Here is a 55,312-nt window from a genome sequence, read left to right on the forward strand (position 1 = left end):
GCCGTGCTCGATGCCGAGCGAGATGATCCCGAGGATCGACGCGGCGTTGACCGGGGTCGCGTCGCCCTTGGCGACGAGGACCTTCTGACCCGACTTCGCCGCGGCCTGGCTGAAGAGCGAGGCGGGGCGGGCGTGGAGGCCCTTCGACGATGCAACCTGCACGGTGCGCTCGACCATGAACGTTTCTCCTTGATCCTGCAGTCGCGACTGCATCAGTGGTGCCCGGAGTCGGGCTCGCCCGGACGGACCGGGCGGGTGGAGGAGTCCCCGTCCGCGCCTGCGACGACCGCGCGAGCGGCGAAGAGGACGGGCAGGGTCTCGAGCACGGCATCGGCACCGTGCGCTCCGAAGACATCGGGCGGGAGGAGGGCGGCCGCGGCTCCCACGAGCTCCGCACGGTGGCGGAGTCCGTCGAACTGCGACTCGAGGTGCGGCCCCACGAGGAGGACGTCGGCCTCGGGGAGGGAGTGGTCGAGACCGGTGAGGGTCTCGGAGTGGAACACGGCATCCATGCCGCGCTCCTTCGCGCCCGCTCGCAGCCGGTGGGCCAGGAACGTGCTCGACGCGCCTGCACCGCAGACGATCAGGATCTTCCGCACCTCGTTCGCCTCCTCGCGTCCGGGTCGTGATTCATCCAAGCATCCCCTCGGAGGGGCGGCACCCTCCAGCAGACAATCTTCCGCGGGGGCGGAAGACGGCCCCTTCCACCCGCGGCGCGGGGGCTCCCGGGCGCGTCGCCGGGGTGATTGACTGACGGGACGTACGACTCGCCGCCCGCGTCCTGCGGGCCCGCGGCAGGGTCGTGGCGCTCCCGGCGCCCGCCCCGACCGCACGCCTGGAGCCTGATGCCTGACAACCGCGAACGACTGCTGGAGTACCTCTCCCGCGCCGACGGCTGGGTGACGGCGCACGAGCTCGCCGACAGGCTCGGAGTCACCACCCGCAGCGTCCGGAGCTACGTCACCGCGGTGAAGGCGCAGGCCGCCCCGCTGGAGCCGGTCGAGTCCTCCGCGAACGGCTACCGGCTCGCGCGCGAGGCGTACGCGGCCTACCTGGAGGCGCAGCGCAGCCGCGACGTCGAGCCCGACACACCGCGTGACCGGCTGTACAGCATCGTCCGCCGCCTGGTCGACTCCGACGAGGGCCTGGACGTCTTCGCCCTCGCCGACGCGCTGTCGGTGAGCGAGTCGACCGTCGACGCCGATCTGCGCCGGGTGAAGGCCCTCGCCGACGAGGCCGGCCTCGGGCTGGTCCGGCGCGGCCCGTCGGTGCGCCTCGAGGGCAGCGAGGAGGCCCGCCGCCGCCTGATCTCGCGGATGTTCCGCGACGAGAGCGCGCAGGGCGTCTTCACGCTCGACGACGTCCAGCGCGAGTTCGCCTCCCCCGGCCTCGGCGCCTTCAAGACCGAGCTGCTGGCCGAGCTCGACACCCGCGGCTACTACATCAACGACTACGGCGTGAACAGCGTCCTCCTCCACATCGCGATCGCCGTCGACCGCGTCGCCCGGGGCATCGGGGACCCCTCCGGCTCCCGCCCCTCCCCCGCGATCCACGGCGAGCTCGCGGCCCTGCTGGCGGAGCTGGTGGAACGGCACTTCGCGACGCGCCTGACCGACGCCGAGCTCGCCCAGCTCGCGATCCTGATGACGACGCGGGTGGCGACGCCCGGGCAGAACGAGCCGGTCGCCGCCGTGGTCGAGAACTACCTCGACCCGGAGGACCTCGCCGTCGTCCGCGAGCTCGTCGCCGACGTCAACCGCGAGTACCTGGTCGACCTCGACGACGAGGGCTTCATCGTCCGCCTCGCCCTGCACGTGCGCAACCTGATCGCCCGGGCCGCCGAGGGCGGCTACTCCCGCAACCCGCTCACCCGCTCGATCAAGACCAGCTACCCGATGACCTACGAGATCGCGGTGTTCCTGGCGAGCGGGCTGCAGCGCCGGCGGGGCGTCGTGGTCAACGAGGACGAGATCGCCTACATCGCCCTCCACGTCGGCTCCTTCCTCGAGCGGGTGTCCCGGCGGGAGGAGCGTCTGTCCTGCGTGATCGTCTGCCCCAACTACTACGACCTCGCTCACATGCTCCGCCTGCGCGTCGAGCGCGCCCTCGGCACCGAGGTGGAGGTGCGCTCGCTGATCACGCGGAGCGACGTCGACTGGGACCGGCTCACCGCCGACCTCGTGATCACCACGATCGACGAGCGCCCCGCGTCCGACGACGTCGTGGTGGTGCAGCCGTTCCTCACCGACCACGACGTCGAGACGGTGCGCCGGGCCATCGCCCGCGTCCGCCGGCACCGCCGCCGCGCGCAGATCAAGGACGAGCTGCTGCAGTTCTTCGACGAGGAGCTGTTCTTCCGCAACGTGCACGCGCGCGACGAGGCGGCGATGATCCGGATGCTGGGCGAGCGGATGATCGCCGGCGGCATCATCGACGAGGACTACGTCGACGGCGCCATCGAGCGCGAGCGGATGAGCTCCACGGCGTTCACCGACAACCTCGCGGTCCCGCACGCGATGGCGATGAGCGCCCGCCGCACCTCCATCGCGATCGTCGTGAACGACACGGCGATGGAGTGGGGCGAGCAGCGGGTGAACGTGATCGCTATGATCGCGTTCGCCTCGGCCGGCCGCAGCACCTTCCAGTCGGTGTTCGACCAGTTCGTCGAGGTGTTCGCCGACCGGGCGGAGGTGCAGCGACTCATCCGGCGCTCCACGGACTTCGGCGGCTTCATCGAGGAGCTGGTGCGGGTGATCGACAGCTGACTGTCCGCTCAGACAGGGATCGAGAGGGTGCTGTCGTCCTCTCGCGCCATCCCGCGCCCTGCGGGCGCCCGCCAGACCCGAGCCAGTCGCGAGAGGACGACAGCACCCTCCCTCCGCATCGGATCGGAGGAGCTCTGAGCTGGGGGCCTTTACGCGAAGGGCGTCGGCACGATCCCGTAGGGGGCGAGGCCGGCCGCGCCGCCGTCGGCGAGCGTGGTGACCCAGATGCCGTCGTGGTGCACGGCGACGGAGTGCTCCCAGTGGGCGGCCATGCTGCTGTCCTCGGTCGCGACCGTCCACTCGTCCTCGCGGACGAAGGTCTCGGCGCTGCCCGCGGTGACCATCGGCTCGATCGCGACGACGAGTCCCGGCTTCACCTCGGGGCCGCGCTGGCGCACCCGGTAGTTGAAGACCGGCGGAGCCTCGTGCATGGTGCGCCCGATGCCGTGGCCGATGTAGTCGGTGAGGATGCCGTAGACGCGGCCCGAGCGCTCGGCCTCGTCCTCGATGTACTCCTCGATCGCCGCGCCGACCTCGTTGAGGTGTCGGGCGGAGGCGAGGGCGGCGATCCCCCGCCACAGGGATCCCTCGGTCACCCGCGAGAGCTCGGCGCGTGCCGCGACCTCCTCCGGGCGGGAGGGATCGGGCAGGACCACCGTCATCGCGGAGTCGCCGTTCCAGCCGTCGATCTCGGCGCCGCTGTCGATGGAGACCAGGTCGCCCGGCTCGAGCACGCGCCCGCCGGGGATGCCGTGGACCACCTCGTCGTTGACCGAGGCGCAGATCGTGTGCCGGTAGCCCGGGACGAGCTGGAAGTTCGAGTGGCCGCCGAGCGCGACGATCGCCGCCTCGGCGATCGAGTCGAGCTCGAGCGTGGTGACGCCCGGGCGGACCGCCGCGCGGACCGCGTCGAGCGAGGCGGCCGTGGCGAGGCCCGGAGCGAGCATCGACCGCAGCTGCGCGGGCGTCTTGTAGAGCGAGGAGCGGAACGCCACGGCTCAGGCGGCCGGGGTGTCGAGGCGGCCCACGCGGTGGCCCTCGAGGGCGACGACGATCCGCTCGGTCACCTCGTCGACCGGCCCGAGGCCGTCGACCACGACCACGAGCCCGCGGGCCGCGTAGACGTCGATGAGCGGAGCGGTCTGCTCCTCGTAGAGCGCGAGTCGGCGCCGGATGACGTCCTCGGTGTCGTCGCTGCGCCCCTGCTCGAGCGAGCGCTTGAGCAGGCGGCCGACGACCTCGTCGGGATCGGCCGTCAGCTGGACGACCGCGTCGAGCCGGTTGTCGTCCGCGGCGAGGATGCGGTCGAGCTCGTCGACCTGCTCCGTGGTGCGCGGGTAGCCGTCGAGCAGGAACCCGGTCGACGCGTCCGCCTCCTGGAGGCGGTCGTGCACGATCGCGTTGGTCAGCTCGTCCGGCACGTAGCGCCCGTTGTCGAGGTAGGCCTTCGCCTGGAGACCGAGCTCGGTCTCGTTGGCGACGTTCGCGCGGAAGATGTCCCCGGTCGAGATGGCGGGCACCCGGAGGATGTCGCTCAGCCGAGCGGCCTGGGTCCCCTTGCCTGCGCCGGGAGGGCCGATCAGCAGGAGACGGAAGCCGATCGGATGCGACGTCATCGGAGGAGTCCTTCGTAGTGGCGCTGCTGCAGCTGGGAGTCGATCTGCTTCACCGTCTCCAGGCCGACTCCGACGATGATCAGGATGGACGTGCCGCCGAAGGGGAAGTTCTGGTTCGCACCGACCAGCGCGAGGGCCACGAGGGGCACGAGCGCGATGAGGCCGAGGTAGACCGATCCGGGCAGCGTCACCCGGGTGAGCACGTAGTTGAGGTACTCGGCGGTCGGGCGGCCGGCGCGGATGCCGGGGATGAAGCCGCCGTAGCGCTTCATGTTGTCGGCGACCTCGTCCGGGTTGAAGGTGATCGCGACGTAGAAGTAGGTGAAGCCCACGATCAGGAGGAAGTACAGCGCCATGTAGAGCGGGTGATCGCCCTTGGTGAGGTAGTTCGTGATCCAGGTGACCCAGACCGGGGCCTCCTGGCCAGCGGCGGGCTGGTTGAACTGCGCGATGAGCGCGGGCAGGTAAAGCAGCGACGAGGCGAAGATGACGGGCACGACGCCGGCCATGTTGACCTTGATCGGGATGTAGGTGTTGTTGCCGCCGTAGGTGCGGCGGCCGACCATCCGCTTGGCGTACTGCACGGGGATCCGCCGCTGCGACTGCTCCACGAAGACCACGGCGACCACGAGCACGAGGCCCACGCCGAGGACGAGGAGGAAGGTCTCGAAGCCGCGCGACTGCGCGATCGACCACAGGGAGGTGGGGAACTGGGCGGCGATCGAGGTGAAGATCAGCAGCGACATGCCGTTGCCGATGCCGCGCTCGGTGATGAGCTCGCCCATCCACATGATGATCCCGGTGCCCGCGGTCATGGTGATGACCATGAGGAGGATGGAGTACCACTCGTCGGTGATGATGAGCGCCGAGCACTCCGGGACGCCGGAGTTGCCGAAGAGGGCGCCCGAGCGGGCGACGGTGATCAGCGTCGTCGACTGGAGGACGCCGAGCGCGATGGTGAGGTACCGCGTGTACTGGGTGAGCTTGCCCTGACCGGACTGCCCCTCCTTGTACAGGGTCTCGAAGTGAGGGATGACCACGCGCAGCAGCTGCACGATGATCGACGCCGTGATGTACGGCATGATCCCGAGCGCGAAGATCGACAGCTGGAGCAGTGCTCCACCGCTGAAGAGGTTCACGAGCTCGTAGAGACCCGAGGTGCCCTGGTTGCCGGCGAGACAGGCCTGCACGGCGCTGAAGTCGACGAACGGAGCAGGGATGAAGGATCCCAGCCGGAAGATCGCCACGATCGCGAGGGTGAAGCCGATCTTGCGGCGGAGGTCGGGGGTGCGGAAGATCCGCGCAACGGCGCCAAACACTACCTAAGGTCTCCTGCTCAATTCTGTGGTGCGGGATACAGGTCGAGCTTGCCACGCGCTCCCGGAGGGAGTCGGCGTGACAAGCTCGACCGACAAGCTGCTGGTGCTACTTGATGGATCCGCCCGCAGCGACGATCTTCTGCTCGGCAGAGCTGGAGACCTTGTCGACCGCGACGTTCAGCTTAACCGCAATGTCGCCGTCCCCGAGGACTTTGACCTTCTCGTTCTTGCGGACAGCACCCTTGGCGACCAGGTCGCCGATGGTGACGTCGCCGCCCTGGGGGTAGAGCTCCGCGAGAGCGGACAGGTTCACGACCTGGTACTCGACCCGGAACGGGTTCTTGAAGCCGCGGAGCTTCGGGGTGCGCATGTGCAGCGGCATCTGCCCACCCTCGAAGCCGACTCGCACCTGGTAGCGGGCCTTGGTGCCCTTGGTGCCGCGACCGGCGGTCTTTCCCTTGGAGCCCTCACCGCGACCCACGCGGGTCTTGGCCTTCTTGGCTCCGGCAGCGGGGCGGAGGTGGTGGACCTTGAGCACGTGCTCCTTGGTCGCCGGCGCCGCCGCGCCCTTCGTGGTGGTCGCCTGCGCGGGAGTCGTGGACTCCGCGGCGGCGGCCTTCTTCGTCTCAGCCATTAGTCAATCTCCTCGACCTTCACCAGGTGGGCGACGGTCTTCACGTATCCGCGGTTCTGGGCGTTGTCCTCGCGGACGACGCTCTGACCGATCTTCCTGAGGCCGAGCGAGCGCAGCGTGTCGCGCTGGTACTGCTTCTCGCTGACCTTCGACTTGATCTGGGTCACCTTGAGCTGGGCCATCAGGCACCTGCCTTCGCGTTGGACGCGGCGGCGAGGGCGTCGGCCTCGGCACGGACGAGACGTGCCGGCGCGACCTGGTCGAAGTCGAGACCACGACGAGCGGCGACGGCGCGCGGCTCCTCGAGCTGCTTCAGAGCCTCGACGGTCGCGTGGACGATGTTGATGGTGTTCGACGAGCCGAGCGACTTGCTCAGGACGTCGTGGATGCCGGCGCACTCGAGGACGGCGCGGACGGGACCGCCGGCGATGACACCGGTACCCGCGGCGGCGGGGCGCAGGAGCACCACACCGGCGGCGGCCTCACCCTGGACGGGGTGCGGGATGGTCGAGGCGACGCGGGGGACGCGGAAGAAGTTCTTCTTCGCCTCCTCGACGCCCTTGGAGATGGCGGTCGGGACCTCGCGGGCCTTGCCGTAGCCGACGCCCACCAGTCCGTTGCCGTCTCCGACGACCACGAGCGCGGTGAAGCTGAAGCGACGGCCGCCCTTGACGACCTTCGACACGCGGTTGATGGTCACGACGCGCTCGAGGAACTGGCTCTTCTCGGCGTCACGGCCACCGCGGTCGCGGCCACCCTGGTTGCGGTCGCGGCCGCCGCGGCGGGGCTCACGAGCCTCCTGCTGCGGCTGCGTGGACGCAGCGGTCTCGACGGGGGCCTCCGACACAGCGGCGACCTCGGGTTCCTTGTTCTCTGCGGCGCTCACAGGTTGAGCCCTGCCTCTCGTGCTCCATCGGCGATCGCGGCGACGCGACCGGCGTACTTGTTGCCTCCGCGGTCGAAGACGACCGCCTCGACACCGGCGTTCTTGGCGCGCTCGGCGACGAGCTCGCCGACCTTGCGGGCCTTGGCGGTCTTGTCGCCGTCGAACACGCGCAGGTCGGCCTCGAGGGTCGACGCCGACGCGAGGGTGCGGCCCTGAGCGTCGTCGACGACCTGCACGAAGACGTGGCGGGCCGAGCGGTTGACGACGAGGCGGGGGCGCTCGGCGGATCCGACGACCTTCTTGCGCAGACGGTCGTGACGACGACCGCGCGCAGCGGACTTGCTCTTTCCTCTGGTTCCGAGTCCCATGATCACTTACCGCTCTTTCCGGCCTTGCGGCGAACGACCTCGCCGGCGTAGCGCACGCCCTTGCCCTTGTAGGGCTCGGGCTTGCGGATCTTACGAATGTTGGCGGCCACCTCACCGACGGCCTGCTTCGAGATGCCGTGCACGGTGAGCTTGTTGTTGCCCTCGACCGTGAACGAGATGCCCGCGGGCGGGGTGACGACGACCGGGTGCGAGAAGCCGAGCGCGAACTCGATGTCCGAGCCCTTCGCCAGCACGCGGTAACCGGTTCCGACGACCTCGAGGCCCTTGGAGTAGCCCTGCGTGACACCGATGATGTCGTTCGCGATGAGCGTGCGGGTGAGGCCGTGGAGCGAGCGCGACTCGCGCTCGTCATCGGGACGCGAGACCAGCACCTGGCCGTTCTCGACGGACACCTGGATGGGGCTGGCGACCGAGACGGTCAGCTCGCCCTTGGGGCCCTTGACGGTCACAGCGGATCCGGCGACGGAGACGTCGACGCCCGCCGGGATCTCGATGGGGAGTCTTCCAATACGCGACATGAGGGGTTACCACACGTAGGCGAGGACTTCCCCACCCACGCCCTTCTTCTCGGCCTGGCGGTCGGTCAGGAGACCGCTCGAGGTGGACAGGATGGCGACGCCGAGGCCGCCGAGCACGGTGGGGATCTCGGCCGACTTCGCGTACACGCGGAGTCCGGGCTTCGAGACCCGCTTGATGCCGGCGATCGAGCGCTCGCGGTTCGGGCCGTACTTGAGGGAGATGGAGAGCGTCGTGCCGACGCGCGCCTCCTCGACCTTCCAGTCGGCGATGTAGCCCTCGGTCTTGAGGATCTCGGCGATGTTCGCCTTGAGCTTCGAGCCCGGGAGGGTGATGGAGTCGTGGTGCGCGGAGTTCGCGTTACGGATTCTGGTCAGCAGATCTGCGACCGGATCAGTCATGGTCATGGCTGATGGTGCCTTTCTCGCCTGGTTTCGGCACCCTTTACAAGAGTGACGACCTGTGGTGTGGGACGGCGCCGACGACGTCGACGCCCATGCGGCCGCGCGAACGCAGGCCAACGAGCCATGCTACATGGCCGAGGCCCTGCGGTCGAGGGCCGATCGTGCACGGGATCCGGGGATCCCGCGTGGCGCCCGCCGCCGGCTCCGGACGGACCGGTCCGGCGGCGGACGCACGACGAGGCCGGAGGGCGGTTTTCACCGTCCCCCGGCCTCGAGGCTTGCTGCTTACGCGTTGTCCGACGACTTGAACGGGAAGCCGAGCTGCTTGAGCAGCGCGCGACCCTCGTCGTCGGTCTTGGCGGTGGTCACGACGGTCACGTCGAAGCCGCGGACGCGGTCGATGCGGTCCTGGTCGATCTCGTGGAAGATCGACTGCTCCGTGATGCCGAAGGTGTAGTTGCCGTTGCCGTCGAACTGGCGGTCCGACAGACCGCGGAAGTCGCGGATGCGGGGCAGCGCCACCGAGAGCAGGCGGTCCAGGAACTCCCAGGCGCGGTCGCCCCGGAGGGTGACGTGAGCGCCGATGGCCTGACCCTCGCGCAGCTTGAACTGCGCGATGGACTTGCGGGCCTTGGTGACCTGCGGCTTCTGACCGGTGATGGCGGTGAGGTCCTTGACCGCGCCGTCGATGATCTTGCCGTCGCGGGCGGCCTCACCGACACCGGTGTTGACGACGACCTTGACCAGGCCGGGGACCTGGTGGACGTTGCCGAAGCCGAACTGCTCCTTGAGAGCGGGGATGATGTCGGCCTGGTACTTGGCCTTGAGCCGCGGCTGAACCTTCGCAGCCACTGCGGTGGTGTCAGTCATTACAGTTCCTCACCCGACGCCTTCGCGTAGCGCACGCGAACGGTCTTGGTCACGCCGTCCTTGGTGACGGCCACGTTGCGGTGGCCGACCCGGGTCGGCTTCTTGGTCTTCGGGTCGACGAGCGCGACGTTGGAGATGTGGATCGAGGCCTCGACGGTCTCGATGCCGCCCTCCTTCGAGCCGCGCTGCGTCTGGCCGACGCGGACGTGCTTCTTGACGAAGTTCACGCCCTCGACGACGACGCGGTTGCGCTCGACCAGCACCTCGAGGACCTTGCCCTGCTTGCCGCGGTCTCCACCGCGGGCCTGGGTAGCGCCCGAGATGACCTGGACGAGGTCACCCTTCTTGATCTTGGCCATGACTAGATAACCTCCGGTGCCAGCGAGACGATCTTCATGAACTTCTTGTCGCGGAGCTCGCGACCGACCGGTCCGAAGATGCGGGTGCCACGGGGGTCCCCGTCGTTCTTGAGGATGACGGCGGCGTTCTCGTCGAACTTGATGTACGAGCCGTCGGCGCGACGGGTCTGCTTGATGGTGCGGACGATGACGGCCTTGACCACGTCGCCCTTCTTCACGTTGCCACCGGGGATCGCGTCCTTGACGGTGGCGACGATGATGTCACCGAGGCCCGCGTAGCGGCGGCCGGAGCCTCCGAGGACGCGGATGGTGAGGAGCATCTTGGCGCCGGTGTTGTCGGCGACCTTGACTCGGGATTCTTGCTGAAGCATGTGTCTCTCCTGCTAACTCAAGTAGGCCGCGGCCTACTTGGCCTTCTCGAGGATCTCGACCAGGCGCCAGCGCTTGGTGGCGCTGAGGGGACGGGTCTCGCTGATGACGACGGAGTCGCCGATGCCGGCGGAGTTCAGCTCGTCGTGGACCTTGACCTTGGACGTACGGCGGATGACCTTGCCGTACAGCGGGTGCTTCACCCGGTCCTCGACCTCGACGACGATGGTCTTGTCCATCTTGTCGCTGGTGACGTAGCCGCGACGGGTCTTGCGGTATCCGCGAGCGCCCGCCTCCTTCACGTCGTGGGCGGCCGACTCGTGGCCGGCGCTGTCATTGACGGTTGCCATTACTTGGCCTCCTCGTTCGACTCGGTCGCCTCGACCTCGGCCTTGGCGGCCTTCTTGGTCTTCGGCTTCTTCTCCGCCTTGGCCGGGGCCTCGACGGGTGCGGGGGTGGCGCGGATGCCCAGCTCGCGCTCACGGATGACCGTGTAGATGCGGGCGATGTCGCGCTTGACGGCACGCAGGCGGCCGTTGGTGTCCAGCTGACCGGTGGCCGACTGGAAGCGGAGGTTGAACAGCTCCTCCTTGGCCTTCTTCAGCTCGGTGACGAGACGCTCGTCCTCGTAGGTGTCGAGCTCGGCGGGGGCGAGCTCCTTGGATCCGATCGCCATTACGCGTCTCCCTCCTCGCGCTTGATGATGCGTGCCTTGAGGGGCAGCTTGTGGATGGCACGGGTCATGGCCTCACGAGCGAGCTGCTCGTCGACGCCGGCGACCTCGAAGAGGACGCGACCCGGCTTGACGTTCGCGACCCACCACTCCGGCGAGCCCTTACCGGAACCCATGCGGGTCTCGGCGGGCTTCTTGGTGAGCGGACGGTCGGGGTAGATGTTGATCCACACCTTTCCGCCGCGCTTGATGTGACGCGTCATCGCGATACGAGCGGACTCGATCTGACGGTTGGTCACGTAGGCGGGGGTGAGGGCCTGGATGCCGAACTCACCGAACGACACCTTGGTGCCACCGGTGGCCTGGCCGGACCGGCCCGGGTGGTGCTGCTTGCGGTGCTTGACTCGACGCGGAATCAACATGGTTATGCCTCAACTCCTGCTGCGACGGGCGCCTCGCTCTGCTGGCGGGGTGCACGGCGCGGACGGTCGCTGCGCTCGGGGCGCGACGATTTGCTGTTCGCCTGCTCGCGGGCGAGCTCCTTGTTGGTGATGTCGCCCTTGTAGATCCAGACCTTCACGCCGATGCGGCCGAAGGTGGTCTTCGCCTCGTAGAAGCCGTAGTCGATGTTCGCGCGGAGGGTGTGCAGCGGCACGCGTCCCTCGCGGTAGAACTCCGAGCGGCTCATCTCGGCGCCGCCGAGGCGGCCGGAGACCTGGATGCGGACGCCCTTGGCGCCGGCGCGCTGAGCACCCTGCAGGCCCTTGCGCATCGCGCGGCGGAAGGCCACGCGGGCGGAGAGCTGCTCGGCGATGCCCTGGGCGACCAGCTGAGCCTCGGCCTCGGGGTTCTTGACCTCGAGGATGTTCAGCTGGATCTGCTTGCCCGTGAGCTTCTCGAGGTCGGCACGGATGCGCTCGGCCTCGGCGCCGCGGCGGCCGATCACGATGCCCGGGCGGGCGGTGTGGATGTCGACGCGGACGCGGTCACGGGTGCGCTCGATCTCGATGCGGGCGACGCCCGCACGGTCGAGCTGGGTGGCGAGGAGTCGGCGGATCTTGACGTCCTCGGCGAGGTAGTCGCTGTACCGCTGGCCCTTCTTGGTGCTGTCGGAGAACCAGCGCGACACGTGGTCGGTGGTGATTCCCAGACGGAAACCGTAGGGGTTTACTTTCTGACCCATTACTTGGTCCCCTCCTCAGGAGTGGCCAGCACGACGGTGATGTGGCTGGTGCGCTTGTTGATGCGGAAGGCACGACCCTGAGCACGGGGCTGGAATCGCTTGAGGGTGGTTCCCTCATCGACGAAGGCGCGGGACACGATCAGGTCCTGGTCGTCGAGGTACTCGTTCGAGGCATCGGCCTTGACGCGAGCGTTGGCCATCGCCGAGGCGACGAGCTTGTAGACGGGCTCGGACGCACCCTGCGGCGCGAACTTCAGGATGGCCAGTGCCTCCTGAGCCTGCTTCCCGCGGATCAGGTTCACGACACGGCGAGCCTTCTGGGGGGTGACGCGGATGTGTCGCACGCGTGCGATCGACTCCACCATTTCTCTCCTCCTTCTCGTCGCCGCGTCAGCGGCGACGGCCCTTCTTGTCGTCCTTCTCGTGACCGCGGAAGGTCCGAGTGGGGGCGAACTCGCCGAGCTTGTGGCCGACCATGGTCTCGGTCACGAACACGGGGATGTGCTTGCGACCGTCGTGGACCGCGATGGTGTGACCCAGCATCGCCGGGATGATCATCGAACGGCGCGACCAGGTCTTGATGACGTTCTTGTTGCCGGCTTCGTTGGCCGTGAACACCTTGCGGAGCAGGTGGTCGTCAACGAAGGGGCCCTTCTTGAGACTGCGAGGCATCTTCTACAACTCCTACTTGCGCTTCTTACCGGCGGTGCGGCGGCGAACGATGAGCTTGTCGCTCTCCTTGTTGGGGCGACGGGTGCGTCCCTCGGACTGACCCCACGGGCTGACCGGGTGGCGTCCACCGGAGGTCTTGCCCTCTCCACCACCGTGCGGGTGGTCGACCGGGTTCATCGCGACACCGCGGACGGTCGGGCGGACGCCCTTCCAGCGCATGCGGCCGGCCTTGCCCCAGTTGATGTTCGACTGCTCGGCGTTGCCGACCTCGCCGATCGTGGCGCGGCAGCGCGCATCGACGTTGCGGATCTCGCCCGACGGCAGGCGGAGCTGCGCGTAGGGGCCGTCCTTGGCGACGAGGCGGACCGAGGTGCCGGCCGAGCGGGCGAGCTTGGCGCCGCCTCCCGGCTTGATCTCGATGGCGTGGATGACCGTACCGGTCGGGATGTTGCGCAGCGGCAGGTTGTTGCCGGGCTTGATGTCGGCGCCGGCGCCCGACTCCACGACGTCGCCCTGCGAGAGCTTGTTCGGGGCCAGGATGTAGCGCTTGGTGCCGTCCACGAAGTGGAGCAGCGCGATGCGCGCCGTGCGGTTGGGGTCGTACTCGATGTGAGCGACCTTGGCGTTGACGCCGTCCTTGTCGTTGCGACGGAAGTCGATCAGACGGTACTGGCGCTTGTGGCCACCACCGATGTGACGCGTCGTGATGCGGCCGGAGTTGTTGCGGCCACCGGTCTTGGACAGCGGGCGCAGGAGCGACTTCTCAGGCGTCGAGCGGGTGATCTCGGCGAAGTCGGCAACGCTGGAGCCGCGGCGACCGGGGGTCGTGGGCTTGTACTTACGAATAGCCATTGTCTGTTTCCTCTACGCTTCTTCGGCTCAGCCGACGCTCGTGAAGATGTCGATGGAGCCGGACTTCAGCGTGACGATCGCGCGCTTGGTGTCCTTGCGCTTGCCGGTGCCGAACTTCGTGCGGCGGGTCTTGCCCTGGCGGTTCAGCGTGTTGATCGACGCGACCTCGACGCCGAAGATCTTCTCGATGGCGAGCTTGATCTCGGTCTTGTTCGAACGCGGGTCGACCACGAAGGTGTACTTGCCCTCGTCGATCAGGCCGTAGGACTTCTCCGAGACCACCGGGGAGATGATGACGTCGCGGGGGTCCTTGTTGAACGCGGCGGACTGGCTCATGCGTTCACCTCTTCCTTGTTGGACTCGACGCCCGACTTGGCCGCGATGAACGCGTCGAGCGCGCCCTTCGAGAACACGATGTCGTCGGAGACGAGCACGTCGTACGCGTTGAGCTGGTCGGCCGGCAGGATGTGCACGAACGGCACGTTGCGGAGCGAGAGCTCGGCGATGTAGTCGTCGCGCTCGAGCACCACGAGGACGTTGCGCGACACCGAGAGGGCGTCGAGCAGGACGAGGACGTCCTTGGTCCGGGGGGTGTCACCGAGGGCGAGGGACTCGACCACGTGGATGCGGGCACCGCGGGCGCGGTCCGAGAGAGCACCGAGCAGAGCCGCGGCGATCATCTTCTTGGGGGTGCGCTGCGCGTAGCTGCGGGGGGTCGGTCCGTGGACCACGCCACCACCGGTCATGTGCGGGGCGCGGATCGAGCCCTGACGAGCGCGACCGGTTCCCTTCTGCTTGAACGGCTTGCGACCGGCTCCGGAGACCTCACCGCGGTTCTTCGTCTTGTGGGTTCCCTGGCGCGCCGCGGCGAGCTGGGCCACGACGACCTGGTGGATGAGGGGGATGTTGGTCTGGACGTCGAAGAGCGCGGCGGGGAGCTCGACCGAGCCCGCCTTCTGGCCCTTGACGTCGATGATGTCGACAGAGGTAGCCATGGAACTACGCTCCCTTCACGGCGTTGCGAACGAACACGAGGCGACCGCGGGCACCGGGGACGGCGCCCTTGACGAGCAGCAGGCCCTTCTCGGCGTCGACGGAGTGCACCTTGAGGTTGAGCACGGTGACGCGCTCGCCACCCATGCGACCGGCCATGCGCATGCCCTTGAAGACACGGCTGGGGGTCGAGGAGGCGCCGATGGAGCCGGGCTTGCGGTGGTTGCGGTGCGAACCGTGCGAAGCCGAGACGCCCTTGAAGTTGTGACGCTTCATGACACCGGCGAAGCCCTTGCCCTTGCTGGTGCCGACGACGTCGACCTTGGTGCCGGCCTCGAAGACGGCGTCCACGGTCAGCTCCTGGCCTGCCGAGTAGTCGGCGGCGTCGGAGGTGCGGACCTCGGTGAGGTGGCGGCGGGGGGTGACGCCCGCGGCGTCGAAGTGACCGGCGGCGGGCTTGTTCACCTTGCGCGGGTCGATCGCACCGGCGGCGAGCTGGACGGCGGTGTAGCCGTCCTTCTCCTCCGTGCGGACCTGGGTCACGACGTTGGGGCTGATCTCGATGACGGTGACCGGCACGAGCTTGTTGTTCTCGTCCCAGACCTGGGTCATTCCGAGCTTGGTGCCGAGGAGGCCCTTGCTGGTCTTCAGCGTGGGGGAAACAGTGACAGACATGGTGGCACTCCTCCTTAGAGCTTGATCTCGATGTTGACGTCGGCCGGCAGGTCGAGGCGCATGAGCGAGTCGACGGCCTTGGGCGTCGGGTCGATGATGTCGATGAGGCGCTTGTGGGTGCGCATCTCGAAGTGCTCGCGGCTGTCCTTGTACTTGTGGGGAGAACGGATCACGCAGACCACGTTCTTCTCGGTCGGCAGCGGCACGGGGCCGACCACCGTTGCACCGGCACGGGTGACCGTGTCGACGATCTTGCGCGCCGACGTGTCGATGACCTCGTGGTCGTACGACTTCAGTCGGATGCGGATCTTCTGTCCCGCCATGTGTGATCTCTCACTCTCTTGTTATTGCGTCGTACGCGACTCCCCCGGCCGGAGCCGGACTCGTCTCGCATTGGACGCGCTCGCGAAGGAACTCCGGTGACCCGGAAAGTGCAACCAGTGTTCTTCTGTCAAAAGCACCGCACGCCTGGGGCGCTCCGATCGGCGTGCAGAACGCACGACGCACGGAGAACCCGTTGAGATGTCGGTTGTTGTCGTTCTGCTACCCGCCGCCTCGACGTCGCATCCGCGTGGCCGCCCTCTCGGGTCGAGCCTCCGCGATGCCGTCTCGGCACTGCCTGGCAGTGTCCCCCTCCGAGCAGCACGCCGCCCGAGAGGAAATTTTGAACTAGAAGAGTCTCCCACAGATGCCCCACCCCTGCAACCCGGGCGTGTCGCGCCGGAGGACTCCTCCGCGAGCACGTCGTGACGGTCCTGGGGAGCCGGTCGCTCCGAGCAGCAGCGCGGGTCGGAGCGCCTCCCCCGCTACTCGAAGAGCAGCGCCCGGACGGCGGTCTCGGCCGACGCGGGGCGCGACGCGTCGATGGTCTCGCCGGCGCGGAAGTGGTCGAGCAGCCGCGGGTCGACGTAGCTGGCGCGGGCGACCGTCGGCGTGTTCCCGAGCACGTCCGAGGCGTCGCGCATCGCCTGGGCGATCGCGGAGTTCCGAGCGCGCTGCGTGGCCTGCGGGCCCGACTTCGCCAGGCTCAGCGCGGCCGCGACCGTGCCGTGCAGAGTGCGGAAGTCCTTCGCCGTGAAGTCGTCGCCGGCGCGCTCGCGCACGTAGTCGTTGATCTCGGGCGCCGAGATCGGCCGCCACTCCCGCCCGTCCTTCCAGGCGAGCAGGCGGGCGTTCGGCCCGCGACGCTTGAGAGCACGGACGACGCGCGAGAGGTCGTGGTCGAGGATCTCGCTCGTCCACGCCTGATGGCTCTTCCCGGGGAAGGCGAGGGCGACCCGGTCCCCGTGGGTCGTGGCGTGCGCGCACAGGAGCGTCGAGAGGCCGATGCTGCCGTGCTCCTTCGCGTACCTCTCGCTGCCGACGCGGAGCGATCCGGTGTCGAGCATCCGGAAGGCGGTGGCCAGCGCGCGCTCGCGGCTGGGTCCGTCCGAGCGGAGGGCGATGGTCACGGCCCGGCGCGCCCCGGGCAGAGCCTCCGCGAGCCGCAGCGCCCGGTCGAACTTGATCCGGTCCTTCTGCTCGCGCCAGGTCGGATGGTAGATGTACTGGCGGCGGCCGGCGGAGTCGACGCCGGTGGCCTGGATGTGCCCGTTGGGGTACGGGGCGATCCAGACGTCCGTCCAGGCCGGCGGGATGCCGAGATGGTCGAACCGCGCGCGCAGCTCCTTGTCGGCGACGGTTGCGCCCTTCGGGTCGCGGTAGCTGAAGCCGGAGCCCGCGCGCACCCGGGTGTAGCCGCGCCCGCTCGAATCGGTCCTGCGGAGTCGTTGCGCGCGAGTGTCAGCCATCGCTTCGACGATAGGACGGCGGATCGGAGGCCCGCACCCGCTTGACGGCGGGGAGGAGCAGTCGGACGGCAGCTGCTACTCGTTGCCGATCCGCTTGTCGGCCTGGCGCTTCAGGTCCTCGATGCGGTCGTCGTACTTGCCGTTGGTGAGGCGGCTGGCGATCTCGCCCGCCTTCTCGAGGGTCTGGTCGGAGACCTGCTCGGCCTTCTCGCTCCGCAGCGCGTCCTGGGCCTTCCGGCTGTTGAGCAGTTCGCCGGCCTGGCGTCCGAGCTTCCCGAGATCCACGATGATGCCTCCTTGTAAACGCGCACAGGGCGGCGCGTGCCTCAGTGTGGCGCTCCCGGCTGGGGGAACGGTGCGGGCGCGCCGGTCAGCCGGCCAGTGCGATCACCTGCTCCGCCGCGTCTGCCAGGGCGCGGCCGTAGGAGGGACCGTGACCGGCGGCGTGGACGGCGAGCGGGTGCAGCTGGTGGAGCGGCACCCGCTCCTCGTAGCCGGCCCCCAGCGGATGCTGCTCGCGGTAGCCCTCGAGGACGGCGTCGAGGTGCGGAGCACCGAAGAGGGCCAGCATCGCCAGATCGGTCTCGCGGTGTCCCCCGTGAGCGGCGGGGTCGATCAGGACGGCGCCGTCCGCCGTCCAGAGCACGTTGCCGGTCCAGAGGTCCCCGTGGATCCGGGCGGGCCCCGCACCGTCGTCGAAGGCTCCGGCCGCCACCCGGCCCAGAGCCTGCTCGACGAGCCGCGACTCGGCTGCCGTGAGGTTGCCCGCCTCCACGGCGGGGCCGAGGAACGGCCGCACCCGCTGCTCCGCGTAGAAGCGCCCCCACGAGTCGTCCGGGCGGCACGGCATCCCGCGGCGGCCGATGTACGCGGGGCCGGTCCATCCCGGGGGCGGCGCTCCGAACGCCGCGGCTCCGGCGTCGTGCGTCCGAGCGAGCGCGGCGCCGAGAGCCCGAGCCGACTCGGCCGAGGGACGCACGGAGCGCATCTCCTCCAGCTCGATGCGCCCTGGCGACACCCTCTCCACCCCGACACAGCGCGCACCGCCGTCCGCCTCGCGCAGCCAGTCCAGGCCGGCCGCCTCCCACTCGAAGAACTGCGGGAGGGCACGGGGGTCGCTCTTCACGAAGGGCATGCCGCCACGCTAGCCGGGCGTCCCCGGGAACGACGAGAGGGGCCGCCCGCCGAAGCGGACGACCCCTCTCGAGAGATCGGTAGGACGGACCTACTTGATGATCTTGGTGACCGTACCGGCACCCACGGTGCGTCCACCCTCACGGATGGCGAAGCCGAGGCCCTCCTCCATGGCGATCGGCTGGATCAGCGCGACCGTCATGTCGGTGGTGTCGCCGGGCATGACCATCTCGGTGCCCTCGGGCAGCGTGATGACGCCGGTGACGTCGGTGGTGCGGAAGTAGAACTGCGGACGGTAGTTCGCGTAGAACGGGTTGTGACGCCCACCCTCATCCTTGGACAGGATGTACGCGGTGCCCTCGAAGTCCGTGTGCGGCGTGACCGAACCCGGCTTGACGACGACCTGGCCGCGCTCGACGTCCTCGCGCTTGGTGCCGCGGAGGAGCAGACCGCAGTTCTCGCCGGCCCAGGCCTCGTCGAGCTGCTTGTGGAACATCTCGATTCCGGTGACCGTGGTCTTCTGCGTCGGGCGGATGCCCACGATCTCGACCTCGGAGTTCAGAGCGAGGGTTCCACGCTCCGCACGGCCGGTGACGACGGTTCCACGACCGGTGATCGTGAAGACGTCCTCGATCGGCATGAGGAACGGCTTGTCCTTGTCGCGCACCGGGTCCGGGATGGACTCGTCGACCGCGTCCATCAGGTCGAGGATCGACTGGGTCCAGGTGTCGTCGCCCTCGAGTGCCTTGAGGCCGGAGACGCGCACGACGGGGGCGTCGTCGCCGGGGAAGCCCTGCGACGAGAGGAGCTCGCGGACCTCGAGCTCGACGAGCTCCAGGATCTCCTCGTCGTCCACCATGTCGGCCTTGTTCAGCGCGACGAGGAGGTAGGGGACGCCGACCTGCTTGGCGAGGAGGACGTGCTCACGGGTCTGAGCCATCGGGCCGTCGGTGGCGGCGACCACGAGGATCGCGCCGTCCATCTGGGCCGCGCCGGTGATCATGTTCTTGATGTAGTCGGCGTGACCCGGGGCGTCGACGTGCGCGTAGTGGCGCTTCGGCGTCTCGTACTCGACGTGCGAGATGTTGATCGTGATGCCGCGCTGGCGCTCCTCGGGAGCGGAGTCGATCGACGCGAAGTCACGCTGGACGTTGGTCGCGGACGGGAACTTGTCCGCCAGAACCTTCGAGATCGCCGCGGTGAGCGTGGTCTTTCCGTGGTCGACGTGACCGATGGTTCCGATGTTGACGTGCGGCTTGGTCCGCTCGAACTTGGCCTTAGCCACTGTGGGTCCTCCTCAGGACTTAGGTGCAAGCATCCGCATCCGGGCGGCCGCACGGGGCGGCACGAGGACAGGAGGACTTGCGGGGGTTTTGTGTACGTATGTTACCGGCAGTGGTCGTGCGGCCGTCCCGCTGCGACAGGGGGCGCGCTGCACTCGGCAGCAAACCCGCACGACACTACCAGGCCGCCGCCGTTCCGGGGAACGGCGACGGCCCAGGGGCGGAGCTACTCGCCCTTGTTCTTCTGGACGATCTCCTCGGCCACGGCCTTGGGGACCTCGGCGTAGGTCTCGAACGTCATCGAGTAGACGGCGCGGCCCGAGGTCTTCGAGCGCAGGTCTCCGATGTAGCCGAACATCTCGGACAGCGGGACGTTGGCCCGGATGACCTTGATGCCGGTGGCGTCCTCCATCGACTGGATCATCCCGCGACGCGAGTTGATGTCGCCGATGACGTCGCCCATGTACTCCTCGGGAGTACGGACCTCGACGGCCATGAGCGGCTCGAGGAGGACCGGCTGCGCCTTGCGCGAGGCCTCCTTGAACGCGATCGAGCCGGCGATCTTGAACGCCATCTCGGAGGAGTCGACGTCATGCGCCGCTCCGTCGACCAGGGTCGCCTTCACGCCGACCATGGGGTAGCCGGCGAGCACGCCGACCTGCATGGCGTCGCGGATGCCCGCGTCGACGGAGGGGATGTACTCGCGCGGGACGCGGCCACCGGTGACGCCGTTGACGAACTCGTAGGTCTTGTCGGCCTCGACCTCCATCGGCTCGATGGTGATCTGGACCTTCGCGAACTGGCCGGAGCCACCCGTCTGCTTCTTGTGGGTGTAGTCGTACTTCTCGACCGTGCGGCGGATCGTCTCGCGGTACGCGACCTGGGGCTTGCCCACGTTGGCCTCGACGTTGAACTCGCGCTTCATGCGGTCGACCAGGATGTCGAGGTGCAGCTCGCCCATTCCCTTGATGACCGTCTGACCGGTCTCCTGGTTCTGCTCGGTGCGGAAGGTGGGGTCCTCCTCCGCGAGCTTCTGGATCGCGGTGCCGAGCTTCTCCTGGTCCGCCTTCGTCTTGGGCTCGATGGCGACCTCGATGACGGGCTCCGGGAAGGTCATCGACTCGAGCACGACCTGCGCGGCCGGGTCGCTCAGGGTGTCACCGGTGGTGGTGTCCTTGAGGCCGATGACGGCGTAGATGTGGCCGGCGGTGACCGAGTCGACCGGGTTCTCCTTGTTGGAGTGCATCTGGAAGATCTTGCCGATGCGCTCCTTCTTGCCCTTGGTCGAGTTGATGACCTGGGCGCCGGAGTCGAGCTTGCCCGAGTAGACGCGGACGTAGGTCAGGCGGCCGAAGAACGGGTGCACGGCGACCTTGAACGCGAGCGCCGAGAAGGGCTCGGTCGAGTCCGCGTGGCGCATGATGACCTTCTCCTCGTCGCGGACGTCGTGGGCCTCGATGGCGGGGACGTCGAGCGGGGAGGGGAGGTAGTCCACGACAGCGTCGAGCATCGGCTGGACGCCGCGGTTCTTGAACGCCGAGCCGCAGAGCACCGGGTAGATCTCGGAGTTGACGGTCATCTTGCGGATGGCGGCCTTGATCTCCGCGACGGTGAGCTCCTCGCCGCCGAAGTACTTCTCGAGCAGCTCGTCGGAGGTCTCCGCGACGGTCTCGAGGAGCTTCTCGCGGTACTCCGCCGCCTTGTCGGCGAGGTCGGCCGGGATCTCCTCGATCTCGTACTTCGCGCCGAGCGCGACGTCGCCCTTCGAGTCGCCGCGCCACGTGAGCGCGCGCATCTCGACCAGGTCGACGACGCCCTCGAAGGAGGACTCCGCGCCGATGGGCAGCTGGATGACCAGCGGCTTCGCGCCGAGGCGCTTGATGATCGTGTCGACCGTGTAGTAGAAGTCGGCGCCGAGCTTGTCCATCTTGTTGACGAAGCAGATGCGCGGGACGTCGTACTTGTCGGCCTGACGCCAGACGGTCTCGGACTGGGGCTCGACGCCCTCCTTGCCGTCGAAGACGGCGACGGCGCCGTCGAGGACGCGGAGCGAGCGCTCGACCTCGACCGTGAAGTCGACGTGACCGGGGGTGTCGATGATGTTGATCTGGTTCTTGTTCCAGAAGCAGGTCGTCGCGGCGGACGTGATCGTGATGCCGCGCTCCTGCTCCTGCGCCATCCAGTCCATCGTCGCGGCGCCGTCGTGGACCTCGCCGATCTTGTGCGTGATACCCGTGTAGAACAGGATGCGCTCGGTGGTGGTGGTCTTGCCGGCATCGATGTGGGCCATGATGCCGATGTTGCGGACCTTGTTCAGGTCGGTGAGCACATCTTGTGCCACGGAGTTCCTCCGATAGGTGATGGAGCCAGCGCACCGGGTTCATGGCCGAATGGCTGGGATTCTGGTGGTGGCGGTCGCCCGGTCGCGGGGATCGGGCGATCCGCCGCCGGGACCGGGCCCGCAGCGGTGACGCCGCGGGCCCGGTGGTCGCGGTCGCCCGGGGGCGGCCGCGGGGTGCGCTACCAGCGGTAGTGCGCGAAGGCCTTGTTCGACTCGGCCATCTTGTGGGTGTCCTCGCGACGCTTGACAGCGGCGCCCAGACCGTTCGACGCGTCGAGGATCTCGTTCATGAGACGCTCGGTCATCGTCTTCTCGCGACGGGCCTTCGCGTAGCTGGTGAGCCAGCGGAGCGCGAGGGTGTTGGCGCGGTGGGGCTTGACCTCGACCGGGACCTGGTAGGTCGAGCCGCCGACGCGGCGGCTGCGGACCTCGAGGGTCGGGCGGACGTTGTCGAGCGCCTTCTTGAGGGTGACGACCGCGTCCTGGCCGTTCTTGCCGGCGACGCCCTCGAGGGCACCGTAGACGATGCGCTCGGCGAGGCCCTTCTTGCCGTCCAGGAGGATCTTGTTGACGAGCTGGCTGACGATGGGGGCGCCGTAGACGGGGTCTGCGACGACGGGGCGCTTGGGAGCGGGGCCCTTACGAGGCATTACTTCTTCTCCATCTTCGCGCCGTACCGGCTGCGAGCCTGCTTGCGGTTCTTGACGGCCTGGGTGTCCAGGGCGCCGCGAACGATCTTGTAGCGGACACCGGGGAGGTCCTTGACGCGACCGCCGCGCACGAGCACCATCGAGTGCTCCTGCAGGTTGTGGCCCTCGCCGGGGATGTAGGCGGTGACCTCGGTGCCGTTGGAGAGCTTCACGCGGGCCACCTTGCGGAGGGCCGAGTTCGGCTTCTTGGGCGTGGTCGTGTAGACGCGCGTGCAGACGCCGCGCTGCTGGGGGTTGGCCTTCAGGGCGGGCGCCTTGGTCTTGGTGACCTTCGGCGTGCGTCCCTTGCGGACCAACTGCTGAATCGTTGGCACTGGTTTTGCTCCTTGAATGCTGCACGGTGACAGCGGATCGATGGTCGACATTCGGCCCTCCCGTCTCCGGGAACGGCCGAGTTCATCTGGACCCGACGCACCCCGCGGCCCCGCGAGCGGGACCGGGAGGGTGAGGGGTATGCCGTGGGGGCCGCCCGATCGGACGAACCCGCGGATCCTCGCGGACCCGGTGGAGCGAAGTGCGGCGACCGCATCGGCCCGGAGGCACGACACGAGCGCACGGCAAAGCGCACACCCGAAGAATATTACGGGGAGTGACGGGGCCGGTCAACCGAGCGGCGTTCGCCCTGGGAGATGCCGCAGCGCCGCGACGAGACGCGCCGGGACTCCGCCCTCACTCCCGCTCGTCGCCCTCCCAGCCCCAGTGAGGGCTGCGGCCGCCGGCGTCGCGACGGGCCAGGAGCAGGAGGAACACGAGCTGGACGGCCGCCGCGAGCACGCCGGTCGCGATCGCGAAGACAGTGGGGGCGTGGTCGAGGATCCAGCCGAGGATCTCCCCCGGCTCCTGGCGGCCGAGCCCGTAGAGCGCTCCGCCGGTGAGGAGGAAGAGCAGGTAGACGACGACCCCGGTCAGCAGCGACGGGCCGAGGACGCGGTGGACGGCGGGACGGGCGGCGAGGGTCACCATCGCGACCAGCACGGCGACGACGCAGACCGCCACCGACACCGGCCCCAGCAGCGGACCGGCGTCGCGCTCGGGCACGACGTCCTGGTCCAGCAGGAGGCTGAGGACCCCGAACGCGCAGACGACCAGGGCGAGGTAGAGGAACGCGGCGAAGCCGGCCAGCGCGAGGCCGTAGCCCAGGCCGGCTCCGCGGCCCTGCCCCTGCCCCTCCGGAGTCACGACTGCGCGGCCGCTTCGCGCTCGGCGTTGCGGCGCTTGACGCCCCGGGCACGGCCCGCGATCGCGGCGCCGCCCCAGACGCTCGCCTCCCGGCCGAGGACGCCGGCGGCGAGGACCGCCGCGAGTACGGCGGGATCGCGGACGTAGTCGAGCGCGAGGGAGCGGTCGATCGGCAGGGCGAGCGGTCCGACGGCGCTCCAGCCGCCGACCAGCGCGGCCGCGGCCGTGAGGAGGGCGACGAGGAAGCCGCCGAGGACGTAGGCCCACCAGCCCGCGCGGTTCACGACCAGCACGATCAGCGCCAGGCCGACGAGGAACGCGGCCACCGGGGCGAGGAAGAGCGCGGTCGGCGCAGCGTCGAGCGCGAGGGCGACCGGGTCGCCGCCGACGCGGTCGACCAGCAGGCGGATCGCCGTCAGGGCGACGAGGTACAGGACGGCGAAGACCGCGGTCGTCAGGAGGGCGAGCGCGAGGCCCGCGAGGCGGTTGCCGGAGCGCCGGACCGGCTCGGGCTCGGCCTCGACCGGCCCGAGGGCGCTGGGGGCTGATGCCGCGACGGCCGGGGCGACGGGCTCGACGGTCGGCTGCCGGCCCGTCACGGGTTCGGGCCAGACGTACTCCCGGGTCGGCTGGGGTCCGGTTCCGCCGGACGTCTCGGTCGCGGAGGGGATCCGCGTGGTCTCGGCGTCGCTGCTCCAGGTCACCCGGACAGCATAGGCACGCCTTCCGCCGCGCCCGGTGCGCCGCGCGGCTCCCCGTCGACGGGGGACAGCGCCGACCGTCTACTCGAGCGGGTGGAGGAGGCGGTGCAGGAACTGCCGGGTGCGAGGCTCCCGCGGCTCCCGGAGGATCTGCGCAGGGGCGCCCCGCTCGACGACCACGCCGTCGGCCATGAAGACGACCTCCGAGGCCACCTGCCGGGCGAACTCGAGCTCGTGCGTCACGACGAGCATGGTCCAGCCCTCCCCCGCCAGCTCCCGCATCAGCGAGAGCACGTCGCCGACCAGCTCCGGGTCCAGCGCCGAGGTGGGCTCGTCGAAGAGGAGCAGATCGGGCCGCAGCGCGAGCGCCCGGACGATGCCCACGCGCTGCTGCTGACCGCCGGAGAGCTCGAAGGGGTAAGCGCTCCCCCGGCCGCCGAGGCCGACGCGCTCGAGCAGGCGCTCCGCCTCCGGGACCACCTCGGACGCGGGACGGCGCTGCACTCGCAGCGGCCCCTCCGTCACGTTCTGGAGGACGGTCAGGTGCGGGAAGAGGTTGAAGTGCTGGAAGACCATCGCGGAGTGGTCGCGCAGCCCGGTCAGCGCCTTCCGTCCGACGCCGCGGTCGAAGTCGAGGACACTGCCGTCGGCGAGCTCGACCACCCCGCCGTCCGGCACCTCGAGGCTGTTCAGCGAGCGCAGGACGGTGGTCTTGCCCGAGCCGGACGGCCCGATCAGGGCGACGACCTCGCCGCGGTGGACCTCCAGGTCGATGCCGCGCAGCACCTCCACCCCGCCGAACGACTTGCGGAGGCCGCGGGCCCTGAGCACGGGCCGGGCGTCGGTCGGAGTGTCAGCGGGCGACATAGCGGTCCAATCGCTTCTCGAGCAGGCCCTGGCCGCTGGAGAGCACCAGGCAGATGAGCCAGTAGATCAGAGCGGCCTCGAGGTAGAGGAGCATGAACTCGCTCGACGCGGTGGCGATCTTCTGCGCCTGCCGGAAGAGCTCGGTCACCAGGATGAGGGAGGCCAGCGAGGTGTCCTTCACCAGCGAGATGAAGGTGTTCGACAGCGGCGGGACGGAGACGCGCGCGGCCTGCGGGAGGATGATGCGCCGCAGCGAGAGCGAGCGGCTCATGCCGATCGTGTGCGCCGCCTCCCACTGCCCCTTCGGGACGCTGAGGATCGCCGCGCGGATCACCTCCGCCGCGTAGCCGCCCACGTTGAGGGCGAACGCGATGGTGGCGCTGGGCCAGGGGTCGATCTTCAGTCCGAGGCTCGGCAGCCCGTAGAAGATCACGAACAGCTGCACCAGGAGCGGCGTGCCCCGGATGACGGAGATGTAGGCGCGCGCGATCCAGGAGAGGATCCGCACCCGCGAGAGCCGCATCAGGGCGACCGCCAGCGCGAGCACGAGCCCGATGGCGAAGCTCGCCAGCGCGAGCGGGATCGTCCCGACGATGCCCCCGGAGAGGATCGGCCAGAACGACCGGAGGACGAGGTCCATTGTGTTCTCCCGCCTTCGCGGGAGGATCCGCGGTCGGCTCGATCGGGTGGTGGCGTCGGGGGCGGATCGTCTCCGCCTCCTGGGGAATGCTGGCACGCTTCGCGCCGGGGCGGGCGCCCTTGCAGGCGGACCCGCGGCCTGAGCCGCTCCGCCGCTCCCCCGCGTCGGGACCGCTCACGCACGAGACGGCCCCTCCCGGAAGGGGAGGAGCCGTCTCGGGGTGGGGCTACTGGGAGACGTCGGCTCCGAAGTAGCGCTCGGAGATGGAGGCGAGGGTGCCGTCCTCGCGCAGCTCGTCGAGGGCGGAGTCGACGGCCTCGACGAGGTCGTCCGAGCCCTTCGGGAAGGTGAAGGCGCTCTCGGAGGTGTCGTCGGTGGTGACGGCGACCTTGAGGCCCGCGGCCTGGTCGGGGTAGGTCGTGGACCAGTCGAGCCAGGTGAGGCGGTCGTTCACGGTCGCGTCGACGCGGCCCTGCTCGACGAGGGCGATGGCCTGCGCCCAGCCCTCGACGCCCTCGACCTCGGCGCCGTTCTCCTGCGCGACGGTGTACCAGTTGCTCGAGAGCGACTGCGCGGTGGTCTTGCCGGAGAGGCCGGCGAGGTCGGTGATCGAGGTGTCGCTCGAGGGGACGATCACGACGCCGGGGCTGACCGAGTACGGCTCCGAGAAGTCGTACTTCGCCTCGCGCTCGTCGTTGATCGAGACCTGGTTCGCGATCACGTCGAAGCGCGCTCCGTCCAGGCCCGCGAACATCGCGTCCCACTGCGTCTCCTGGAAGTCGGGCTCGACGCCCAGCTTCTCGGCCACGGCGGTGATCACGTCGACGTCGTAGCCGGTGAGGGCTCCCGTCCCGCCGTCGGCGTGGAAGGAGAAGGGCGGGTAGGTGCCCTCGGTGCCGATGGTGAGCTTCCCCGAGTCCTCGACCTCGGCCAGGGTCAGGCCGGAGCTCGCGGAGGCGGTGCCCTCGCCGCTCGAGCCGGAGACCACGTCGTCGGTCGAGGCGGGCGCGCAGCCGGCGAGGACCAGGGCGGCGGCGGCGGCGGTCGTGCCGAGCAGGACGCGCAGGGAGGTGCGGGCGGAGAGGGTCACGGTGTTGTCCTTCGGTGCATCACGGAGTCGTGGCGGTCCCGCTGCGCCGGATGCGGCGCGGGGATCGACGAGGGGACGGGTCGTCCCGGGGCGGACCGCTGCTCGGCGGAACCGCCCGGAGTGACGATAACCAGTGGAGGGGGCGGCCCTATTCCCGGATGTCGCCGTGTGACGCCGGGAGTCCGGCCAGGAAGTGCTCGGCACCGGCGACCTCGTCGCTCGTGAGGCCCGCCGCCGACTCCGGACGCACCAGGTGGAAGGGGGTGCTCTGCTCGCGGGCCCAGTCGTAGGCGTCCTCGTGGAGGTTGTCGTCGATCCACACCACGGCGTCGATCGCGCCGCGCTCGGCGGCCGCCTCCAGCCACACCGCGACGGGCTGGAGCTTGCCCGTCCGGCCCGGGAACCGCGGGTCGCGCGGGAGGCCGCCGTCGAAGACGATCGCCTCCGTACCCGCCGGCAGCCCGAGGTCCTGGGCGAGGACCCGCGTCAAGCGCGGCGGCCAGGTCGTGGCCCACACGATCGTGCCGACCGCGGCCAGGCGGGCGACGAGCGCCGCCCGCTCCGGCTCGAGCTCCAGGCGGTGCGAGCCCGAGGCGCGATCGCTGCGGACGGAGGGGTTCAGGACGCCGTCGACGTCGAGCAGGATCAGGGCGGCCATGCCTGTCACCGTAGCGGCGGCGGGGCGGATCGCGCGAGGAGCGCTAGCGTGACGGGATGCCTCCGTCCCTCCTGCTGCCGGGAGGCCGCACAGCCGTGCTGGGGCCGGATCCCGTGCGGCCGGAGGCGCTGCTGCTCACGGTCGACGGCGCGGAGCAGTCGCTGATCGATCCGGGCGATCCCCGGGCTCTGCACCTCGAGTACCTCGCGCGCCTCGGCGCGGTGGTCGACGCCGCCGCCCCGCCCGGCGAGCCGCTGCGCGTGCTGCACCTCGGAGCCGGAGCCCTGGCCCTGGCCCGGTACGTCGCCGCGACCCGGCCGGGCTCCGAGCAGCTCGCGGTGGAGAGCGCGGCGGGACTCGTGGAGTTCGTGCTCGAGCACGCGCCGCTCCCCCGCGGCGCGCGCGTCCGGTTCCTCACGGCCGACGCCGCAGGGCCCCTGCCGCCCTGGAGCGCCGACCTCGTCGTGCTCGACGTCTACGACGGGGACGAGATCCCGGAGGCGTTCTACCGCGCGTCCGTCCTCGCTCCGCTCGCCGCCCGCGTCGGCGCCGACGGGCTCCTCGCGGTCAACGTCGCCGACGACGCCGACCACCGGAGGCTGGACCGCCTGCGCGGGGTCGTCCGGGAGCTGCTCCCGGTCACCGCAGCGGTCGGATCGACGGCCTTCGTCGAGGGGCGCACCGGCGGGAACGCGATCCTGCTCGCCTCAGGCTCGGCGCTCGCCGACGACGTCGCCGGCCGCCTGCTGCGCGCCGGCCCGCACCCGGTCTCCGCCGCGGCGGATGGCGACGTCGTGGTCGCCGAGGTGGCGGTAGAAGTCGACCCGTGAGTCGAGAGTGACGCCGGTCTCGAGGTACTTGGCGCGGATCCGCTTGATGTAGGTGCGGACAGTGTGCTCGGCGACGCTGAGGTCGACCGCGACGGTGCGGACCGCGGCACCCGCTCCGTAGGCGCGCATCACCCGGCTCTCCTGGGGGCTCAGCACCGGGCGGCGCTCCTCGCGCCCGTGCACGAGCCGGTGGCGGGCGGTGTCCGAGATCCAGGTGCGGCCGGAGGCGACGGAGACGACCGCCGCGGCGAGCTCGCTGGGGTCGTCGCCCTTCCAGACGTAGGCCGCTCTCTCCCGTCGCAGCACGGCCCGCACCGGCTCCAGGGAGTCGGAGGAGGAGAGCACGACGAGGCCGACGGTCCGGGTAGCCGCACGCTCGAGGGTGTCGGCCACCTCCTCGCCGGGCACGCCGTCCAGGTCGAGGACCGCGATGCGGTCGACGCCCTCCTCGTCGTGCGAGAACTGCGGCAGCAGCTGCGCGAGCAGCGCCTGCAGCGCGGCGCGCTCGATCGCTGGTCCGTCGACGACGGCCAGCGTGAACCGATCGAATCCGGTCACGGGGGTCCCCTAGCAGGGGCAGGTTCGGGTCCGCCCCGGCTGCACCGTAGCGGTCCGCGACGTCGTCGTGCAGGTGATGGGACATTCCGTCTCAGTGGGAGGACGCCCCCAGAGCGCTCCGGATCGGCTCCCGGAGCGCGTGGAGGACCACCCGCGGCACCGTCTCCGGCTAGTGTCCCTCTCCATGGACGACAGCGCAGAGGGCTCCCGGCGGGCCCGGAGGATCCCCGCGGAGCAGGTGCGCAGCCGCATGATCGCCACGGCGCGCGACGTCGTCTCCGACCACGGCCTCACGGTGAGCTTCGCGCACCTGCCCATGGAGGAGTACATCCGCCTGGCCGGCGTGCCGCGCAGCTCCGTCTACCGGATCTGGAGCACGCGCGAGGAGTTCGTGGCCGACCTGGTCGGCGAGGTCTTCGTGCGGGACCGGTACGCGGAGGGCGCCGATCCCGAGGCCCAGCAGGAGATGCGCGAGGTCTACGAGCGCTCCACCGATCTGCTCTCCACGGCCGCCGGCCGCCGCCGGGTCGCCTGGGAGACCATCCGCATCGGCGCGCGGGCCAATGCCGAGTCGCTCCGCCGCTCCGCCGACTGGTCCTCGTACAACGCGCTGCTCGCCTGCACTTTCTCGATGGAGGAGGGGCCTGCACGCGACGCCGTGCGCGCCACGGCGAAGCGGATCGAGGGCATGCTCACTCGCCGGATGCGCGACTTCTACGAGGAGACCCTGCAGGTCTTCGGCGGGACGATGCGCCCGGGATTCACGACGCTCCAGCTCGCCCACCTCACCGCGATCGTGATCGACGGGCTCGCGCACCGCGGCCGGCTCCTCGACGACGACCTCGACGCTGCGGTGACCGCCCCCGGCCTCGACGGCGAGCCGGTCGAGTGGACCCTGGCGGCCTGGACGATCCGCTCGATCGTCGACGGGATGCTGGAGCCGGTCGCGGAGGACTGAGCGGACCCCGCGACCCGGATCACTCGTCCGGTTCGGTGAACCCGTCGATCAGCAGCAGCACCGACACCACCGCCAGTGACGGCCCCTCGGGATCGGCCGGGTCGAGCGGGCCGGTCACCAGCTCCGGTGCCGCGATCCGCGCGATGCACAGCCCCTCGATCAGTGCCGAGACGGCGGAGGCGAGAGCGGCGGAGCCGCGGTCCGGGCGCAGCCGGAGCCCCGCCTCGGCGAGGGTGTGCTCGTAGTACTTCGCCATGTTGTCGATGAAGTGCAGCTGGCGGGACCGCAGAGCGGATCCGATGGCGGTCCGCGCCGGCTCCTCGTGCGAGCCCACCGCGCCGGCGAGAGCGATGAAGTTGCGCCAGTGCTGCGACGAGAAGACGTTGTCGACGTTCGCATCGACGGCGACCCGGACGGAGGCGATCAGGGCCTCGCGGCGCTGCGCCGGGGTCGGCTCGGGGTCGAGGCTGCGGTGGAGGTGGGAGTTCCCGGCCCGCAGGGACGGCTGGTCGAGGCGGGTGGCGAGGACCCTCTCCGGGATCGCGGCGATCAGCTCGTCGTAGAACGACTGGCGGGTGGGCCAGATCCGGTACACGGTGCTGCGCGGAACACCCGCCGAGCGGATGACGTCCTCGAGGGGCAGGTGGGCGACTCCGACGCGCAGGCCCTCGGCGCGGACGACTGCGAGAGCGGCGTCCAGCAGGCGGGTGCGGACCTGCTCGCGGGTCAGGCGGGGAGGACGCGCCGACTCCTCCGCATCGAGGGGGTCGTCGCTCATCAGGCCTCCGGCGCCGGGATGCACGGAGGAGCCTCCGACATCTGCTGTCCAGCCGAGCGTACCCGGAGGGAGCGCGGAACGTGAGAGGAGATCGGAGACGGGCGCGGCCCGCGCATGCGGCTCGGGTGCCGCGCGGGCCGCGCTGCCTGTCCCCCAGGCGGCCTCCCCATGGGCCGGTCCGACCGTATGCTTCCCGACAGACGTCCGTCAACTGACGCGACATGGTGTCTCCTCGGCGGTGTCCGCCGACCGGTCACGAGGACCGCCTCCGGGACTCCTCCGCCGCCGGGAGCGCCCTCGCCGCGGTCTGCGCTCGAGAGGCGTGCGGAGCGGACAGCTCGCCCGCGACGAAGTCCGACACGACGCCGGTGGCGTGCTCGACGAGGTCGACGTTCCGGGTCAGCCGCGCGTGGTGGCACGGGCTCGCGTCGACGTCGACCACGAGCTTCGCGAAGCGCAGAGCATCGCCGAGCCGCGCGAACGGCGAGAGCTCGGCGACGAGGGACGGCACGTCCGCCGCGGCGAGGTAGGTGTAGCGGCAGGTCGAGACCACGTAGTCGTCGACTCCGGCCGTCGCCGATCCGGTTGCGACCATGATGTCGCCGAGGTCGACCGGCGCGGTGGCGAGGCCGAGCGCCACCGCGGCGGTCACCTGGATGTCACCCACCAGTGCCGTCACGTGCACGCCGGCGGGCCAGGGCGGCAGGGAGCCGAGCTCGGTCGATCCCGTCCGCAGGCCCTTGCCCGCCGCCGAGGCGAGGGCGTCGATCATCGGCACTCCCGTGCACTCCCCCGCGTGCTCGGCGTCCTCCGAGACGGCGTCCCCGCAGGAGGCGAGCATCGCCGAGACGCTCAGCCGGCTCTGCGGGTCCAGTCCTGCGATCACCGCGGGGCTGACCTGGCCGGAGTCGTCGACCATTCGTCCGAGGCGCTCCGCGACGTCGGATCCCGTGTTCGGGGTGCCGAAGGTGAGGACGGACGAGACCATCGAGGCGACGGCGGTCCCGTCGACCGAGCCGCTCAGCGCCTGGCGGGCGGCGAGCCCTCCCATCGAGTGCGCGACGACGACGGCGCGGTGCCCGGTCGCGGAGACGAGGCAGGCGATCGAGGAGGCGAGCGCGTCGCTGATCCCCGGGTCGGTGACCCAGCGCGCGGCGAGCCGGCGGTAGTCGAAGGTGTAGACCGCGGCGCCGTCGATCTGCTGCAGCCGGCCGAGGAGGGACGGCTCGGGAGCGTCGAGCGGAGCGGTCGCCGACTCCGACGACACCATGTCGACGAGATGGGAGAAGGCCCCTGTGCGGTCGGCGTCGTGCGTCGCCGTGCCCAGCCAGCCGTGCAGCATCACGATGGGGACCAGCGCGGCGGCGGAGCGCGGCCGGACGTCGTCGCCCGCGAGCACGGGAGCCAGCTCCGCGACGCCGCAGGACGAGGGTGCGACCGCCTCTGCCGCCTCCGCCCGCCCCGCGGGCACCACGACGAGGCCGACCACCACGAGCAGTGCGGCCAGCACGACGATCACGAGTCTCATCCGCGCGTTTCCTCACGTGCCGCGACCAGGACGGGGAACGGGTACAGGCTCGACCCGACGAGCACCCATCGAGTCAATCACCCCGCTCCTGCGGGGAAGGCCGCTCGTCGCGAACGGGCGGCCCCCCGTGCGGGTGACCGCGGGTCGGGGACGACGAAGGCCCCGCCGGTGTCCCGACGGGGCCTTCGATCGTTCAGCTCACCTGGATCAGCTGTAGTTGCCCGGCTCGTAGCCGTCGCTCGAGAACGAGTCGAAGTCGACGAACGAGAGGTCGGCGTCGCTGAACGCGGCGTCGTCGGCGAAGATGCGGTTGGGGTACCGCTCGGCCTTCGCCTCCTCGGTCGCCTCGACCGACACGTTCCGGTACTTGGGCAGACCGGTTCCCGCCGGGATCAGCTTTCCGATGATCACGTTCTCCTTCAGGCCCATCAGCGGGTCGCGCTTGCCCTCCATGGCCGCCTGCGTGAGGACGCGGGTGGTCTCCTGGAAGGACGCGGCCGACAGCCACGACTCGGTCGCGAGCGAGGCCTTGGTGATGCCCATGACCTCCTGGCGGGCGGACGCGGTCCGCTTGCCCTCGGTCAGAGCCGCACGGTTGACCTCGCTGTAGCGCGAGCGGTCGACGAGCTCGCCCGGCAGAAGCTCCGTGTCGCCGTGGTCGACCACGGTGACCTTGCGGAGCATCTGACGCACGATGACCTCGATGTGCTTGTCGTGGATCGGCACACCCTGCGAGCGGTAGACGCCCTGGACGCCGCCCACCAGGTGCTTCTGGACCTCGCGGACGCCCAGCACGCGCAGGACCTCCTTGGGGTCGACCGTTCCGACGTGCAGCTGCTGCCCGAGCTCGACGTGCTGGCCGTCCTCGATGAGGAGCTGCGAGCGCTTGAGCACCGGGTAGATGACCGCCTCGTCGCCGTTGTCCGGCTGGAGGATGACGCGGCGGGCACGGTCGGTGTCCTCGATGGTGATCCGGCCGGCGGCCTCCGCGATCGGCGACGCGCCCTTGGGGGTGCGGGCCTCGAAGAGCTCCTGCACGCGGGGAAGACCCTGCGTGATGTCGTCGGCCGAGGCCGATCCACCGGTGTGGAAGGTGCGCATCGTGAGCTGCGTGCCGGGCTCGCCGATCGACTGGGCCGCGATGATGCCGACGGCCTCTCCGATGTCGACGAGCTTGCCGGTGGCGAGCGAGCGGCCGTAGCAGGCCGCGCAGACGCCGACGGCGGACTCGCAGGTCAGGACGGAGCGCACCTTGATGTGGCGCACGCCCGCTCCGACCAGCTTCTCGATGAGCACGTCGCCCACGTCCTCGCCGGCCTCGGCGACGAGCTCGCCGGCCTCGTTCGACGCCGGGGTGGCGAGCGAACGGGCGTAGACGGAGTTCTCGACGTTGGAGTCCTTGATCCAGGCGCCGGTGGCGTCCTGGAGCATGATCGGCAGGTCGAGGCCCTTCGAGGTGCCGCAGTCCTCCTCGCGGATGATGACGTCCTGCGACACGTCGACGAGTCGACGCGTCAGGTAGCCCGAGTCCGCGGTGCGGAGCGCGGTGTCGGCCAGGCCCTTGCGGGCACCGTGCGTGGCGATGAAGTACTCGGCGACCGACAGGCCCTCGCGGTACGAGGAGATGATCGGTCGGGCGATGATCTCGCCCTTCGGGTTGTTCACCAGGCCTCGCATGCCGGCGATGTTGCGCACCTGCAGCCAGTTGCCGCGGGCACCGGAGGTGACCATGCGGTTGATGGTGTTGTCCGTCGGGAAGTTCGCGCGCATGGCCTTGGCGACCTCGTCGGTCGCCTCGGTCCAGATCTTCACGAGCTCCTGGCGGCGCTCGGCCTGAGTGGTCAGACCCTTGTCGTACTCGGACTCGACCTTCGCAGCCTTCTTCTCGTAGCCCGCGATGATCTCGGGCTTCGACGGAGGCGTGAGGATGTCGGACAGCGCCACGGTGACACCCGAGCGGGTGGCCCAGTAGAAGCCGGCGTCCTTGATCCGGTCGAGGGAGGCGGCGACCTCCACCTTCGGGTAGCGCTCCGCGAGGTCGTTGACGATCCCGGAGATGGTCGTCTTGTCGGCGACCTGCTCGAAGTAGGGGTAGTCGACCGGCAGCGCCTCGTTGAAGAGGGCGCGGCCGAGCGTGGTCTCGAGGAGGACCGGCGCGGTGACCTTGCCGTTCTCGTCGATCTCGACGCCCTCGGGTGCCTGACCCTGCGCGAAGTACACGTCCGACATGCGGATCCTGACCTTCGAGTTCAGGTGCAGCGAGCCCTGGTCCTTCGCGAGGATCGCCTCCGAGACGGAGGAGAACGCGCGGCCCTCGCCGGCGGCGCCCTCGCGGATCGTCGTCAGGTGGTGGAGGCCGATGATCATGTCCTGCGTGGGCAGGGTGACCGGACGGCCGTCCGAGGGCTTGAGGATGTTGTTCGACGCGAGCATCAGGATGCGCGCCTCGGCCTGGGCCTCGACGGACAGCGGCAGGTGGACAGCCATCTGGTCGCCGTCGAAGTCCGCGTTGAACGCGGCGCAGACGAGCGGGTGCAGCTGGATCGCCTTGCCCTCGACCAGCTGGGGCTCGAAGGCCTGGATGCCGAGACGGTGCAGCGTGGGCGCGCGGTTCAGCAGGACGGGGCGCTCGCGGATGATCTCCTCGAGCACGTCCCACACCTGCGGGCGCGAGCGCTCCACCATGCGCTTGGCGGCCTTGATGTTCTGCGCGTGCGACAGGTCGATCAGGCGCTTGATCACGAACGGCTTGAACAGCTCCAGCGCCATCTGCTTGGGCAGACCGCACTGGTGCAGCTTGAGCTGCGGGCCGACGATGATGACCGAGCGGCCCGAGTAGTCGACGCGCTTGCCCAGCAGGTTCTGGCGGAAGCGACCCTGCTTTCCCTTGAGCATGTCGCTCAGGGACTTGAGGGCGCGGTTGCCGGTTCCGGTGACGGGGCGGCCGCGGCGGCCGTTGTCGAAGAGGGCGTCGACCGCCTCCTGGAGCATGCGCTTCTCGTTGTTCACGATGATCTCGGGGGCACCGAGGTCGAGCAGGCGGCGGAGTCGGTTGTTGCGGTTGATCACGCGACGGTAGAGGTCGTTCAGGTCGCTGGTCGCGAACCGGCCTCCGTCGAGCTGCACCATCGGGCGCAGCTCCGGCGGGATGACCGGGACGACGTCGAGGACCATCGCGGCCGGCGAGTTGCCGGTGGCGAGGAACGAGTTGACGACGCGCAGGCGCTTGATGGCGCGGATCTTCTTCTGACCCTTGCCCTCGGCGATCTGCAGGTGCAGCGTCTCGGCCTCGGCCTGGAGGTCGAACTGCTCGAGGCGCTTCTTGATCGCCTCGGCGCCCATGTAGGCCTCGAAGTAGACGCCGTACCGGTCGACGAGCTCGTTGAAGACCGCGTCCTCGGGCTTGAGGTCGCCGACCTTGAGGGTGCGGAACTGCTCCCACACGCTCTCGAGCCGCGCGATGTCCTCGTCGAAGGACTTGCGGATCTGGCCCATCTCCTTCTCGGCGCCGTCCTTGGTGCGGCGCTTCTGGTCGCTCTTGGCGCCCTCCGCCTCCAGGGCGGCGAGGTCGGTCTCCAGGCGCGCCAGGCGGTCCGCGATGCGGGAGTCGCGCTGGTCCGAGAGGGTCTTGATCTCGAGCCGGAGCTCGTTCTCGAGCCCGGGCATGTCGGCGTGACGGCCGTCGTCGTCCACGTCGATGATCATGTACGCCGCGAAGTAGATGACCTTCTCGAGGTCCTTCGGCGCCATGTCCAGCAGGTATCCGAGGCGCGAGGGGACGCCCTTGAAGTACCAGATGTGGGTGACGGGGGCGGCGAGCTCGATGTGGCCCATCCGCTCGCGGCGGACCGAGGACTTGGTGACCTCGACGCCGCAGCGCTCGCAGACGATGCCCTTGAAGCGGACTCGCTTGTACTTGCCGCAGGAGCACTCCCAGTCGCGAGAGGGTCCGAAGATCTGCTCGCCGAACAGGCCGTCCTTCTCGGGCTTCAGGGTGCGGTAGTTGATGGTCTCGGGCTTCTTCACTTCACCGTGCGACCAGCGACGGATGTCATCGGCCGTTGCGAGGCCGATGCGCAGCTCATCGAAAGTGGTTACGTCGAGCAATGTTTTCTCCTTGTCGGAAAACAGGGTGTCTCGTCAGAGACGGGAGGTCGTCAGATGCTGGCGCGGATCAGATGTCGTCGACGGAGGACGACTCGAACCGGGAGGAGATGTTGATGCCGAGCTCTTCCGCGGCGCGGTAGACCTCGTCATCGGTGTCGCGCAGGCTGACCGCGGTGCCGTCGGCCGAGAGGACCTCGACGTTCAGGCACAGGGACTGCATCTCCTTGATGAGGACCTTGAAGGACTCCGGGATGCCGGGCTCCTGGATGTTCTCGCCCTTGACGATGGCCTCGTACACCTTCACGCGGCCGAGGATGTCGTCCGACTTGATGGTGAGGAGCTCCTGGAGGGCGTAGGCGGCGCCGTAGGCCTCGAGGGCCCACACCTCCATCTCGCCGAAGCGCTGGCCGCCGAACTGCGCCTTACCACCGAGCGGCTGCTGGGTGATCATCGAGTACGGGCCCGTCGAGCGCGCGTGGATCTTGTCGTCGACGAGGTGGTGCAGCTTCAGGATGTACATGTAGCCGACCGAGACCGGGTCCGGGAAGGGCTCCCCGGAGCGGCCGTCGAACAGCTGCGTCTTGCCGGACGAGCCGATCAGGCGCTCTCCGTCGCGGGTCGGGGTGGTGGAGTCGAGGAGCCCTGCGAGCTCCTCCTCCGCCGCACCGTCGAAGACGGGGGTCGCGACCTTGGTGCCGGGCGCCGCCTCGCGGGCGTGCTCGGGCAGGCGCGCGGCCCACTCCGGCTGGCCCTCGACCTTCCAGCCCTGCTTCGCGATCCACCCGAGGTGGATCTCGAGGACCTGGCCGAAGTTCATGCGGCCGGGGACGCCGAGCGGGTTGAGGACGATGTCGACCGGGGTGCCGTCGGCGAGGAACGGCATGTCCTCGACCGGCAGGATCTTCGAGATGACGCCCTTGTTGCCGTGGCGGCCGGCGAGCTTGTCGCCCTCGGTGATCTTGCGCTTCTGGGCGATGTAGACGACCACGCGCTGGTTGACGCCCGAGCCGAGCTCGTCGTCGCCGTCCTGCGCGTCGAACACCTTGACGCCGATGATCGTGCCCTGCTCGCCGTGGGGCACCTTCAGCGACGTGTCGCGGACCTCGCGGCTCTTCTCGTTGAAGATCGCGCGGAGCAGGCGCTCCTCGGCCGAGAGCTCGGTCTCGCCCTTGGGCGTGACCTTGCCGACGAGGATGTCGCCGGGGCGGACCTCGGCGCCGATGCGGATGATGCCGCGCTCGTCCAGGTCGGCCAGGAGCTCCGGGCTGACGTTGGGGAGGTCGCGGGTGATCTCCTCCTTGCCGAGCTTGGTGTCGCGGGCGTCGACCTCGTACTCCTCGATGTGGATCGAGGAGAGGACGTCGTCCTTCACCAAGTTCTGGCTGAGGATGATCGCGTCCTCGAAGTTGTGGCCCTCCCACGGCATGAACGCGACGAGCAGGTTCTTGCCCAGCGCGAGCTCGCCGTTCTCGGTGGCGGGGCCGTCGGCGACGACCTCGCCGACCTCGATGCGCTCGCCGGCCGAGACGACCACGCGGTTGTTGTACGAGGTGCCCTGGTTGGAGCGGTCGAACTTGCGGAGGAAGTAGGTCTGCGTGCCGCCCTCGTCCAGCTGGACGGTGACGGAGTCGGCGGAGACCTCCTGGACGACACCGGCCTTGTCGGCGGTGATGACGTCGCCGGCGTCGATGGCCGCGAAGCCCTCCATGCCGGTTCCGACGACGGGCGACTCGCTGCGCAGCAGCGGGACGGCCTGACGCTGCATGTTCGCTCCCATGAGCGCGCGGTTCGCGTCGTCGTGCTCGAGGAACGGGATCAGCGAGGTCGCGACCGAGACCATCTGGCGCGGCGAGACGTCCATGTAGTGGACGCGCTCGGCGTCGACGAGCTCGACCTCTCCGCCCTTGGGGCGGACGAGGACCTTGCCCTCCGCGAAGCGGAAGTCCTTCGTGAGGGGGGCGTTCGCCTGGGCGACCAGGTACTCGTCCTCCTCGGACGCGGTGAGGTAGTCGATCTGCGAGGTGACGGTGCCGTCGACGACCTTGCGGTACGGGGTCTCGATGAAGCCGAACGAGTTGATGCGCGCGAAGGACGCGAGCGATCCGATCAGGCCGATGTTCGGGCCTTCCGGGGTCTCGATCGGGCACATGCGGCCGTAGTGCGAGGGGTGGACGTCGCGGACCTCGACGCCGGCGCGCTCGCGGGAGAGTCCGCCGGGGCCGAGCGCCGACAGGCGGCGCTTGTGGGTCAGACCCGCGAGCGGGTTGTTCTGGTCCATGAACTGCGACAGCTGGCTGGTGCCGAAGAACTCCTTGATCGCGGCGACGACGGGGCGCACGTTGATCAGGGTCTGCGGGGTGATCGCCTCGATGTCCTGCGTGGTCATGCGCTCGCGGACGACGCGCTCCATGCGGGACAGTCCGGTGCGGACCTGGTTCTGGATCAGCTCGCCGACCGCGCGGATGCGGCGGTTGCCGAAGTGGTCGATGTCGTCGACGTCGAGACGCAGCTCGACCGACTCGCCGTCGCGCACGCCGGGGAGGGCGGTGCGGCCGTCGTGCAGGGCGACCAGGTACTTGATGGTCGCGATGATGTCCTCGACCGTGAGCACCGAGTCGGACAGCGCCTTGTCGATGCCGAGCTTGCGGTTGATCTTGTAGCGGCCGACCTTCGCGAGGTCGTAGCGCTTGGAGTTGAAGTAGAAGTTGTCCAGCAGCGCGCGGGCGGCCTCGGCGGCGACCTGCTCGCCCGGACGGAGCTTGCGGTAGATGTCGCGGAGGGCGTCCTCCTTGGTGAGGATGTTGTCCTTCTCGAGGGTCAGCTCGATCGACTCGTAGCCGGCGAACTGCTCGAGGATCTCCTCGCTCGTCAGGCCGAGGGCCTTGAGGAACACGGTGACCGACTGCTTGCGCTTGCGGTCGATGCGCACGCCGACCTGGTCGCGCTTGTCGATCTCGAACTCGAGCCAGGCGCCGCGGCTCGGGATGACGCGGGCGGAGTAGATGTCCTTGTCGGACGTCTTCTCCTGCTGGCGCTCGAAGTAGACGCCGGGGCTGCGCACGAGCTGGGACACGACGACACGCTCGGTGCCGTTGATGATGAACGTGCCCTTCTCGGTCATCAGCGGGAAGTCGCCCATGAAGACCGTCTGGGTCTTGATCTCACCCGTGAGGTGGTTCATGAACTCGGCCTCGACGTACAGCGGAGCGGCGTAGGTCTTGCCGCGCTCCTTGCACTCCTCGATCGTGTACTTCTCGGGCTCGAGGTACGGGTTCGTGAAGCTCAGCTGCATCGTCTCGCTGAGGTCCTCAATCGGGGAGATCTCCTCGAAGATCTCGTCGAGGCCGGAGTTGGCGGGGAGGTCCTCCCGGCCGGCGGCCTTAGCCTCGGCGACGCGGGTCTTCCACGCCTCCGAGCCGACGAGCCAGTCGAAGCTCTCGGTCTGCAGCGCGAGCAGATCCGGAACGGTCAGGGTGTCGCTGATCTTGGCGAACGAGAGACGCGAAGCTCCGCGTCCGTTCTTGGGTGAGGTGGTGGTCGCGGTGGACGCAGCAGCCAAGGAAGGAACCTCCGTAGACCCTCGCGGGTCTCAATCTGTGGGATGTGTGGAGTGGGCTCCCGCCGGACGGGCCGCCACCCCTGCCGCACGCCGTGCGGACCGAGGCGACTCGGTCTTGGGGGCGGGGCTAGAGTGTGGCAACGGCATCCACCATCTGATGCCGGGTTCCGGTGACCTGCCGACCGCGATATGAGGGCATGGGTACTCGGGAGCGCAAAGTACGAATATAGCCGCATCGCGCCACGCCGCGCAAGTGCGGATGCTTGCGCCGCCCCGCGGGGTCCGGTATACGAGGCCACGGCCTCCCGGATCGATCCGACCGGGCCGGGCGCGGAGCCCCGCCGTCCCGCCGCCGCGGCAGACTGGTCGGATGCAGGAACGCACCGGCCGCCGACGCGGAGACGACTCCGAGCACCCCCGCGCCGTGCTCGCCAGCGGGTACACCGCGCGGATCGAGCCCGACCGCCACTCGCCCGACGCGGCGACCCTGGTCGTCGACGGCACTCCGCAGTCGCACGTCGACCTCGCGGATCCGACGCACCTCTCGTTCGAGTACGTCCGCCGGATCGGCCACGCGATCGACCTCGTCGCCCCCGAGGGCGAGAGCGTCACGGCGCTCCACCTGGGCGCCGGAGCGCTGACCCTCCCCCGCTACGTCGCCGCGACCCGGCCGGGCTCGCGCCAGCAGGTCGTCGAGATCGAGGGCGCTCTGGTCGAGCTGGTGCGCGAGGCGCTCCCGCTCCCCCGCGGGGCGCAGATCCGCATCCGCCAGGGCGACGCCCGCGAGGTGCTCGGCAAGCTGCCGCCCGGGCTGCGCGGCACGGTCGACGTGGTCGTCGTCGACATCTTCTCGGGCGCGCGCACTCCCGCGCACGTGACCAGCGCCGAGTTCTACGGGGCGATCGCGCCGCTGCTCGCCCCCGGCGGCCTGGTCGCGGTGAACGTGGCCGACGGCGGCGCGCTCGCCTTCGCCCGCGGCCAGGCCGCGACGCTCGCCTCCGTCTTCGCGCACACCGCGATCATGACCGACACCCAGATGCTCAAGGCCAAGCGCTTCGGGAACGTGGTGATGCTCGCCTCGGCCGATCCGCTGCCGCTCGACGGCCTGCCGCGGCGCCTCGCCTCCGACCCCGCGCCCTCCAAGCTGGTTCAGGGGCGGGAGCTCGAGAACTTCATCGCCGGCGCCCTCGTCGTCACGGACGAGACCGCCACCCCGTCGCCGCTGCCGGCGCGGAGCATCTTCCAGGTGCGACGGGGCTGACCCGGGCCGCGCGTCGGGGCGCCGTCCGGGGACCCGCCGGTACACTCGACGCCGGGGTCAGCGACCCCGACCGTCCTCTCGTCCGCCGCGCGCGACGATCCGGATCCGCACTCCACGAGGAAGCATCGCCCTGAGCATCATCATCCGCCACGACCCCGCGACCCTCCACGAGGAGATCGACGTCGACGCCGCCCAGGAGCGCCTGGAGGAGATCGGCGCGCTGCGCAGCCTCGCCGCGCTCACCGAGAAGGCGGAGCTGCTGCGCCTGCTCGGGCGCGTCGACGAGGCGTGGGACCTCGCGAACGAGGCCGTCCGCCGCACCCGCTTCTCCGGCGACCGCGCCGAGCTGCTCACCGCCCGCGTCCGCCGCGCCCGCCTCATGCAGCTGCGGGGCCGCACCGACGAGGCCCTCTCGGAGCTCGCGCTCTGCGTCGAGGAGGCGCGCACGCACGAGTGGCACCTCGAGCACTCCTTCGCGCTCAAGCACCGCGGCCTCACCTTCTTCGAGCTGGGCGAGTACGGCCGGGCGATGCGCGACTTCGACGCCGCGACCGCGCTCGGCGAGCGCGTCGGGGTCCCCGAGGAGGAGCTCGAGGTCGCGCGCCTGGGCTACGCCGCCGCCTCCGAGTTCCAGGACGGGACCGACCGCGAAGCCCGCACCGACGGCACCGCCCGCGGCCGCCGCCGCGCCGACGGCGACGAGTCCTAGGAAGCGCCACCGGTGGCCGACCTCGAGGACGTGGCCCGCTGGGCCGACGCGCTGATCGAGGAGCACCTCGACCCCTCCTGGTCCTTCGCGCTCGACCACGCGCGCACCCGCGGCGGCGCCTGCCACTGGACGCGCCGCCGGATCACGGTCTCGCGCCACCTCGCCGCCCGCTGGAGCGACGAGGAGGTCCGGCAGACACTCCTGCACGAGGTCGCTCACGCGCTCGCGGGGCCCGACGCCGGGCACGGACCGCAGTGGCGGCGGATCGCGGCGCGGCTCGGCTACACGGGATCGCGCACCCACAGCAACCCGACCGCGGACGAGCTCGCGCCGTGGGTCGGCACCTGCCCAGGCGGACACCTCTTCTACCGCCATCGCCGGCCCACCCGGCCCCTGGCCTGCGGCCGCTGCGCGCGCCGGTTCGAGCCCGCGAACGCGATCCAGTGGCGGCGCCGACCGGTCCCGGCGCCGTGACCCCGGACGAGGCCTCTCACGGCGGCCGCACGCCGGTCACCGGGCAGTGGCTCCCCGAGGCCGACGGCCGGCGCTGGTGGTTCGACTCCGGAAGCCTCGCACTCGACTTCGCCACGACAGGAGCACTGCCTCCGGGAGCGGCCGAGCACCTCGACTCCGACGCCGCCCTGGCCGCCTGGCTCGCCGAGCGCTTCGAGGCGGTCGGCCCCGAGAGCCGGGACGCGCGCCTCGACGACGCGCTGATGCTCCGGGGCGCGATCGCCCGGCTGGCCGTCGCGGCCGAGGCCGGCACCGCGCCCGACCCGCGCGACGTCGACGTGGTCAACCTGGTCGCGGCGATGCCCGACATCCCACCGGTGCTGGGCGGAGGGTCGCGGCAGGCAGGACGGCTCCATGCGGCGGGCAGGCAGGCGCTCGCGTCCATCGCCCGGGAGGCCGTGGGGCTGCTGGGCCCGGCCGTGGCCGGACGGCTGAGGCGCTGCGCGGATCCGGAGTGCCGGATGCTCTACCTCGACACGTCCCGCGCCGGGTCGCGCCGCTGGTGCTCGATGCAGCGCTGCGGGAACCGGTCGAAGGTCCGGGCGTACCGGGCGCGCGCCGCCGCCTCGCGCGGCTGACGCACTGCCGCGGCACCGGGAGCGGCGCCGCGGCGGGACGAGTCAGTCGGAGACGCGGACCGAGCGGTCGAAGGCGACGTAGCCCGAGAAGTCCTTGCCGACGCGGTCGAACGCCGTCGGGTAGGGGTGCGGGTACGACCAGGCCTTGTCCTTCTGCAGGCCGTCGCCGGTCTGCACCGAGAAGTACTGGCACTCGCCCTTCCACGGGCAGGTGTAGGGCGTGGGGCTCTCGACGAGCACGCCCTCGGCGATGCTCGACGGCGGGAAGTACCAGTTGCCCTCGATCGAGATCAGGTCGGAGTCGGGGGCGTCGGCGAGGACGACGTCGTTGAGGACGGCTTTCATGCGGGCCAGCTTTCGGTCGGGGCGGGGGGCGGAGGGACCGCCTCCGCCGAACGCTACGCCGGGGGCGGGCGAGTGGTCGAGGCGGCGGCTCGGATCCGCAGGGGCTTGTGCGCTCCGCGGACGCCCTGCACCGCTCGGAGGCCGCGCCCGCCGGAGCGACGGGTCAGCGGAGGACCGCCACCTCGTCGACGGTGTCGACCCGGGCGGCGGCGCGGACCACGTCCGCCCGCCCCTCGGCGGCGAGCAGGCGGCCGGACTCGGACGCGGTGAGCAGATGCGCGCACGCCCGGCGCAGGCCCTCGTAGGACGAGCAGGCCACCGCGGCCTCGGGCGAGACGTGGTCGATGCCCAGCCCGATGAGCGCGTCGACGACGGCGCCGGCCGCCAGCTGGTCCTCCATCGCGAACCGCGCCGCTCCGCTGTCGTCGACGTCGCCGAGTGCGATCACGTTGACGCTGGTGCGCCCGCCGTTCTCGTGCTGGCGCTCCAGGATCCAGCGGGCGACGGCCGAGCGGTCGGCCAGGCCCGCGCGGACGACGCGGCCCTCCACTCCCCCGAGGTCGGGGCTCTCGCCTCCGGGCAGAGCGTCGACGAGCACCGTGACGTGGGCGGGGGCGAGCACGCGGAGGGCGCGGGCCCCCCACTCGAAGCGGATCTGGTAGGTCGACTGGTCGATGGAGGCGGCGGGAGCGGTCACCCTGACACGGTAGCGAGCACCGGAGGCGCATACACGTCCGGGGCTCCGCGCGCACCCGGTTCCCGCGCAGGGGCGGGCGGAGGAGGATGTCCCTCGTGAAGGTGATGCTCAAGCACGTGCTCGACACCGACGCCGACTCCGCCTGGCGCGCCCTGCAGAGTCCGGCCGTGTTCCGGGAGGTGATGTCCCCGCTCCTGACCGCCGCGTCGCTGGACGAGGGCGGCTTCCGCCCGACCTGGGGGCTCGGCTCCCACGAGGTCGCGATGGACGCCCTCGGGATCGTGCCGATGGGCGCGCAGGAGATCGACCTCTCCTACCGCCGCGTCCCCTCGATGCCCGACGTGCGGATCCTGCGCGACAGCGGTGGGCCCCTCACGGGCTCCCTCCGCCTCATCACCGCGTGGGACCACCGCATGGCCGTGGCCCCGCTCCCTGACGGGCGCACGCTCTTCCGCGACCGCCTCGAGTTCTCGGCGGGTCTCGCCTCGGCCGCGCTCTGGCCGTCGATGTGGGCGTTCTGGCAGTGGCGCGGCATCCGCATCCGCTCCCTCGCCCCGTCCTGGCGCCACGATCTCGGTGCCGACACCCGCCCGCGCGGGGAGTCCGCCGCATGAGCCCCGACGGCGTCGCCGAGGAGGAGACCGAGCTGTCGCGCTCGGAGCTCCTGCGCCTCCAGTGGCCCTCCGCCGACGAGGAGGAGCAGGACGACGACGGCGTCTCGCCCCGCCGCCGCCTCTCGACGGCGGTCGAGGTGTCGGACTGGCGCCGCCACGTCCAGGCCCTCTACGCGGAGGTGCGCCGGCTCTCGAACGTGGACCTGCTCGCCGCGCACGCGTCCTGGATCCGCGGGCGCAACGCGCTCTTCGCGCAGCACCCCTCCACCCCCCTCCTCCCGGCCGACCGCGCGCACTTCCGCTCGCTGCCGATCGCGCCCTACGACGCGGCCTGGCGCTTCGAGCTCGAGGTGGCCCCCGCCGAGGAGGCGCGGCGGATGGACGTGGAGACCGGCACCGACGGCACCGTCCCCTTCGAGCTGATCGGCACGGTCGAGGTGCCGGCCGCCGGCAGCCTCGACGTCTGGCGCCTCGCGTCCTACGGCGGAGGCCTGTTCCTGCCGGTCAAGGACACCCTCGCGGGGACACCCGGCGGCACCTACGGCGGCGGCCGCTACCTCCTGGACACCGTGAAGGGCGCCGACCTCGGCCCGGGCTCCGCCCCGGGGACGCTGGTGCTCGACTTCAACTTCGCCTACAACCCCTCCTGCGCCTACGACCCGGCCTGGGCCTGCCCGCTCGCCCAGGCGGGCAACCGGCTGCCGGTCGAGGTGCCGGTCGGCGAGCGCTACCGGGGCTGACACGGACCCTGGACGTTCTCGGAGGGGCGGCCGATAGCCTCCGGGCGGCGCCGTCGTGCGCCGGAAAGCAGGAAAGCCGCATGCCCCGTCCCGTCCTCCTCGTCACCGGAACCTCCACCGGCATCGGCCGCGCCACCGCGATCGAGGCCGCGCGCGCGGGCTGGCGGGTGGTCGCCACCGTGCGGGATCCGGAGCGGGCGGAGGGCCTGCGCGCCGCCGCCGCCGAGGCCCGCGTCGAGCTCGACCTGCGATCGCTCGACGTGACCGACGCGGACTCCGTCGCCGGCTGCCTCCGCGCCGTGGAGGAGGAGCTCGGCGGTCTCGACGCCCTCGTGAACAACGCCGGAGCCGGCCACCTCGGCACCCTCGAGCTGGAGGATCCGGAGGAGCTGCGCCGCGTGATGGAGGTCAACTTCTTCGGCACCGTCTCGGTCACCCGCGCCGCGATGCCGATGCTGCGCTCGTCCCGCGGCCGCATCGTCACCGTCTCGAGCGTCGGCGGCGCGATCGGGCAGCCGTTCAACGAGGACTACTGCGCGGCGAAGTTCGCGGTCGAGGGGTTCTTCGAGGCACTCGCCCCCGTCGCCGCCTCCGTCGGCGTCCACGTGTCGCTGATCGAGCCGGGAGCGGTCCGCAGCAGCTTCGTCGAGAACGTCGGCATCGACGCGGCGGCGATGCTCGCGCAGGCCGGCCCCTACGCGCCGGCGCTCGGCGCCTACCTCGACCGCGCCGCGTCGTCCTTCTCCTCGACCCACGCGCAGGACCCGTCCGACGTCGCCGCCGTCATCCTGAAGACCCTGCGCGACCCGGAGCCGGCCTTCCGCGTGCAGACCTCGGACTGGGCGGGCGACTTCGTCGGGACCAAGCTGAGCGACCGCGACGGCTCCCGCGTGCAGGCCGCGATGCGCGGATGGATCGGCATCCACTAGAGTGAGAGGGTGCGAGCGCAGCGACTGCGCTCCCCCGCGTCGTAGAACGCCCCTTGTCCCCTAGGACTCTGACCGTCGAGGATCCGTCCCGACCATCTGGCGCACGTGCATGAGGCCCCCGGCCGCGCGCACCGAATCGTACGGCGAACGGATGTGACCACCGTCACCTTCGCCCGAACGCCGATCACCCGCGCCCCGGCCACCGCCCGCGCGTCCTCGATCGGCATGATGCCCCCGAAAGGCACCACTCCATGTCGAACACCCCCCTCTCCTTCAGCGCCCTCGGCGTGCCGGCCCCCCTCGTGGCCGCGCTCACCGCGAGCGGCATCACCGAGCCCTTCCCGATCCAGGTCGACACGCTGCCCGACACCCTCGGCGGACGCGACGTCCTCGGCCGCGGCAAGACCGGCTCCGGCAAGACCCTCGCCTTCTCCATCCCGATGATCGCCCGCCTCGGCGGCTCGCTCGCCGGCGGACGCCGCCGCCCCGGCCGCCCGCTCGGACTCGTCCTCGCGCCGACCCGCGAGCTCGCCACGCAGATCACCGCCGCGATGCAGCCCCTTGCCGACGCCTACGGCATCGTCACCACCACGATCTTCGGAGGCGTCTCGCAGCAGCGCCAGGTCGCCGCGCTCAAGCAGGGCGTCGACATCGTCGTGGCCTGCCCGGGCCGCCTCGAGGACCTGATGAAGCAGGGCTTCGTGAACCTCGACGCCGTCGAGATCACCGTGCTCGACGAGGCCGACCACATGGCCGACCTCGGCTTCCTGCCGGTCGTCACGCGCATCCTCGACAAGACCCCCCGCGGCGGGCAGCGCCTGCTGTTCTCCGCGACGCTCGACAACGGCGTGGACAAGCTGGTCAAGAAGTACCTCCAGAACGAGGTGCTCCACTCGGTCGACGAGGCCAACTCGCCCGTCGCGCTGATGACCCACCACGTGTTCGAGGTCGACGGCCTCGACGCCAAGAACGCGCTCGTGAAGACGCTCGCGTCCGGCACCGGCCGCCGCATCCTCTTCATGCGCACCAAGCACCACGCGAAGAAGCTCGCCAAGCAGCTCACCGGCCAGGGCATCCCCGCGGTCGACCTGCACGGCAACCTCTCGCAGGTCGCCCGCGACCGGAACCTCGCCGCGTTCGGCGCCGGCACCGTCAAGGTCCTCGTCGCCACCGACGTCGCCGCCCGAGGTGTGCACGTCGACGACGTCGAGCTCGTCATCCACGTCGACCCGCCGATGGAGCACAAGGCGTACCTGCACCGCTCGGGCCGCACCGCCCGCGCCGGCAGCGAGGGAGACGTCGTCACCGTCGTCCTGCCCACGCAGCGCAGCGACGTGAAGACCCTCCTCCGCAAGGCCGCGATCCAGGTCGCGCCCCAGCAGGTGACGGCCGACTCGGCCGCCGTCGCGAAGCTCGTCGGCGACGTCGCTCCGTACGTCACCCCCAGCGCTGTCGTCGAGCCCGTCCGGGGCCAGTCGCAGGGCGGACGCTCGCAGGGCGCCAACGCGCAGCGCAAGCGCGCGGCCCGCACCGAGGGCACCGCCGCGCCCCGCGGCGGACGCTCGACGGGTGCCGCGACCGGCGGAGGCGACCGCCCCCGCCGCGACCGCACCGCCGCCGAGGGACCCGCCCGCGGCGGCGCCCGCGGAGGCCGCAGCCGCTCGGCCGCCGGTGCCCCCTCGACCTCGGGCGGATCGCGCTCGTTCTACAGCACCGCGACCGGCGGAGCGGCCTCGGCCGCTCCCGCCCGCGAGTCCGCCGGCGGCGGCGCCCGCCGCGGCGGCCGCCGCGCGCAGGGCTGAGTCCGATTGTGCGCCGCGGAGCGGCGCACCGCGGTCGGCTTCAAGCACGGTCGCGACGCGCAGAGCGTGTCGCGACCGGCTAGGCCGATCCGCTCGCACGCGGATCGACCGTTCGCCTCGCGGGCAGCCGCGGAGCGGCGCACCGCGGTCGGCCTCAAGCATGGTCGCGGCGCGCAGAGCGTGTCGCGACCGGCTAGGCCGATCCGCTCGCACGCGGATCGACCGTTCGCCTCGCGGGCAGCCGCGGAGCGGCGCACCGCGGAGCGGCGCACCGCGGTCGGCTTCAAGCATGGTCGCGGCGCGCAGAGCGTGTCGCGACCGGCTAGGCCGATCCGCTCGCACGCGGATCGACCGTTCGCCTCGCGGGCAGCCGCTGGTCCGGGGGCTGAGCGTTCGGTGATCGCACCTCAGCGCTCGTCCTGATCAGGGCGCCGACATCACGAAGGGCCGGGGCCCGCGACTTCTGGTCGCGGGCCCCGGCCCTTCGTCGTTCAGGCTTCACCTCTTCGAGCGGAGTCCCGCGCAGGGAGCTCCGGAAGTCCTCACCGCGTCCTGATCAGGCGATCCCCTGCTGCGCCGTCGTCGGGCAGGGGCGCCGCCTCTCCTCGCCCGGTCACAGAGGTCCCGTGGATGCCGGATCCACGAGCCGAACGGCCGAGTCGCGTGCCGGCGAATCGGTCCAGGCGGACGCACGATGCTCCAGGCGGCCTGCTGTCCCTGCGAGCCGACCGCGGCGCGCCGCTATCGGCGCAGGAAGCACCGCGGCCGATCCGCGCCGCTAGGACAGGCGGCCGACGGAAGCGAGCGCGGCGCGGATCAGCGCGCCCCGCCCGCCCTCCATCTCGGCGGAGATCGCGTCGGAGCAGGCCTCGTCGGGGGTCATCCAGGTGAGCTCGAGGGCGTCCTGGCGGGGGTCGCAGGTGCCGGTGACGGGGACGACGTAGGCGAGGGAGACCGCGTGCTGGCGGTCGTCGGTGAACGGTCCCATGCCGGGCATCGGGAAGTACTCGGCGACGTGGAAGGGGAGCGGGCTCGCGGGGAGGAGGGGGAAGGCCATGGGACCGAGATCCTTCTCGAGGTGGCGGAACAGCGCGTCGCGCAGCGTCTCGCCGTACATCACGCGGCCCGACACGATCGTGCGGGTGATCTGGCCGGAGGGGGTCGCGCGCAGGAGCACGCCGACCTCGGTGACCTGCCCGAGCCCGTCGACCCGGACGGGCACGGCCTCCACGTACAGCAGCGGGAGCCGCCGGCGGATCTCGGCGAGTTCGTCGTCGGACAGCCACCCGGAGTTCGGGTCAGGGGTGCGCACGCTCATGCAGCCATTCTCACCCTTCGCGGCTGGTGTTCCGACCGGCGGCGGCGATCCCGCACTCAGGGGGATGATGGTGCGATGGGAATCGACGCGAACGCGGTGCTGTGGTCCTCCTCCGAGCGCGACCGCGTCGGCAGGCCCCTCCTGGTGCTGCTGCACGGCTACGGCTCGCACGAGGGGGACCTGTTCTCGCTCGGCGCCTACCTGCCGCTGGAGCCGGTCCTCGCGTCCCTCCGGGCGCCTCTCGCCCTGGGCGGCGGGGCGAACGCGTGGTGGCCCCTCCGTGTCCCGCTGGTGCCGGACGAGCCGCGGGCCGATCCCGAGGCCGTCGAAGCGGCGGCGGCGGGGGTGATCGAGTGGCTCGACGGTCTGGAGCACCCGGGCCCGGTGGGGCTGCTGGGCTTCTCCCAGGGCGCCGCGCTGGCGGTGCAGCTGCTGCGGCGCGCGCCGGGCCGCTTCGCCTTCGCGGTCGCCCTGTCCGGGTTCGTGGTCCCGCTCGCCGAGGGCGACGACGCGGACGAGCGGCTCGCCCGCGAGCGTCCGCCGGTGTTCTGGGGCCGCGGGACGCTCGACACGGTGATCCCGGAGGAGCTCGTGCGGGACGCGGCGGCCTGGTTCCCGGAGCACACGGCGCTCGACGCCCGGGTCTACGAGGGCGTCGCCCACGGAGTCGGGCAGGCCGAGCTCGCCGACATCGGCACGTTCGTGCGTCTCGGCTTCGCCTGACGGGCGGACTCCCCCGCGTCAAGGGCTCGCCCCCGGGCCGCGGCCCCGGCAATGTCGGAGGTGGCAGGGAGGATGAGTGCATGCCGGACGTCCTCGAGCGCTTCTCCCCCGCCACGCGCGCGTGGTTCGAGGGCGCGTTCCCGGCGCCGACCGCCCCCCAGGAGGGCGCCTGGTCGGCCATCTCGAGCGGAGCGCACGCCCTCGTGGTCGCTCCCACCGGCTCCGGCAAGACGCTCTCGGCCTTCCTCTGGGCGATCGACCGGCTCGTGCAGGGCCCGCCGCCGGAGGATCCGCAGCACCGCACGCGCGTGCTCTACGTCTCGCCGCTGAAGGCTCTCGGCGTCGACGTCGAGCGCAACCTCCGCTCGCCTCTCGTCGGCGTCACCCAGACGGCGCTGCGGCTGAGCGCCGAGGGCATCGGCAGCGCGCCGGCCACGGTCACCGTCGGGGTGCGGTCGGGAGACACGCCCGCCGCCGAGCGGCGCGTGCTGCAGAAGACGCCGCCGGACATCCTGATCACGACCCCCGAGTCGCTCTACCTCATGCTCACCTCGGCGGCGCGCGAGTCGCTCCGCGGCGTCGAGACGGTCATTGTCGACGAGGTCCACGCGGTCGCGTCGACCAAGCGCGGGGCGCACCTCGCCGTCTCCCTCGAGCGGCTCGACGCCCTGCTCCCGAAGCCGGTGCAGCGCATCGGCCTCTCGGCGACGGTGCGCCCGCGCGAGGAGGTGGCCCGGTTCCTCGCCGGCCGCTCCCCGGTCGCGATCGTGGCTCCGGCGTCCGAGAAGCAGTGGGACCTCAGCGTCGTCGTCCCGGTCGAGGACATGTCCGAGCTGGGGACCGCGGCTCCGCAGGACGGATCGACGATGGGGGCCACCGGTCCGCAGAGCGGGTCGATCTGGCCGCACGTCGAGGAGTCGATCGTCGACCGGGTCCTCGCGCACACCTCCTCCATCGTCTTCGCGAACTCCCGCCGCCTCGCCGAGCGGCTGACCGCCCGGCTCAACGAGATCAACGCCGAGCGCCGCGAGCTCGCCGCGGAGCGCGCGCGCGAGGCGGGCGAGCCCGTCGCCGTCGGGGCCCTGCTCGCCGAGGCGGCCTCCTCCTCCGTCCGCCGCTCCCCGGCCGAGGCGATGGGAGCGGCCGGGGGCACGAGCGGCAGCGGGCAGTCCGCGCCCGACGAGGAGCCGCTGCTCGCCCGCGCCCACCACGGCTCGGTGAGCAAGGAGCAGCGCGCGATCATCGAGGACGACCTGAAGTCCGGCCGCCTGCGCTGCGTGGTCGCGACCTCGAGCCTCGAGCTGGGGATCGACATGGGCGCGGTCGACCTCGTCGTCCAGGTCGAGACGCCGCCCTCGGTCGCGAGCGCCCTGCAGCGCGTGGGTCGAGCCGGCCACCAGGTCGGCGAGGTCTCGCGCGGGTCCTTCTACCCCAAGCACCGGGCCGACCTGCTCCACTCCGCCGTGACGACGGAGCGGATGCGCTCGGGCCTGATCGAGGCGATCGCCGTCCCCGCGAACCCGCTCGACATCCTCGCGCAGCAGACCGTCGCCGCGACCGCCCTCGAGAGCCTCGACGTGGACGACTGGTTCGACACCGTCCGCCGCAGCGCCCCCTTCGTGTCCCTGCCACGCTCCGCCTACGAGGCGACCCTCGACCTCCTCTCGGGCCGCTACCCCTCCGACCAGTTCGCGGAGCTGCGGCCGCGCCTCGTCTGGGACCGCGACGCGAACACGCTCACCGGCCGGCCCGGCGCCCAGCGCCTCGCCGTCACCAGCGGCGGCACCATCCCCGACCGCGGGCTCTTCGGCGTGTTCATGGTCGGCGAGCCGGGCTCGACCGGCAACCGCGTCGGAGAGCTCGACGAGGAGATGGTCTACGAGTCCCGCGTCGGCGACGTCTTCGCGCTCGGAGCCACCAGCTGGCGCATCCAGGAGATCACCTACGACCGCGTGATCGTGACGCCGGCGTTCGGTGAGCCCGGGCGCCTCCCGTTCTGGAAGGGCGACTCGCAGGGGCGCCCCGCCGAGCTCGGCGAGGCGATCGGGGCGTTCACCCGCGAGGTGGGCGCCGCCGCCCCCGAGACGGCCCGCGAGCGCTGCACGGCGGCCGGGCTCGACGAGTACGCGACCAGCAACCTCCTCTCCTTCCTCGACGAGCAGCGCCTGGCCACCGGGCAGATCCCGGACGACCGCACCCTCGTGCTCGAGCGCTTCCGCGACGAGCTGGGCGACTGGCGGCTGGTGCTGCACTCCCCGTACGGGATGCAGGTGCACTCGCCGTGGGCGCTCGCCATCGGCGCTCGCGTCCGCGAGCGGCACGGGGTCGACGGAGCGGCGATGGCCGGGGACGACGGCATCGTCGTGCGGATCCCCGACACGGAGTCGGAGCCGCCGGGCTCCGAGCTGTTCCTGTTCGAGCGCGAGGAGCTGGAGCAGCTGGTCACGAGCGAGGTCGGCGGCTCCGCCCTCTTCGCCGCCCGGTTCCGCGAGTGCGCGGCGCGGGCGCTCCTGCTCCCGAGGTACAACCCGGGCAAGCGCTCCCCGCTCTGGCAGCAGCGGCAGCGGGCGGCGCAGCTGCTCGACGTCGCCCGCACCTACCCGACCTTCCCGATCATCCTCGAGACCGTCCGCGAGTGCCTCCAGGACGTCTATGACCTGCCCGCGCTGCTCCGGCTCGCCGCGCGGCTGGACGGGCGCGAGCTGCGGATCCTCGAGGTCGAGACGCCGACCGCCAGTCCGTTCGCGCGGTCCATGCTCTTCGGCTACGTCGCGGCCTTCATGTACGAGGGCGACAGCCCGCTCGCCGAGCGCCGTGCCGCGGCGCTCTCGGTCGACGCGACGCTCCTCGGCGAGCTGCTCGGCCGGGCGGAGCTGCGCGAGCTGCTCGACCCGGCCGTCCTCGCGCAGATCGAGCGCGAGCTGCAGCGCGTCGAGCCCGAGCGCCGCCTCCGCGGGCTCGAGGGCGCCGCCGACCTGCTCCGGCTGCTCGGCCCGCTGACGCTCGACGAGCTCGGGGAGCGCCTGGTCGACGAATCGGTCGCCTTGGCGGACGTCGCGAAGGCGCCCGCGATCGAGCGCGCGGTGCTCGAGGCCGACGTGGCCGCGCTCGTGAAGGCCAAGCGCGTCCTGCCCGTGGGCCTCGGCGGTGAGCAGCGGTACGCCGCGATGGAGGACGCCTCCCGGCTCCGCGACGCTCTCGGCGTGCCCCTGCCGATCGGCGTCCCCGTCGCCTTCATCGACCCGGTCCGCGATCCGCTCGGCGACCTCGTCGCCCGCTACGCGCGCACCCACGGCCCCTTCACCGCCGCCGCCGTCGCCACCCGCCTGGGCCTCGGAGTCGCGGTCGTCACCGACACCCTGCGCCGCCTCGCGGGCGAGCGCCGCGTCTCGGAGGGCGAGTTCCGCCCCACCGGCACCGGGACCGAGTGGTGCGACGCCGAGGTGCTGCGCCGCCTGCGCAGCCGCTCTCTCGCCGCACTCCGCAAGGAGGTGGAGCCGGTGGACGCGGCCGCGTACGCCCGCTTCCTCCCCGCCTGGCAGCACGTCGGCGGCTCGCTCCGCGGTATCGACGGCGTGGCCTCCGTGATCGACCAGCTGGCCGGCGCGCCCATCCCCGCGTCCGCCTGGGAGTCGCTGATCCTGCCCGCCCGGGTGCGCGACTACTCCCCCGCGATGCTCGACGAGCTCACCGCGACCGGCGAGGTCCTCTGGGCCGGCGCGGGCACCCTCCCCGGCAACGACGGTTGGGTGAGCCTCCACCTCGCCGACACGGCAGGGCTGACCCTCCCCGTCCCCGCCGCCGAGTCCGTGACCCTGACCGAGCTCCAGCAGGAGATCGTCGGCGTGCTCGGATCGGGCGGCGGCTACTTCTTCCGCCAGCTCTCCGACGCGGTCGGCTCCACCGACGACGCGGGCCTCGTCGAGGCCCTGTGGGAGCTGGTCTGGGCCGGGCTCGTCACGAACGACACCCTGGCGCCGCTGCGCACCCTCGTCGGCTCGACCGGCGGCGCCCACCGCCAGCCGCGCGCCCCCGCCCGCGCCCGCGCGCCCCGGGGCCGGATGACCGCCCGCCCCACGATGGCCACCCGCGTGGGGCCGCCGACCGCCGGCGGCCGCTGGTCGATCGTGCCGCTCGCGGAGTCGGACGCGACGATCCGCGGGCACGCGCTCGGCGAGACGCTGCTCGAGCGGTACGGGATCGTCACCCGCGGCTCCGTGCAGGCCGAGGGCGTCCTGGGCGGCTTCGCCCTCGCCTACAAGGTGCTGAGCGGCTTCGAGCAGCAGGGCCGCGCCCGGAGGGGCTACTTCATCGAGAAGCTGGGAGCAGCGCAGTTCGGCACAGCCGGCAGCGTCGACCGGCTCCGCACGTTCGCCCCGCAGGACGAGGCGCAGGAGCGCTCACGACCGGTGCTCGCGCTGGCGGCGACCGACCCCGCCAATCCGTTCGGCGCCGCTCTGCCGTGGCCGCAGGGCGAGGGGCACCGCCCCGGTCGGAAGGCCGGCGCGCTGGTCGCCGTCGTCGACGGAGCGCTCGCGGTCTACCTCGAGCGCGGCGGCAAGACCGCCCTCACCTTCACCGCCGACGAGGCGGCCCTCGCCGACGCGGCCGGCGCCCTCTCGCAGCTCGTCCGCTCCCGCGGGGTCGAGAAGCTGACCGTCGAGAAGATCGACGGCGTCTTCGCGCTCGGCACGCCCTTCGGCGACGCCCTCGTCGCCGCCGGCTTCGTCGCGAATCCGCGCGGCCTGAGGATGCGCTCGTGAGCGCCGGAGGGAGCCCGCGTGCCCGAGGGTGACACCGTCTACCGATCCGCCCACAATCTCGCCGAGGCGCTGGACGGCGAGGTCCTGACCCGGTGCGACGTCCGCGTGCCGAAGTACGCGACGGTCGACCTCACCGGCGAGACGATCGACGAGGTCGTCCCCCGCGGCAAGCACCTGCTGATGCGGGTCGGCGACGCGCTGATCCACTCCCACCTCAAGATGGAGGGGAGCTGGCACCTCTACGCCCGCGGCGAGGGCGAGCGGCCGAAGTGGCACCGGCCGGCGTTCCAGGCCCGGATCGTCCTCGAGACCGAGGACTGGCAGGCGGTCGGCTTCGAGCTCGGGCTCCTCGAGATCGTCCCGCGCTCGGCCGAGGAGGACGTGGTCGGCTACCTCGGCCCCGATCTGCTCGGCGCCGACTGGGACGCGGAGGA

General features: G+C 71.0%; 59 protein-coding genes (1 of these 59 cut by a window edge). 13 read left to right on the forward strand and 46 right to left on the reverse strand.

What is annotated here, in order from left to right; translation table 11 throughout:
- Together C5C44_RS12015 and C5C44_RS17080 are read right to left on the reverse strand one after the other, a co-directional pair.
- Positions 1-177 (reverse strand): HPr family phosphocarrier protein (locus tag C5C44_RS12015; RefSeq protein WP_104255706.1); only part of this gene is annotated, 177 nt, incomplete at its 3' end.
- 35 nt (positions 178-212) lie between these two features.
- A complete protein-coding gene (locus tag C5C44_RS17080) occupies positions 213-638 on the reverse strand; it encodes a PTS sugar transporter subunit IIB (protein WP_181125660.1) in 426 nt (141 codons plus the stop codon).
- Positions 639-845: 207 nt separating this feature from the next.
- On the opposite strand from C5C44_RS17080, the gene C5C44_RS12025 reads away from it, so the two are divergent.
- Positions 846-2,765 (forward strand): BglG family transcription antiterminator, encoded by a 1,920-nt coding sequence (locus C5C44_RS12025; RefSeq protein WP_104335930.1) that lies wholly within the window; start codon positions 846-848, stop codon positions 2,763-2,765.
- 149 nt (positions 2,766-2,914) lie between these two features.
- Here the strand turns inward: C5C44_RS12025 and map are convergent, their stop codons facing one another.
- The 37 genes from map to C5C44_RS12210 form a co-directional block, all read right to left on the reverse strand.
- Positions 2,915-3,760 (reverse strand): type I methionyl aminopeptidase, encoded by an 846-nt coding sequence (map, locus tag C5C44_RS12030; RefSeq protein ID WP_104335931.1) that lies wholly within the window; start codon positions 3,758-3,760, stop codon positions 2,915-2,917.
- 3 nt (positions 3,761-3,763) lie between these two features.
- Positions 3,764-4,381 carry an adenylate kinase gene (locus C5C44_RS12035; RefSeq protein ID WP_181028829.1) on the reverse strand — a complete coding sequence of 206 codons (618 nt, stop codon included), beginning with the start codon at positions 4,379-4,381 and terminating at the stop codon, positions 3,764-3,766.
- On the reverse strand, positions 4,378-5,700 hold the full coding sequence (gene secY / locus C5C44_RS12040; protein ID WP_104224557.1) for a preprotein translocase subunit SecY: 1,323 nt from the start codon (positions 5,698-5,700) through the stop codon (positions 4,378-4,380). The genes C5C44_RS12035 and secY overlap by 4 nt, the downstream gene beginning before the upstream one ends.
- A gap of 106 nt (positions 5,701-5,806) precedes the next feature.
- Positions 5,807-6,334: a 50S ribosomal protein L15 gene (gene rplO / locus C5C44_RS12045; RefSeq protein WP_104226755.1), complete on the reverse strand. Its 528-nt coding sequence runs from the start codon at positions 6,332-6,334 to the stop codon at positions 5,807-5,809.
- The gene (gene rpmD / locus C5C44_RS12050) at positions 6,334-6,516 is read right to left on the reverse strand and encodes a 50S ribosomal protein L30 (protein ID WP_181024623.1); all 183 of its coding nucleotides are present in this window, start codon (positions 6,514-6,516) and stop codon (positions 6,334-6,336) included. The genes rplO and rpmD overlap by 1 nt, the downstream gene beginning before the upstream one ends.
- The gene (gene rpsE, locus C5C44_RS12055) at positions 6,516-7,220 is read right to left on the reverse strand and encodes a 30S ribosomal protein S5 (RefSeq protein ID WP_104224559.1); all 705 of its coding nucleotides are present in this window, start codon (positions 7,218-7,220) and stop codon (positions 6,516-6,518) included. Before rpsE ends, rpmD begins: the two co-directional genes overlap by 1 nt.
- Positions 7,217-7,588: a 50S ribosomal protein L18 gene (rplR, locus tag C5C44_RS12060; RefSeq protein WP_056037296.1), complete on the reverse strand. Its 372-nt coding sequence runs from the start codon at positions 7,586-7,588 to the stop codon at positions 7,217-7,219. The genes rpsE and rplR overlap by 4 nt, the downstream gene beginning before the upstream one ends.
- A gap of 2 nt (positions 7,589-7,590) precedes the next feature.
- The gene (gene rplF / locus C5C44_RS12065; protein ID WP_104224560.1) at positions 7,591-8,127 is read right to left on the reverse strand and encodes a 50S ribosomal protein L6; all 537 of its coding nucleotides are present in this window, start codon (positions 8,125-8,127) and stop codon (positions 7,591-7,593) included.
- Between the two features lie 6 nt (positions 8,128-8,133).
- Positions 8,134-8,532, reverse strand: coding sequence for a 30S ribosomal protein S8 (rpsH, locus tag C5C44_RS12070; RefSeq protein ID WP_068209423.1), 399 nt, complete (start codon positions 8,530-8,532; stop codon positions 8,134-8,136).
- Positions 8,533-8,814: 282 nt separating this feature from the next.
- The gene (gene rplE / locus C5C44_RS12075; protein WP_068209425.1) at positions 8,815-9,399 is read right to left on the reverse strand and encodes a 50S ribosomal protein L5; all 585 of its coding nucleotides are present in this window, start codon (positions 9,397-9,399) and stop codon (positions 8,815-8,817) included.
- Entirely contained in the window at positions 9,399-9,758 is a 360-nt protein-coding gene (rplX, locus tag C5C44_RS12080; RefSeq protein WP_104224561.1) for a 50S ribosomal protein L24, read from the reverse strand. The genes rplE and rplX overlap by 1 nt, the downstream gene beginning before the upstream one ends.
- A 2-nt stretch (positions 9,759-9,760) precedes the next feature.
- Complete coding sequence (gene rplN / locus C5C44_RS12085) at positions 9,761-10,129, reverse strand: 50S ribosomal protein L14 (protein ID WP_104224562.1); 369 nt, start codon at positions 10,127-10,129, stop codon at positions 9,761-9,763.
- 33 nt (positions 10,130-10,162) lie between these two features.
- Positions 10,163-10,477, reverse strand: a complete 315-nt coding sequence (gene rpsQ, locus C5C44_RS12090; RefSeq protein ID WP_104224563.1) for a 30S ribosomal protein S17 — start codon at positions 10,475-10,477, stop codon at positions 10,163-10,165.
- Positions 10,477-10,803 (reverse strand): 50S ribosomal protein L29, encoded by a 327-nt coding sequence (rpmC, locus tag C5C44_RS12095; protein WP_104224564.1) that lies wholly within the window; start codon positions 10,801-10,803, stop codon positions 10,477-10,479. The genes rpsQ and rpmC overlap by 1 nt, the downstream gene beginning before the upstream one ends.
- Positions 10,803-11,222 (reverse strand): 50S ribosomal protein L16, encoded by a 420-nt coding sequence (rplP, locus tag C5C44_RS12100; protein ID WP_068209436.1) that lies wholly within the window; start codon positions 11,220-11,222, stop codon positions 10,803-10,805. Before rplP ends, rpmC begins: the two co-directional genes overlap by 1 nt.
- Before the next feature lie 2 nt (positions 11,223-11,224).
- Positions 11,225-11,983: a 30S ribosomal protein S3 gene (gene rpsC / locus C5C44_RS12105; RefSeq protein ID WP_068209439.1), complete on the reverse strand. Its 759-nt coding sequence runs from the start codon at positions 11,981-11,983 to the stop codon at positions 11,225-11,227.
- The gene (rplV, locus tag C5C44_RS12110) at positions 11,983-12,348 is read right to left on the reverse strand and encodes a 50S ribosomal protein L22 (RefSeq protein WP_077221988.1); all 366 of its coding nucleotides are present in this window, start codon (positions 12,346-12,348) and stop codon (positions 11,983-11,985) included. Before rplV ends, rpsC begins: the two co-directional genes overlap by 1 nt.
- 25 nt (positions 12,349-12,373) lie before the next feature.
- Positions 12,374-12,655 carry a 30S ribosomal protein S19 gene (gene rpsS, locus C5C44_RS12115; protein WP_055787078.1) on the reverse strand — a complete coding sequence of 94 codons (282 nt, stop codon included), beginning with the start codon at positions 12,653-12,655 and terminating at the stop codon, positions 12,374-12,376.
- A gap of 12 nt (positions 12,656-12,667) precedes the next feature.
- Positions 12,668-13,507: a 50S ribosomal protein L2 gene (gene rplB / locus C5C44_RS12120; RefSeq protein ID WP_068251462.1), complete on the reverse strand. Its 840-nt coding sequence runs from the start codon at positions 13,505-13,507 to the stop codon at positions 12,668-12,670.
- Positions 13,508-13,534: 27 nt separating this feature from the next.
- Positions 13,535-13,843 (reverse strand): 50S ribosomal protein L23, encoded by a 309-nt coding sequence (rplW, locus tag C5C44_RS12125; RefSeq protein ID WP_068209445.1) that lies wholly within the window; start codon positions 13,841-13,843, stop codon positions 13,535-13,537.
- A complete protein-coding gene (gene rplD, locus C5C44_RS12130; protein ID WP_104224565.1) occupies positions 13,840-14,502 on the reverse strand; it encodes a 50S ribosomal protein L4 in 663 nt (220 codons plus the stop codon). Before rplD ends, rplW begins: the two co-directional genes overlap by 4 nt.
- A 4-nt stretch (positions 14,503-14,506) precedes the next feature.
- Complete coding sequence (gene rplC, locus C5C44_RS12135; RefSeq protein WP_104224566.1) at positions 14,507-15,175, reverse strand: 50S ribosomal protein L3; 669 nt, start codon at positions 15,173-15,175, stop codon at positions 14,507-14,509.
- A gap of 14 nt (positions 15,176-15,189) precedes the next feature.
- Positions 15,190-15,498: a 30S ribosomal protein S10 gene (rpsJ, locus tag C5C44_RS12140; RefSeq protein WP_005050520.1), complete on the reverse strand. Its 309-nt coding sequence runs from the start codon at positions 15,496-15,498 to the stop codon at positions 15,190-15,192.
- A gap of 483 nt (positions 15,499-15,981) precedes the next feature.
- On the reverse strand, positions 15,982-16,965 hold the full coding sequence (locus tag C5C44_RS12145) for a DNA topoisomerase IB (protein WP_104224567.1): 984 nt from the start codon (positions 16,963-16,965) through the stop codon (positions 15,982-15,984).
- Between the two features lie 75 nt (positions 16,966-17,040).
- Positions 17,041-17,250 carry an antitoxin gene (locus C5C44_RS12150; RefSeq protein ID WP_159939075.1) on the reverse strand — a complete coding sequence of 70 codons (210 nt, stop codon included), beginning with the start codon at positions 17,248-17,250 and terminating at the stop codon, positions 17,041-17,043.
- Positions 17,251-17,335: 85 nt separating this feature from the next.
- Positions 17,336-18,100 carry a fructosamine kinase family protein gene (locus C5C44_RS12155; protein ID WP_104324483.1) on the reverse strand — a complete coding sequence of 255 codons (765 nt, stop codon included), beginning with the start codon at positions 18,098-18,100 and terminating at the stop codon, positions 17,336-17,338.
- A 90-nt stretch (positions 18,101-18,190) separates the two neighbouring features.
- Positions 18,191-19,384, reverse strand: a complete 1,194-nt coding sequence (gene tuf / locus C5C44_RS12160; protein WP_104224570.1) for an elongation factor Tu — start codon at positions 19,382-19,384, stop codon at positions 18,191-18,193.
- Positions 19,385-19,608: 224 nt separating this feature from the next.
- Entirely contained in the window at positions 19,609-21,723 is a 2,115-nt protein-coding gene (fusA, locus tag C5C44_RS12165; protein ID WP_104247597.1) for an elongation factor G, read from the reverse strand.
- 179 nt (positions 21,724-21,902) lie between these two features.
- Positions 21,903-22,373 (reverse strand): 30S ribosomal protein S7, encoded by a 471-nt coding sequence (gene rpsG, locus C5C44_RS12170; protein WP_068251443.1) that lies wholly within the window; start codon positions 22,371-22,373, stop codon positions 21,903-21,905.
- A complete protein-coding gene (gene rpsL, locus C5C44_RS12175) occupies positions 22,373-22,747 on the reverse strand; it encodes a 30S ribosomal protein S12 (protein WP_011186743.1) in 375 nt (124 codons plus the stop codon). Before rpsL ends, rpsG begins: the two co-directional genes overlap by 1 nt.
- A gap of 355 nt (positions 22,748-23,102) precedes the next feature.
- Positions 23,103-23,612 (reverse strand): DUF6121 family protein, encoded by a 510-nt coding sequence (locus tag C5C44_RS12180; protein ID WP_104233922.1) that lies wholly within the window; start codon positions 23,610-23,612, stop codon positions 23,103-23,105.
- Positions 23,609-24,316, reverse strand: coding sequence for a hypothetical protein (locus C5C44_RS12185; RefSeq protein WP_104295964.1), 708 nt, complete (start codon positions 24,314-24,316; stop codon positions 23,609-23,611). Before C5C44_RS12185 ends, C5C44_RS12180 begins: the two co-directional genes overlap by 4 nt.
- Positions 24,317-24,394: 78 nt before the next feature.
- Positions 24,395-25,180: an amino acid ABC transporter ATP-binding protein gene (locus C5C44_RS12190; protein WP_104324482.1), complete on the reverse strand. Its 786-nt coding sequence runs from the start codon at positions 25,178-25,180 to the stop codon at positions 24,395-24,397.
- A complete protein-coding gene (locus tag C5C44_RS12195; protein WP_104224574.1) occupies positions 25,167-25,820 on the reverse strand; it encodes an amino acid ABC transporter permease in 654 nt (217 codons plus the stop codon). Before C5C44_RS12195 ends, C5C44_RS12190 begins: the two co-directional genes overlap by 14 nt.
- Positions 25,821-26,046: 226 nt before the next feature.
- Positions 26,047-26,910, reverse strand: a complete 864-nt coding sequence (locus C5C44_RS12200; RefSeq protein WP_374953121.1) for an amino acid ABC transporter substrate-binding protein — start codon at positions 26,908-26,910, stop codon at positions 26,047-26,049.
- Between the two features lie 148 nt (positions 26,911-27,058).
- On the reverse strand, positions 27,059-27,568 hold the full coding sequence (locus C5C44_RS12205; protein ID WP_104233923.1) for an HAD domain-containing protein: 510 nt from the start codon (positions 27,566-27,568) through the stop codon (positions 27,059-27,061).
- Positions 27,569-28,275: 707 nt separating this feature from the next.
- Positions 28,276-28,956, reverse strand: coding sequence for a LuxR C-terminal-related transcriptional regulator (locus C5C44_RS12210; RefSeq protein ID WP_104224576.1), 681 nt, complete (start codon positions 28,954-28,956; stop codon positions 28,276-28,278).
- Positions 28,957-29,140: 184 nt separating this feature from the next.
- Here C5C44_RS12210 and C5C44_RS12215 point away from each other — a divergent pair, with 184 nt between their 5' ends.
- On the forward strand, positions 29,141-29,914 hold the full coding sequence (locus C5C44_RS12215) for a hypothetical protein (RefSeq protein ID WP_146076958.1): 774 nt from the start codon (positions 29,141-29,143) through the stop codon (positions 29,912-29,914).
- 19 nt (positions 29,915-29,933) lie between these two features.
- Here C5C44_RS12215 and C5C44_RS12220 read toward each other — a convergent pair whose 3' ends face one another.
- From C5C44_RS12220 to rpoB, 4 genes are all read right to left on the reverse strand, one after another.
- Complete coding sequence (locus C5C44_RS12220; protein WP_104324480.1) at positions 29,934-30,692, reverse strand: TetR/AcrR family transcriptional regulator; 759 nt, start codon at positions 30,690-30,692, stop codon at positions 29,934-29,936.
- A gap of 253 nt (positions 30,693-30,945) precedes the next feature.
- Positions 30,946-32,220: a triacylglycerol lipase gene (locus C5C44_RS12225; RefSeq protein WP_104335933.1), complete on the reverse strand. Its 1,275-nt coding sequence runs from the start codon at positions 32,218-32,220 to the stop codon at positions 30,946-30,948.
- A gap of 207 nt (positions 32,221-32,427) precedes the next feature.
- Complete coding sequence (locus C5C44_RS12230; protein ID WP_104224580.1) at positions 32,428-36,327, reverse strand: DNA-directed RNA polymerase subunit beta'; 3,900 nt, start codon at positions 36,325-36,327, stop codon at positions 32,428-32,430.
- Between the two features lie 67 nt (positions 36,328-36,394).
- On the reverse strand, positions 36,395-39,886 hold the full coding sequence (gene rpoB, locus C5C44_RS12235) for a DNA-directed RNA polymerase subunit beta (RefSeq protein ID WP_104260909.1): 3,492 nt from the start codon (positions 39,884-39,886) through the stop codon (positions 36,395-36,397).
- A gap of 370 nt (positions 39,887-40,256) precedes the next feature.
- Here rpoB and C5C44_RS12240 point away from each other — a divergent pair, with 370 nt between their 5' ends.
- The 4 genes from C5C44_RS12240 to C5C44_RS12255 all read left to right on the forward strand — a co-directional run bounded on the left by C5C44_RS12240 (position 40,257) and on the right by C5C44_RS12255 (position 42,947).
- Positions 40,257-41,147: a spermidine synthase gene (locus C5C44_RS12240; protein ID WP_104335934.1), complete on the forward strand. Its 891-nt coding sequence runs from the start codon at positions 40,257-40,259 to the stop codon at positions 41,145-41,147.
- A 379-nt stretch (positions 41,148-41,526) separates the two neighbouring features.
- Positions 41,527-41,856, forward strand: a complete 330-nt coding sequence (locus tag C5C44_RS17085; RefSeq protein WP_181027192.1) for a hypothetical protein — start codon at positions 41,527-41,529, stop codon at positions 41,854-41,856.
- 12 nt (positions 41,857-41,868) lie between these two features.
- Positions 41,869-42,330, forward strand: coding sequence for a SprT-like domain-containing protein (locus C5C44_RS12250; protein WP_104250885.1), 462 nt, complete (start codon positions 41,869-41,871; stop codon positions 42,328-42,330).
- Positions 42,327-42,947, forward strand: a complete 621-nt coding sequence (locus C5C44_RS12255; protein ID WP_104335947.1) for a CGNR zinc finger domain-containing protein — start codon at positions 42,327-42,329, stop codon at positions 42,945-42,947. Before C5C44_RS12250 ends, C5C44_RS12255 begins: the two co-directional genes overlap by 4 nt.
- A gap of 42 nt (positions 42,948-42,989) precedes the next feature.
- On the opposite strand, the gene C5C44_RS12260 is transcribed toward C5C44_RS12255, so the two are convergent.
- Both C5C44_RS12260 and C5C44_RS12265 read right to left on the reverse strand, forming a co-directional pair.
- Complete coding sequence (locus tag C5C44_RS12260) at positions 42,990-43,292, reverse strand: DUF427 domain-containing protein (protein ID WP_104224584.1); 303 nt, start codon at positions 43,290-43,292, stop codon at positions 42,990-42,992.
- A gap of 163 nt (positions 43,293-43,455) precedes the next feature.
- Positions 43,456-43,989, reverse strand: a complete 534-nt coding sequence (locus tag C5C44_RS12265) for a 2-phosphosulfolactate phosphatase (protein WP_104335935.1) — start codon at positions 43,987-43,989, stop codon at positions 43,456-43,458.
- A gap of 86 nt (positions 43,990-44,075) precedes the next feature.
- Between C5C44_RS12265 and C5C44_RS12270 the strand changes: the two genes are divergently transcribed.
- From C5C44_RS12270 to C5C44_RS12285, 4 genes are all read left to right on the forward strand, one after another.
- Positions 44,076-44,603 carry a hypothetical protein gene (locus C5C44_RS12270; protein ID WP_244248113.1) on the forward strand — a complete coding sequence of 176 codons (528 nt, stop codon included), beginning with the start codon at positions 44,076-44,078 and terminating at the stop codon, positions 44,601-44,603.
- Positions 44,600-45,343, forward strand: a complete 744-nt coding sequence (locus tag C5C44_RS12275; protein WP_104335936.1) for a DUF1684 domain-containing protein — start codon at positions 44,600-44,602, stop codon at positions 45,341-45,343. The genes C5C44_RS12270 and C5C44_RS12275 overlap by 4 nt, the downstream gene beginning before the upstream one ends.
- A gap of 80 nt (positions 45,344-45,423) precedes the next feature.
- Positions 45,424-46,272 carry an SDR family oxidoreductase gene (locus tag C5C44_RS12280; protein ID WP_104335937.1) on the forward strand — a complete coding sequence of 283 codons (849 nt, stop codon included), beginning with the start codon at positions 45,424-45,426 and terminating at the stop codon, positions 46,270-46,272.
- A gap of 251 nt (positions 46,273-46,523) precedes the next feature.
- Positions 46,524-48,074 (forward strand): DEAD/DEAH box helicase, encoded by a 1,551-nt coding sequence (locus C5C44_RS12285; RefSeq protein WP_104225114.1) that lies wholly within the window; start codon positions 46,524-46,526, stop codon positions 48,072-48,074.
- 778 nt (positions 48,075-48,852) lie between these two features.
- Here C5C44_RS12285 and C5C44_RS12290 read toward each other — a convergent pair.
- Positions 48,853-49,392, reverse strand: coding sequence for an NUDIX hydrolase family protein (locus tag C5C44_RS12290; protein ID WP_104225113.1), 540 nt, complete (start codon positions 49,390-49,392; stop codon positions 48,853-48,855).
- Between the two features lie 75 nt (positions 49,393-49,467).
- On the opposite strand from C5C44_RS12290, the gene C5C44_RS12295 reads away from it, so the two are divergent.
- The 3 genes from C5C44_RS12295 to C5C44_RS12305 form a co-directional block, all read left to right on the forward strand.
- Positions 49,468-50,115: an alpha/beta hydrolase gene (locus tag C5C44_RS12295; RefSeq protein WP_104260904.1), complete on the forward strand. Its 648-nt coding sequence runs from the start codon at positions 49,468-49,470 to the stop codon at positions 50,113-50,115.
- Positions 50,116-50,195: 80 nt separating this feature from the next.
- Positions 50,196-54,878 (forward strand): ATP-dependent helicase, encoded by a 4,683-nt coding sequence (locus C5C44_RS12300; protein ID WP_104335938.1) that lies wholly within the window; start codon positions 50,196-50,198, stop codon positions 54,876-54,878.
- An 18-nt stretch (positions 54,879-54,896) separates the two neighbouring features.
- Positions 54,897-55,312 carry the 5' portion of a DNA-formamidopyrimidine glycosylase family protein gene (locus C5C44_RS12305; protein WP_104250891.1) on the forward strand. It continues 376 nt past the right edge of the window, so 416 of the gene's 792 nt are visible here — the first part of the coding sequence; it begins with the start codon at positions 54,897-54,899; its stop codon lies off the right edge, out of view.

The organism is Rathayibacter sp. AY1F6, assembly GCF_002932035.1.
Taxonomy (GTDB): domain Bacteria; phylum Actinomycetota; class Actinomycetes; order Actinomycetales; family Microbacteriaceae; genus Rathayibacter.

Excerpts from the sequence above, each read along its gene's own strand:
- C5C44_RS12280 (WP_104335937.1), top strand. The coding sequence starts at position 45,424 with ATGCCCCGTCCCGTCCTCCTCGTCACCGGAACCTCCACCGGCATCGGC.
- C5C44_RS12290 (WP_104225113.1), bottom strand. The coding sequence starts at position 49,392 with ATGAGCGTGCGCACCCCTGACCCGAACTCCGGGTGGCTGTCCGACGAC.
- rplE (WP_068209425.1), bottom strand. The coding sequence starts at position 9,399 with ATGACTGACACCACCGCAGTGGCTGCGAAGGTTCAGCCGCGGCTCAAG.
- C5C44_RS12025 (WP_104335930.1), top strand. The coding sequence starts at position 846 with ATGCCTGACAACCGCGAACGACTGCTGGAGTACCTCTCCCGCGCCGAC.
- rplF (WP_104224560.1), bottom strand. The coding sequence starts at position 8,127 with ATGTCGCGTATTGGAAGACTCCCCATCGAGATCCCGGCGGGCGTCGAC.
- rplO (WP_104226755.1), bottom strand. The coding sequence starts at position 6,334 with ATGGCTGAGACGAAGAAGGCCGCCGCCGCGGAGTCCACGACTCCCGCG.
- C5C44_RS12270 (WP_244248113.1), top strand. The coding sequence starts at position 44,076 with ATGTCCCTCGTGAAGGTGATGCTCAAGCACGTGCTCGACACCGACGCC.
- rplD (WP_104224565.1), bottom strand. The coding sequence starts at position 14,502 with ATGGCTACCTCTGTCGACATCATCGACGTCAAGGGCCAGAAGGCGGGC.
- C5C44_RS12035 (WP_181028829.1), bottom strand. The coding sequence starts at position 4,381 with ATGACGTCGCATCCGATCGGCTTCCGTCTCCTGCTGATCGGCCCTCCC.
- C5C44_RS12155 (WP_104324483.1), bottom strand. The coding sequence starts at position 18,100 with ATGCCCTTCGTGAAGAGCGACCCCCGTGCCCTCCCGCAGTTCTTCGAG.
- rplV (WP_077221988.1), bottom strand. The coding sequence starts at position 12,348 with ATGGTGGAGTCGATCGCACGCGTGCGACACATCCGCGTCACCCCCCAG.
- C5C44_RS12275 (WP_104335936.1), top strand. The coding sequence starts at position 44,600 with ATGAGCCCCGACGGCGTCGCCGAGGAGGAGACCGAGCTGTCGCGCTCG.
- C5C44_RS17085 (WP_181027192.1), top strand. The coding sequence starts at position 41,527 with ATGCAGCTGCGGGGCCGCACCGACGAGGCCCTCTCGGAGCTCGCGCTC.
- C5C44_RS12240 (WP_104335934.1), top strand. The coding sequence starts at position 40,257 with ATGCAGGAACGCACCGGCCGCCGACGCGGAGACGACTCCGAGCACCCC.
- rpsC (WP_068209439.1), bottom strand. The coding sequence starts at position 11,983 with ATGGGTCAGAAAGTAAACCCCTACGGTTTCCGTCTGGGAATCACCACC.
- rpmD (WP_181024623.1), bottom strand. The coding sequence starts at position 6,516 with ATGGCCCAGCTCAAGGTGACCCAGATCAAGTCGAAGGTCAGCGAGAAG.
- C5C44_RS12190 (WP_104324482.1), bottom strand. The coding sequence starts at position 25,180 with ATGTCGCCCGCTGACACTCCGACCGACGCCCGGCCCGTGCTCAGGGCC.
- rplP (WP_068209436.1), bottom strand. The coding sequence starts at position 11,222 with ATGTTGATTCCGCGTCGAGTCAAGCACCGCAAGCAGCACCACCCGGGC.
- rplX (WP_104224561.1), bottom strand. The coding sequence starts at position 9,758 with ATGGCCAAGATCAAGAAGGGTGACCTCGTCCAGGTCATCTCGGGCGCT.
- C5C44_RS12285 (WP_104225114.1), top strand. The coding sequence starts at position 46,524 with ATGTCGAACACCCCCCTCTCCTTCAGCGCCCTCGGCGTGCCGGCCCCC.
- C5C44_RS12195 (WP_104224574.1), bottom strand. The coding sequence starts at position 25,820 with ATGGACCTCGTCCTCCGGTCGTTCTGGCCGATCCTCTCCGGGGGCATC.
- rpsG (WP_068251443.1), bottom strand. The coding sequence starts at position 22,373 with ATGCCTCGTAAGGGCCCCGCTCCCAAGCGCCCCGTCGTCGCAGACCCC.
- rpsQ (WP_104224563.1), bottom strand. The coding sequence starts at position 10,477 with ATGGCAACCGTCAATGACAGCGCCGGCCACGAGTCGGCCGCCCACGAC.
- C5C44_RS12225 (WP_104335933.1), bottom strand. The coding sequence starts at position 32,220 with ATGAGACTCGTGATCGTCGTGCTGGCCGCACTGCTCGTGGTGGTCGGC.
- rpsJ (WP_005050520.1), bottom strand. The coding sequence starts at position 15,498 with ATGGCGGGACAGAAGATCCGCATCCGACTGAAGTCGTACGACCACGAG.
- rplC (WP_104224566.1), bottom strand. The coding sequence starts at position 15,175 with ATGTCTGTCACTGTTTCCCCCACGCTGAAGACCAGCAAGGGCCTCCTC.
- rplN (WP_104224562.1), bottom strand. The coding sequence starts at position 10,129 with ATGCTTCAGCAAGAATCCCGAGTCAAGGTCGCCGACAACACCGGCGCC.
- C5C44_RS12145 (WP_104224567.1), bottom strand. The coding sequence starts at position 16,965 with ATGGCTGACACTCGCGCGCAACGACTCCGCAGGACCGATTCGAGCGGG.
- rpsS (WP_055787078.1), bottom strand. The coding sequence starts at position 12,655 with ATGCCTCGCAGTCTCAAGAAGGGCCCCTTCGTTGACGACCACCTGCTC.
- C5C44_RS12300 (WP_104335938.1), top strand. The coding sequence starts at position 50,196 with ATGCCGGACGTCCTCGAGCGCTTCTCCCCCGCCACGCGCGCGTGGTTC.
- C5C44_RS12295 (WP_104260904.1), top strand. The coding sequence starts at position 49,468 with ATGGGAATCGACGCGAACGCGGTGCTGTGGTCCTCCTCCGAGCGCGAC.
- rplB (WP_068251462.1), bottom strand. The coding sequence starts at position 13,507 with ATGGCTATTCGTAAGTACAAGCCCACGACCCCCGGTCGCCGCGGCTCC.
- C5C44_RS12260 (WP_104224584.1), bottom strand. The coding sequence starts at position 43,292 with ATGAAAGCCGTCCTCAACGACGTCGTCCTCGCCGACGCCCCCGACTCC.
- C5C44_RS12215 (WP_146076958.1), top strand. The coding sequence starts at position 29,141 with ATGGACGACAGCGCAGAGGGCTCCCGGCGGGCCCGGAGGATCCCCGCG.
- C5C44_RS12205 (WP_104233923.1), bottom strand. The coding sequence starts at position 27,568 with ATGGCCGCCCTGATCCTGCTCGACGTCGACGGCGTCCTGAACCCCTCC.
- rplW (WP_068209445.1), bottom strand. The coding sequence starts at position 13,843 with ATGAGCCAGTCCGCCGCGTTCAACAAGGACCCCCGCGACGTCATCATC.
- rplR (WP_056037296.1), bottom strand. The coding sequence starts at position 7,588 with ATGGGACTCGGAACCAGAGGAAAGAGCAAGTCCGCTGCGCGCGGTCGT.
- rpsH (WP_068209423.1), bottom strand. The coding sequence starts at position 8,532 with ATGACCATGACTGATCCGGTCGCAGATCTGCTGACCAGAATCCGTAAC.
- C5C44_RS12220 (WP_104324480.1), bottom strand. The coding sequence starts at position 30,692 with ATGAGCGACGACCCCCTCGATGCGGAGGAGTCGGCGCGTCCTCCCCGC.
- rpmC (WP_104224564.1), bottom strand. The coding sequence starts at position 10,803 with ATGGCGATCGGATCCAAGGAGCTCGCCCCCGCCGAGCTCGACACCTAC.